The organism is Cognatishimia maritima (genome assembly GCF_900129685.1).
Taxonomy (GTDB): domain Bacteria; phylum Pseudomonadota; class Alphaproteobacteria; order Rhodobacterales; family Rhodobacteraceae; genus Cognatishimia; species Cognatishimia maritima.
In genome coordinates this window covers 1-57671 of record NZ_FQWM01000007.1, presented here as the reverse complement: position 1 = coordinate 57671, position 57671 = coordinate 1, and the positions used below count along the sequence as shown (strand labels likewise).

Sequence of the window (57671 nt, the reverse complement as noted above, 5' to 3'; positions counted from 1 at the left end):
TTTGCCGGCGTTTACTGGGGCTAGTGATCCAACATCGCCCAAAGACGTCGCTTGATTTCCAGGAACTCTTCGGTCAGGCGCATGTCGTCTGTGCGTGGACGAGGCAGGCTCACCTCTTCAATGTGATGCACCCGGCCCGGCCGCGACGACAGAACAACAATCTTATCCGACAGAAAGATCGCTTCTTCGATGTCGTGGGTCACGAAGATCACGGTTTTTTTCGTCTGGTTCCACGTCTGCAAAAGATCAGATTGCATGCGCTCTTTGGTCTGCGCATCCAATGCCCCAAACGGTTCATCCATCAAAAGGACGTCAGGATCGTTGGCATACACGCGCCCGATGTCGACACGTTTCCGCATCCCGCCTGACAACTCCCTCGGCCAGCGATCTTCGAACCCTTTCAAGCCAACCATTTCGGTCCACTTGGCTTCGATCTCTGCTTGTTGCGCCTTAGAGGCCCCACGCAGACGCGGTCCGTAAGAGATGTTCTTTGCCACGGTCATCCATGGAAACACCGCGTCTTGCTGAAAAACCATACCACGACGGCGATCCGTACCGTGAATGACGGTGCCATCCAGCGTCATCGCGCCGTCCGATGGGTCAAACAGCCCCGCCATCATCTTCAGCAGGGTCGACTTCCCGCACCCAGAGGTTCCGATGATGGAGTTGAAACTGCCGGACTCAAACGTGAGGTCGATATCTTCAAGCACCGTCAGAGCGTTTTCACCACCTTTGCCAAAGGTATGGGTCAGGTTGTTTGTCTTGATCTCTGGCATTATTCACGCGCCTCCGACCATTGCATGAGATAGGCTTGGATGCGGCGGAATGCCCGGTCCATCAGGAAGGCACAGGCCCCAATGATCACGATCACCATCATAACCTGATCGGTCAGGAAATACCGCCGGCCCTCTTGCAGAAGGAATCCAAGGCCGTTCTGTGCTGCCAGCAATTCAGAAGCAACCAACGTCGTCCAAGCTGCGCCCAGCGCAATGCGATACCCTGTGATAATGAAAGGCGTCGCCGCAGGCACTGCCACGGTGCGGAACACTTGGAAGCGGCTTGCACCCATGGTTGAGGCCGCATCGACATAGACCTGCGGAACGTTTTTCATCCCCGCGATCACATTGACCACGCAAACCATGAAACAGGCGATTGATATGATCAAAACCCGACTGAATTCTTCAATCCCGAACCAGATGATAATGATCGGAATATAGGCCAGCGGCGGGATCGGACGCAGCGCTTCGATCAGCGGATCGACAAGGAATTCAATCGTCTTATACCACCCGACAAGACAACCAACGATCAGCGCCATTGTCGTGCCGATGAAGAACCCCATGAAAATACGGAACAGGCTCGCGCCGAGCGCGGTATGAAGGCTGCCGGATTCAATATTTACGAAGAAGGATTTGACGATATCTGAAATCGGCGGCAACAGCGCCGGGTTATTGTCTGGCCTGTTTGTCACCCAGATATAGGCGGCAAAACAGACCGCGACCGACAAGACGCCTAACCAAAGGCGTCTTGAGGTCAATGTGTCCAACACATTCATTTTAGAGTTTGCTTACGATTTGATCGCTGACCAGCGCGTCCAGATCCGGCACCGCAGGGATACGATCATTGGCGACAAGGAACTCTGACTGCACTTGCAAAGCCTTGTTCAGAACACCCCTAGCGTAGACATCTTTGATCTCGTCCGTGTCGAAATAGAAGTAGCCATTCAACAGTGGCGCGACCTCACCTGCGGTGACACCGGCTCGGCCGACGCTTTCTTGCCACGCGATCATGCGCTGCACCACGGCGTCATTATCTTCGCGCAACATGCCAACGCCATCGCGATGGAAGGCTGCAACGATTTCAGTCATGGCTTCTTCCTTGGCGTCCATGGTCTGCTGCGTCGTCATGAAGACGTCCATGATCGACGGGCGGGCATCAATCGGCATTGCGGCCCCTTCCGCCAGCATGCTTGCGCCAGGGAGTTTGTCAAAGATCAACTGACGGGAAGTGGCCAATGGAACCGTGGCATCCACAGCGCCCGCAATTAGAGCGGCCTGTGCATCAATCGGCTCCATATTGATACGCTTGTGTGGCATGTCGGAAAGACCGGCCTGCTCAAGCGCGACACCAAGGAAGAAGTCGAAGTTCGACCCAGAGGTCACGGCGATCCGTTTGCCTTCCAGATCTTCGAGCTTTTCGAGCCCCGGCTGACCAACGATGGTAAACAGGCCCGATGCATCGCCGCAGATCGAAATCTCACGGAAGTCGGCCACCTTGCGCGCCATCGCCGCAAGCGGTGGCACTGATCCAACAGTGATTGCATCCACCGAGCCGCCCACCATGGCTTCGATTGCCGGTGGTCCGGATGGGAACACGCTGAACTCCATTTCAACGCCGGGCGCAAAGCCCTGATCCTGTATCAGCCAGTAAATCCCGAAGGAGTAGGCCGGAATAATCCCGATTTTCAGCTTCTCTGTGGCGGCGTGGGCTTTGCCCACAAAAAACGTCGGTGCTGCCAACGCAGCACCAGCCGCGACGCCACCTTTCAACACGCCACGGCGCGAGATGTAACTTACCTTGGAATTCGACATTGTATCCTCCCTATGGATTTATCTGTCCAATGTGCTCTGTCCCCTTCAGAGTTGCAGGCAGGTTAGCGCCTTACTTTTACATTTGTCAAATGTTTTGTCATAAGAAAGGTTCAAACAGCAAGCGGTCGCACGTGCCAATGGCGCAGAGATGCGATGGCCCAAAGGAGCCACGCGACACAATTTACCGGTGTTTGGCAGCTATTGTCCCAGAAGGGCCTCGGCCATGGCATCGTCGACGCAGAGATGGGTCACAAGATCGCCAGCCAATGCGGCCCGCACGGCGTCTACGCGGTCGGCGCCCGTTGCGATCAGCAGTTTTCGGTGCGCCTGACGCAGATGTTCCAACTCTATCGCGATCAACCGGTCTTCGGGTGGCAAATCCATGCCCCTTCCAGCAAAACTGACATAGCGTCCACACACGATGCCCTTAGCCCCACTGCGCAGCGCTGCCAGCAGTTCCATTTCATCCGCGATTCCGGCAGCCACAAGATGTGTGTCCATTTCCGTATTGCCGACGGAAAACACAGCTACATCCAAGTTCTGCAAACGCTTCAGTTGCGCCGCAATCGTTGGTTCTTGGCGCAACTGATGGGCCAGCTCTGCCGTAGATAAGACCGCTGGCGCGTGCAGCGTGTAGCATTCTCCGTTCAGCGAATTTGCGATGCGGATGGAACAATCTTCGGACGTAGGCACCCGGTCAGACACCATCGAACCGATCATCTGACAGACCGTGACGTCCTGAAACTCGCACTGCGGCATCGCAAGGGACACCGCCTTTATGGTCTCACCCCACGCCACACCAACGAGGTCGCCCGACCGTACAACATCGCCAACGGCCATTGCACCAACTCTTGCGACTTGGGTCAGCATGTCAGCCCGTGACTTGCTGCCGCTCACCTGCGCAACATAGGCATCCTGCAGACCAAATCTTTCACACAGTTGACGAGACAAGTTCGACCCAGACAAGACGTCGCCACCGACCCTGATCTCAACGATCCCCCTATCCCGGCAGTCTTTCAACATGTTGACGACGGTTGGGCGCGACACGCCGATCCGTTTGGCGATCTCGCTTTGTGTCAGCCCCTCGCCGTAGTACAGCAAGGCGACATTGGCGAGTTGCGCATCTTTGTCTTTTTGTCGGTTTTGATCGTTACGAGCCATACTATGCGTTTACTTTCTTCTGCCCCCCTTGACCATAGTTCTTGCGGAACCACTGAAAGCAACGGTCGATCTCTTCTTGGGGCAGTTCCTCGACTGGACCACGGCACATCGCCAAATGTGTCGTCATCGCCGCCTCTTCGAGGTACATTGCAATGGATGTCGCCTCGGTCGCGGATTTGCCCATCGTAAAGACCCCATGCGCCTGAACCAGCGCCGCATATCCGCCATCTGCCGCCTCGATCACGGCCTGCCCGGTATCAACCTCGCCCGGCGTGGCGTAGCGCGAGCACGGCACGTCCCGGCCAAGAATATGGGTGATTGGTGTCAGCACCGCCGGAATACGCTCGCCGCGCGCCGCGAAGGACGTTGCATAAGGCGAATGCGTATGTGTGATGCCAAAGACATCCGGGCGGTTCTTGTAGATATAAAGATGCACCCCGGTATCAACCGACGGTTTCTTGTCGCCCTCAATGACATTGCCGTCGATATCCACGACCACCATCGTGTCAGGCGTCAGTTTCTTAAATTTCACGCCCGAAGGCTTGATGACAATCAACCCGGTTTCAGGATCGCGTCCAGACACATTGCCGCCTGACCCCACGACCAGCCCGTTTGCTGGCAACTCATGGTTTTGCTCGCAAACCTCTTCTTTCAGTGCATTAAGCATCTTTTTTGTCCTCCGGAATACCATGCGGATAGACCACAATTTTCAGAGACTTCTCTGCCAGTCGCAGCATCTCAAACGCCTCAGCGCTGTCTTCGATCTCAAACCGGTGCGAGATCGCCTCATCCGCCTTGATCCGCCCCGCTTCAAGCAGGCGAATGTAACTATAGGTGTCCGTGTGATCGGAACTGTAGCGCGAGGTGATGGTGATCTGATCAAAGTACGCCCGACTGCCTTCGCGCACCCAATCCGTGCCGGGTGCCAGCGGCGCTCCCAGATGCAATGTGCCACCGACCTCGACCAGCTTTTCAGCATCCGCCCAAGCCTGCGGGAACGGTGCGATCACAATGACTGTATCCGCCAAGCGCCCGTTATTTATCGCCCGCAGTGCCTCGACCGCGTCTTCGGTTTTTGGGTTGATCGTGTGGGTCGCCCCAAAGAACTTGGCCTTCTCAAGCCGCCAGTTCGAGAAATCCAGCGCAATCACCTTGCCAGCCCCAAACAGCGGCGCGAGGTGCACAAACCCCTGCCCCATGAACCCGGCCCCAACGACAGCAACGGTATCGCCTGGTTGGATGTTACAAACCTTCAGGCCTGATAGCACACAGGACCATGGTTCAATGGTGACAGCCGCCTCGGTAGAGACATTGTCAGGCACTTTATGCGCATCCATCCGCAAATGCTGCGCGGTCACGCGATAATATTCACAGACCCCACCCGGATCGAGCTTCATCGACGCATAAAACGGGTCGCGGGTGAAATGCCCACGCCGCGACAGATGGCTGTCGACACGTCCCACGTGGTGATTGATGAACAGCCGGTCGCCAATCTTATAGTCGGTCACATCTGCGCCAACCTCGACAACCTCACCAATCGGCTCATGGCCCAGAACTTTGGGGTCGGACTTTTTGTACCAGGCCATGGTTTCGCCGCCACAAAGGCCACAGGCCAAGGTCTTGAGCAGAATTTCATCTGGCCCAATGTCCGGCACAGGCCGGTCTTCGAGGCGGATATCATCCAGCGCGTGATACACGGCTGCTTTCATCATCTTGGTCATGAGGTTTCCTTGGAAGTTTCGGCCCAGAGCGCCTGCGCCGCGTGTGAGAGGGATTTGTAACGGGCGAAAGCCGCGTCATATGCCGGCCTATCTGCCGGATCAGGATCATAGATCAGGCTGGTTTCTTCGCGCGCGGCCAGAGAGCTGGCGACGCCTTTTCCGTTAGCCGCCGCACCTAGGCACGCCGCGCCCCATAGCCCGTGATCAGAGGCCGCGCTGACCTCAATTCGGGTTTGCATGACATCCGCGATGATCTGGCACCAAAGCGCGTTTTTTGCCCCTCCCCCGGTCAGGCGGATCGGTGTATCCGGCAAAGTGCCACATTCAGACAGGTAACAATCGCGCAAGCTAAACGCGGCACCTTCCATCACGGCACGACCCATATCAGCCTTGGTGCTGGTGCTGCGCAGGCCAAAGAAAGCCCCTGTAGCTTCGGGCGCGACAAAAGGCGCGCGCTCGCCGTTCAGATGCGGCAGGAAGGTCACGCCATTGGCCCCGGCAGGCACCTCTTGCGCCAGCGCGTTCAGCTTCCCGGCGATTTCGGCAGGTGTTTCTCCGCCCAGCGTTTGCGGATGCAAGGCGCAGAACCAGTCAAAGGCCGCGGCCCCGGTTGTGGGGGCAAGAATGCGCGTTAGCGTGCGCCCGTTCGCGTGGTAGGCCGAGGCCCCAACAGGCGTTTCGCTCGGATCAATGGCGTCGCGCAGTATGTTTACAACCGCTGTCGTGCCAAGGATCATCATCGTGTCGCCGGGCTGATCCATGCCCATGCCGACAATCATAGCCGACAGGTCCAATGTCCCAACCGAAACCGGCAACCCCTCTGGCAACCCGGTGGCCGCCGCTGCTTTAGCACTGAGTGTTCCCAATTGGCTTTCCGCTGATTGCGGCGGCAAAAGTGCCGAATGCAATTCTGGCACGCCCAGCGCCGCAAGGGCGGCGTCTGAATAATGCCCGGTGCCGAGGTCAAGAAACGGGATCGACGCATCCGAGAAATCGACCGCCATTTTGCCGGTTAGGCAATAGCCGACCCAACCCGCGCAATGCATGACATGGGACACACGTGCGGCGCGCTCTGGTTCACGATCGCGCATCCAGCGATACAGCGGCCCCAGCGTGCCTGGCCAAAGCGCCGTGCGGCAGGCTTTTGCAATCGTACCCAAGGCAGCATCGTCAAGATCAGACAGGACACGCGCCGCGCGGGTGTCATTCCACAAGAGCGCCGGACCGACCGGCGCCCCGTCTGCGTCAAGCGCCCAGAGGCCATCGCCCTGTGCGGCCACACCAAGGCTTTGAATCTGCGACACGTCTACCGATGCAACGGCTTTCTTCAGCGCGGTACAGACCCCGTCCCAGACATCAGACATATTCTGTTCGGAATGTCCGGGGCGCGGCGTTGACACGCGGCTGGGGCACTCGCCATGACTGATCTGCGTGCCATCACTTTGATAGACCGCAGCCTTGATGGCAGTCGTGCCCACATCGATTCCCAGCCAAAGTGGCGTCATGCGGCGTCTCCTTGTGGATCTGAAGGATGTTCGTCGCGCGCGACCATGCGCGGCGGTTCAAACACCCGGATGGGCGGCAGCGGGTCCGTCCATTTTTCAACATTGACCAAAGTGGTATGCGCGATATTGCCCTGCGCCAGCCCCGAGGTGCCCTTGTCGATGGTCAGAACATTTGGGTTGCCGTGCACATCGATCCGCCCATGGGGCGTATCCTGCAAATCCAGCCACGCACCGGTTGGCAAAACAATCACGTCAGGTCGCATACCGGCATCACAGTGCACCGCAGCGAGGCAGCTCCCCCGTGCGTTGAACAATCGCGCAACGTCGCCGGTTTGCAGCCCAAATTGCGCTGCGGTTTCAGGATGCAAGGTACAGACCTCCCGTCCCTGCACCTTCCGGGACTGGCTTTCAGCCCCGTTGTCCAACTGGCTGTGCAGCCGCGCTGTCGGTTGGTTCGACACCAGATGCAATTGTCCCGTGTTTGCGGCACCCAACCACTCTGCCGGGGGGAGCCAAACCGGATGACCCGGACAATCAGTCAGAGAAAGATCGGCAATCCTCTGGCAATACAACTCTATCTTGCCGCTCGGTGTGGGCAACGCGTTGGCCTTGGGATCGGCAATGAAATCAGAAAACAGAATGCGTGTCTGGTCCTCTTCCGGAATGGTCAAATGGCCTATCTCGCGGAACGTTTCATAATCGGGAAGATCAAATCCCGCCTCCTTGGCGACCTCTTGGCAGCCTGCCCAAAGCCAAGCCTTCCAGCCCGCTTCGTCACGGCCTTCGGTAAAGGCCTCTTCTATGCCAAGTCGCGCTGCCAGGCCTTTGAAAATTTCATGATCACTGCGCGCATCGCCCATTGGCTCCATCACCTTCTGCATCAGGATCAGATTGGGATCACGCCTGTTGAGAAACAGATCTTCCCGTTCAAGCGCCGAAGTTGCGGGCAGCACGATATCCGCGCGCCGCGCCGTGGCGGTCCAGCTGTGATCCTGAACGATCACGGTTTCGGGCAGCTGCCACGCCTTTTCTAGTCGATTCAGGTCTTGGTGATGGTGAAACGGGTTTCCACCACCCCAGTAGATCAGCTTGATATCGGGATAGATCCATTGCCCACCGTCATATGAATAGGCCGCCCCGGGTGACAGCAGCATGTCGGCCACACGTGAAACCGGGATCTGATCTGAAACAGGGTTGCGCCCCTGTGGCACCGATGGCCAACTGATAAATCGCTTTGGGCGCCCCGGCGGCGCGGTCGAGCCGTAGCCAAAGCCAAAGCCCTGTCCCGGCAGGCCAATCTGGCCAAGGAAACACGCCAGCGCCAATGCCGCCCAGATGGGTTGCTCGCCATGATCGGCACGCTGCACACCCCATGCGACCGAGATCATGACCCGTTCTTTGGGCAGGCGACGGGCCAGCGCCCTGATATCATCGGCGGCGATGTCACATATTTGCGCGGCCCAGTCGGCGGTTTTGGCGACCCCGTCCTGATCGCCCTTTAGATAGCGTTGATACTCCGCGCTGCCCGTGGTGTAGCGATCCAGAAAAGCTTGGTCATGTTCTCCGGCCGCCATGATCTCATAGGTCAATGCCATCATCAGGGCTACATCGGTGCCGGGCCGAATCGATAGCCACATCGGGTTTGCACCGGGCAAATAGTCGCTTTTCAGCGGCGAAATATTAACGGTCTGCATTCCGTTTTGCGCAGCGCGCTCAACCCAACTGTCCACTTCATGCGCCCAGGTCCCGCCAGAGGCAATCTGCGCCGTGCGCCCGGAGACCCCTCCGAATGCCAGCATCAAGGTGCAATGGTCCGCGATCAGCGGCCAACTGGTAGCGCCTTCTTCGATCTGCTTGTTGGACAGGCCGGTGATAAAGGGAAACAGCACCTCAGCCGCCGCATGGGAATAGGTGTCTTTCTGGCCAACATACCCTCCGGCAAGGTTCAGAAACCGCCGCAGTTGCGAATGGCAGTGATGAAAGCGTCCCGCGCTTGCCCAGCCATAAGAGCCGCCAAAGATCGCCTGATTGCCATAAAGATCGCGCACACGCGCAAGCTCTGATGCCGTGATGTCCAGCGCTTCGTCCCAAGGGACCTCGACATAGGCATCATCGTTGCGCGCAGCGCCGCCATCACCCCGAAGCCAGCCCCAGCGGACCGCAGGGCGCAGGATTCGCGCCTTTTTGTCTTGCATCGCAGACACCCAACCTCGCCCGATGACCGAGGGCGAGTCATCCGCCGCGTTTGGCACCAGCACGGTGCCAACAGGGCTGTCTTTGATTTCATAGCCACCCCAATGCGCCACTGTTTTCGGCGATTTGACAGGTGATTTATTCGATGTCATTCGACAACTCACTTTTACATTTGTAAAATAGTATGTCATATGTTACCCAAATGGACAATATCGAAATCCTCGTTTTTTGAATAGGAGGTCGCGCAATGCGCAACGAAAAGACGACTGAAGAGGTCGCCCTCGGCATCCGCCGCCGTGTCTTTGAACATTCCATGCGGAACAACGGCGGGTATCTCTCGCAGGCGTGTTCCGCGGGCGAACAACTGGCTTGGCTTTATAATGAAGAGCTCAACCTCGGCGCGCCGACCCTTCCTATGATCCCCAAGGATTTTGCGGGCGTCCCATCGCCGAGCAACCCAGACTACCACACGGGCGCAGGCTATAATGGCCCCGCTGCCCCAGAATTTGACCGCCTGTTCATCGCCCCGGCCCATTACGCACTTGTGGCCTATGCCACGCTGATCGAAGTTGGCCGCATGGCCCCTGAAGGGCTGGAGATGTTCAACAAGGATGGCTCCAGCGTCGAAATGATCGGCGCAGAACACAGCCCCGGCATGGAGGTGCACAACGGCACGCTTGGCATTGGCCTTTCGACTGGTGCAGGACTGGCCTATGGCCGCAAACTGCGTGGCGAACCGGGACGCACATGGGTCTTTATGTCAGACGGCGAAGTGCAGGAAGGCCAGACCTGGGAGGCTGTTCAAGCCGCCGCCTTCCACGGCATCGACAACCTATATGCCATCATGGATGTGAACGACCAGCAATGTGACGGCGCGATGGACAGCGTCATGGAAGTTGGCGACATCAAGACCAAGTTCGAAAACTTTGGTGCCGCTTGTATCGAGATCGACGGCCACGACATCAACGCCATGCGTGATGCGGTCAAGGAAAAGCACGACGGCAAGCCCCTGATCATCCTCGCACGGACCAACCCGTTCCACAGCATGTCGATCCTCGAGGAACGGTTCCCCCGCCTGCATTACGTGCGTTTCAAATCCGAAGATGAACGCGCCCGCATGAATACGTCGATTGCCAAAGACCTTGGCGTCGATCCAATCGATTACGCACATTAAGGAGCCGAGACATGGTTGAAATGGTATCCCGCCCCTACGCCTCGGCCTTCGAGAAATACGCCGCAGGCAACAAGGACATCCTTTGCCTCAGCGCGGACCTGACATCTTCTTGCGAGATAGACGGCTTTCGTGATCGTCACCCCGACCAGTTTCTGTCGATGGGTATGGCAGAACAGAACATGCTAAGCTTCGCCGGAGGTCTGGGCCTCGCAGGCTTCCGGCCTTTCATTCATACATTCGGCGTCTTTATGTATCGCCGCCCCTATGATCAGCTGATGGCCTCGATTGCCTACCCACGCCGCAAGGTGCGGCTGATGGGTTTTCTGCCCGGCGTCACGACCCCCGGCGGCATGACCCACCAAGCGATCGAAGATATCTCGGTCATGCGGTCAATTCCGAACATGACCATTCTGGAAACGGGCGACGCGACCGAGGTGGAAAGTATCTGCGAAGCCGCCGATAGCATCGATGGTCCGGTCTGGTGCCGGGTTCTTCGCGGCTCCGTGCCCCGTCTGTTTGATACGCCGATCAAGGTCGGCGAAATGCGCGAGCTATCGTCGGGCGATGACATTCTGGTCGTCACATCCGGCATCTGCACCGAAGAAGCCATGCGCGCCCGGTCGGCGCTGCAAAAGGCGGGGCTTTCGATCCGCCACCTGCACCTGCACACAATCAAACCGTTTGATTCCAAAGCGTTGCTTGATCACATCTCTTCGGTAAAGCACGGTGTTGTCACGCTTGAAAACCACGTGACCGAAGGCGGCATCGGCTCACTTGTGGCAGAAACCATGGCCGACGCCGGTGTTGGCAAGCGGCTCGTGCGTCTTGGGTTGAAAGACACCTACGCGCATGGTGGCTCACGGGCCTACCTGATGCGCTACTACGGGTTGGATGCCACGGCGATGGTGCGTGGGATCGAGGACCTGATGGGTCAGGAATTCGGGATCACAGAAGACGATCTCGATACAGCGCGCGTCGAAGACGTGCACTCTCTGGTCAAGGCCGAAGCGCTCTGATCATCTGAGACCTCCCCGGTTGACCGCGCTCTGTTCTGGGCGCGGTCTTTCCATTTGTCCGGAGCATTTGACAATAGATCACGCCACTGCCATTCAATCGATATGCCGGACCCTTCATTTGATATTGTCAGCTTTGCCGGGGGCAAAAGCCACATCGGAACCGATCAACCAGAGATCAAATCTGATGGGGAAAGCCCGGCGCGCAAGGTCACGTTAAAACCGTTTGCTATTGGCGCAACCACGGTCACCTTCGCTGATTTCCAACAGTTCTGCGATGCAACGGGTCATGTCACCGACGCCGAGATCTATGGCTGGTCCTTTGTGTTTCGCGGACTGAGACAGGACGCTACCGGCCCACAACCTCCCGGCCTGCCCTGGTGGAACGCGGTGGACGGAGCCACATGGCGCACGCCACTCGGGCCGGGGTCTGATTTTGGCGACATGGCAGACCATCCGGTGGTGCACGTGTCCTGGAATGATGCCAAAGCCTATGCCGCCTGGCTGGGTGGCCGCCTGCCGACTGAGGCGGAATGGGAACATGCTGCGCGCGGCGGGCCTGAACCGATGCGCTATCCTTGGGGCGAGGACGAACCAAGCGACGAAAACGCCCGTCATTGCAATATCTGGCAAGGCAACTTTCCCGACCACAACACCGAGGCAGACGGCTTTTACGGTACAGCGCCCGCCCGGAGCTTTCCGCCCAATGCTGCGGGGCTTTACAATCTCTCGGGCAATGTCTGGGAGTGGTGCGAGGACCTGTTCAAGGTCCGATCATTAAGCGCGCAGGCCAAGGCGCGGAACCTGCACGCCAAGAAAGAAAACGAACGGGTCCTTAAGGGTGGATCATTCCTGTGTCATGCCTCAACCTGCTGGCGCTACCGGATCGCAGCGCGCAGCGGTCGGCAGGCCGACAACGGCACATCCAACGGCGGCTTCCGCGTGGCATTTGACCGATAGGCCTAGGCCGCCGCCAAATCCGCATCTGTCATGCCCAGACGTTCCAGTTGTTCGGCCGGATAGCCTTCGGCATCCATCAGTTTGCGCGCTAAGTGCAACATACGCTGTTTCTGCGCCGGATCGCTGTCCCAAAGGTTATGGACCTGTCCGGGATCGTCGGCGCGATTGTAGAGGAAGCAATCATAGGTGCGCGGATCAATTGAGATCGGTGTCTTCCAAAGTGGCAGATCAACCGATGGGTCAAACATCCCCTGCTCTGCCGGTGTCTCTGGCGGTTTGCCGACGCGCCCGTCCACCGGGTTGTCAACAATCAAGGGCCGAAAGATCGCGGTGGAATAGGTGAACAAGGGTTTGCCTTCGACCGGGGCGCGGAACAGCGTGTAGTCGCCATCGGTCACGCACAGCCCTTGCCCAAAGGTGCCATAGATCAGCGCCTCATGTGGGCTGTCGGCGTTGTCGGTGATCATTGGCAAGATGGATTTCGAATGGCGATTGCTTGCGGGAATTGCGCCGCCCGCCGCATCGATCAGCGTGGCGAAAAGGTCTACGGTCTGCGTCAGTCCCTTGACCCGTCTGCCTTTGCCCGGACTGCCGGGGTGCCAGACGATCATCGGGATATTGGCATGGCTGTCGTAATGCGGGAATTGTTTGCCAAAAGCACGGCGCGCGCCAAGGTCATGGCCATGGTCGGTGGTAAAGACAACCATCGTGTCTTCCCAGAGGTTCATGGCGTCGAGCTTGGCCATGAACTTGCCCAGCCAAGTGTCCATCATGGTGACCTTGCCCATGTACTGCGCTTTCAGGAACGCCAGTTCTTCTGGCGTGGTTTCATCCATAAAACGCTCTAGGTCTGCATAGACTTGATAGGGCGGCCAGATGTTAAAATCGTTTTTGTCGCCATCGGTGTACATGCTGGCATAGGGTTCGGGCACCTCGAAGGGTTCGTGCACGTCGAAACATTCGACCTGCAAGAAAAAGTCGCCCTTGCCTGCGTTTTCATCCAGCCAATCCATCGCCCCTTGAAAGACCTTGGGCGCGAAATAGTCTTCTTCGCCTTTGAAGTCTTTCACATTGGCCGCGTACTGCCGGATATGTTCCGCCGCGCGGTATTTCATCACGTTCTTGACCCATTGCGGATCGTCCGCGTTTGGGTCGTGCATCTTCCAGCTGTCGACTTCATGCCCGCGCACCAGTTGCAGGTTCCCAAAGCCCTGCATGTAGCCGTTCGCCTCTTCTTCCCAATAGTGGTAGTGGTCGGTGACCATAGCGGTGTTCATGCCAGTCTTGGAAATTTCCTTGGGCATACGCGGGTCAAAGACTTCCATCCCGCCCCATGGCCGCCAAAGGAACTCTTTGCGCCCCGCCATGATTTCACGCCGCGCGGGCATGCATGGCAGGCTGCCGACATAGTGATCATCAAAGACATGGCCCCGCTCAGCAAGCGCCTGAACATTGGGCGCCTTGCACTCTGTGTTCGGGTTATAGGTGCTAAGACAATCCTTGTTCAGACTGTCAACGAGGACCAGAATGATATTCATGCCATTCTCCGAAGTCAGGGGCGTTTGGCGTAATGTACCGGCTGATGTGGATTTTTACAATTGTAAAAATTTTTGCCTATTGTAAATTTCATATAGGCAGCGTTGCCCGCCAGTGGCGGCAGCCATCAAATCCGGCGCGTAAACAATCGTCAACGAGATTACGCCAAAATGAAAAGACGGGCGACCATTGATCGCCCGTCCCCCGTGACCTTTTGAGTGAAACTGTGACCTAGCCTTTGACCGCGCCGGCGGTCAGTCCGGACTGGAACTGGCGTGTCATCAGAAGGTAGGCGACGACCACCGGCAACGTTGACACCAGAACCGATGCGAAAACCAAACCCCATTCGGTGGAATAGGACCCGATGAAGGACACAATGCCAACCGGCATGGTCTGGACTTCGGGTTTGAAGGCAAGGATCAGCGGGATGAAGAATTCGTTCCACATCCAGACGCCGTTCAGAATCGCGACGGACAGCAGCCCCGGTTTCAAAAGCGGCAGCACAATGCGGCGGAACACCTGCCATTCACTGGCCCCGTCCATTCGCGCGGCTTGCATCAGCTCTTTGGGCAGGGACGCTGCGAGTGGCGTCAGAACCAGAACCCCAAGCGGCAGCCCCATCGCGATATAAGGCACGATCAGTGCAAGCAATGTACCAAACAAGCCAATCGCTTTCAGAACAATGAAAAGTGGCAGGATGATTGCGTGCACCGGCACCAACAGGCCTGAAACAAAGAGCGTATAAAGCGGCAAAGCGTATTTCTTCTCTTTGCGCGACAAGCCATAGGCCACCATGGCCGACAACAGCGACGACCCCAAAACCGCACAGAAGGTTACGATGATCGTGTTCGGTAGCGTCAGGCGCAGATTGGCTTCATCCCATGCCCGCGTGTAGTTGGACCACAGCCATTCGTCCGGCAGCCCAAACGGGTTGATAAAGAAATCCGCCACGGATTTGAACGAGGCGATCACCATGAAAAACAGCGGCACCAACACCCAGAGCGTGGCAATAACCAGAATGGCCGTGCGCACAGAGCGCCCTGCCAGCACCGACAAGTCGCTTTGACGGCGCTTTGGGCCTCGGGACGTGTCCTGTGGCAGGTTCTGCGTGATCTCACTCATGATTCAATCTCTCTCTTGCGCAGGATGCGGATCAGCCCCCAGCAGATCACCGCCATGATCACCATGGTCAGCAGCGCCATGGCCACACCAAAGGCAAAGCGGATGTCCGCGCTAGAGAAGGACGATCCCCCAAAGGCGGTGCGGTAAATCAAGGTGCCAAGCACATCGGTTGCAAAATTCGGCGCGCCCAGAGGGCCTGTCAGAACATAGACCACATCAAAGGTGCGGAATGTGCCAATAAAGGTCAGAACGGTCAGCGCCGTAAAGGCCGGCGACAGCTGCGGGAAGACCACGCGCCAGAACACCTGCCGCGAGTTCGCGCCATCCATTTCAGCCGCTTGCCGCAACTCCTCGGGCACATTCTGCAAACCAGCCAGGTAGATGATGATCGCCCAGCCCATCGAGTTCCAGGCCGTAACCATGATGATCATGATCAGCGCCCATGTCGGGTTTGACAGCCATTGCTGTGCCAGAAAGCCAAGACCGATCTTTTCCAGCATCGGGTTGATCAGACCGATATTGGGCGACAGCATCAGCGTCCAGACAAAGCCGGTTGCCACCAGCGACATAATGACAGGCAGGAACAATACGGTCCGGTAGAATTGCATGAAGCGCGGTTTTTCGTTCAGCAAAACCGCTAAATAAAGCCCGACCGTGTGTTGAAACACCAAGATCGCCAAGAAGATGAAGGCATTGTGCATTGCGGCGCGATAGAAGGGCCAATGGGTCAGGATTTCGACGTAATTCGCCAATCCAATGAAGGACACATCATTGCCCAGCCCCGACCAATTGGTCATGGACAGGCCGGTTGCAAAGAGCAGCGGAAAAATCATCACCGCCAGAAAAAATGCAAATCCGGGCAGAACGAACCAAAGATGGCCGTAGGTTTTGGAAAAGCTTGAAACGGGGCGTGCTGACATTTCACCGTCCTTCTTCGTCAAATGGGCGACCCAAGGGGCCGCCCAATTTTGTCGTCCTTAGCGTGCAGACGGCGAAACTGCGTCCTGAGCCGCCTGAGCGAACTCTTCCGGAGTCATTTCACCCAAGATCAGCGCTGCTGTGTTCTGCTGGACCACAGACCAAACACCACCGGTTTCTGGCAGTTCGTACCAGACGCGCACGTCTTTGGATTTCGCCGCGTTGGTGAATTCATCCAGAATGCGATTGCCCTGTGGGTTCACCTCGTTGTGAGTGGTCATTGTGATGGTGTCGACGACCATCTGCTGTGCGGTTTCCCCCATCATCCAGTTCAGGAAGGTAACAGCCGCGTCTTGTTCTTCGGACTTTGAGTTGACCAGGAAGATATATTCCAGACCGGTCACGGTCGATGGTGGGTTGTCACCAACACCCGGGAACGGCATGACGCCCAAATCAGCCTTTGGGTTGATTTCCAGATAGCCGACATAGTCTGCGGACCCGCCCGGCATCATCACACCACGACCAATGGCAGCCATTGCCTTGCCTTCGACATAGGGTGTCGACAGAGCGCCCGGCTGGAAGCATTCCTGCCCCATTTCCTGCAGCGCCTTCGCCGCTTCGACCATGTCTGGGTCTGTAAATGACCGTTCGCCATGGCGCAGCGCCTCAAAACCGTCCGCGCCCATCACAGATGCGGTCAACATCATATACATGAAGGACGGTACAATCCCGTCAGAGGCTGGCACAACCATCGGCGTGACGCCCTGTTCATTCAAAGAGCGGCACATTGCCATCAGTTCGTCATGCGTGGATGGTGGCTCGATGCCCAGTTCCGCAAACTTGTCGCGGTGATAGTAAAGGCCCACCGAGTAGGACCCAAGGATCGGCACGCCGTAGACTTTGCCGTCTGCACCCACAACCGCGCCGCGCGCAGCTTCACGTAGGGTGGACGTATCGACCTTACCGGTCAGTTCCGCGACATATCCGGCCTCTGCTGCTGCGAGTGTCTCTGGACCTGCAGGAAGCGCAAAAAGATCAGGCGCTTCGCCAGCTGCCAGCGCAGTGTTTAGGCGGGCCGAATAGTTGGTGCCTGCGATTTCTTCGAGGTCAATTTTGATGCCGGGGTTTTCCGCCTCAAACGCATCAAGGATCGCTTGTGTCGCTGCTTTCCATTCCGGGTGCTGGTGCCACATTGTCAGCGTTACATCGTCCGCCTGAGCCGCGCCTGCACTTAGGGCGAGGGCCGCGAGCCATGTTGTTGTTTTATTCATAGTCCTTCCTCCTCTGGTTTTTTTTGTCAGTCACCCAGCGGGCGCAGCGCCTGCCGCGTGTCTGGGTCAAAGAAATGCAGCCTGTCGGCAGCGACCGCGATGCGCACCGTTTCTCCTCGGGTGGCGCGGGACTGCGATGAAAAGCGGCAAATGCAAATGCCTTCGTGTGAACCGGTCGTGAGATCGAGATCCTCTTGGCCGAGTTCCTCATCGTCATGCACGGGGGTCGCGTTCAAAGCGACGTGAGCCATATGATCTGACCCAAGGCTTTCGAGCAGCTGAATCTCAGCCTCGATCACCTGATCCGTCGGGTGATCCGGTTTAAGGCGCGCATCTTCGAGGTCTTCGGGGCGGACCCCAACAATCACAGGTCCAGATGCGCGATCCTTTAGGCCCGGGTAGCGATCAAGCGCGGCACTTGGCACTGCGATCTTCTGACCACCAAGCGTCAGCACAGCCCCATCGGCAGTGTTTTCACAAGCGGCGTGGAACAGGTTCATCGCCGGGGACCCGATGAAGGACGCAACAAAGGTATTTGCCGGCGCGTGGTACATATTGTCAGGCGTATCGACCTGTTGCAGCACCCCTGCCCGCATCAGCGCAACACGGTCGCCCATGGTCATGGCTTCGACCTGATCATGGGTCACGTAAATGGTGGTGACGCCCAAAGTGCGCTGAATCTGCGCCACTTCAGAACGCATCTTCACGCGCAGTTTGGCATCCAGGTTTGACAGCGGTTCGTCCATCAGAAAGACCGACGGGCGGCGGATAATGGCGCGGCCCATGGCGACGCGTTGGCGTTGGCCACCGGACAATCGACCGGGTTTGCGGTGTAGAAGCGCCTGAAGTTGCAGGATATTTGCGACCTCTTCGACCTTGCGCGCGATTTCGTCCTTTGGGACTTTGGCGATCTGCAATGGGAAGGCGATATTATCAAAAACCGTCATATGCGGATAAAGCGCATAAGACTGGAACACCATGGCGATATCCCGATCACGGGATGCATAGTCATTGACCCGCTGTTCTCCGATCAGAATGTCACCCGAGGTCACATCCTCAAGTCCGCCGATCATTTTCAGCGCCGTGGATTTGCCGCAGCCCGAGGGGCCGACAAGCACCAGAAATTCACCGTCTTTGATTTCAAGATCAAGCGCATCCAGCGCTGGCTTTTCACTGCCTTCATAGGTCTTCGTCAACGCGCGCGTTGTCACCGATGCCATAACATCAGGTCTCCTCATCCTCGCGGCCTCTCCCTAGGCCACATCTTTGCCTTCGCGATTCTCGTTGTTTTAAACGAGTCACAGCGGGTGTTGAGGATATTTTATACTAAACGGTACTAGATTGTATATTATTTTTATATTTTTGCAGGATATTTGCGAATTTTTAGATCAAAAGCCTTGAGGAAACATTGGTTTTACTCAGAGTTTCCAGAGCGGAACCCAGAGGAAATCATGCAACATAAACGACCGTAGGGGTGATAATTGGAGCAAATTCGCACGTTTGGTTGTGCAGGATTCAGCCTTTTGGTTCTGGAAAGGAATCAAACGGCGACATCAATTCTGGAAAAATCCGCTCAAGCTCTTTCAGGAAGTTTGTGGAGCGCACTGGGTCCCGCTTCCAAGCTGAAGACTACAGCAGGACATCAAGCCGTTGGCGGCAACACCACCTCGTCCATGCCCTGCTTGAGTTCTTCAATATCGTTTTCGTTCTTATTGAGGAGGTCAGCCGCGCGTTGGCGGGCGAGGTTAGGATCTCGATCACGGATGGCTTCGGCGATCCACAGATGGTCAGGAATATTCCGAATGAACCCTTCGTTGGCATTGGTGAACAGGTTGAAGTTGCTGCGCAGCAACCGTTCTATTGCTTGCGCCAAAGACCGCAAAAGGGGGTTGCCGCTCGCCTCGAGCAGGGCCTTGTGATACTCGGCATCCCAAAACACGGACAATTCAACGTCGTCGGTGTTCTCAACCATCATCTCATAGCATTCAAACAAGCGTAGGATTTGTTTTGAGCTGGCCTTACGTGCGGCGAGCGCGGCGGCTTCTGGCTCAATGATCTTGCGAAGTTCTGAAAGGGCCGCGATCAGTTTCTCGGACGTGCTTTTTTCGTCAATCATCCAGTCAATGATCTGCGCGTCCAGCAGGTTCCAATCCTCGGCCGGTCGCACGCTGGTCCCTTTTTTGCGAGCAGAGACCACCATGTTTTTGCCCGCAAGTGTCTTAACCGCCTCGCGGACGGCATTGCGGCTGGCACCGAATTCATCGATCAGGTCTTGTTCGAAGAGAAAGGTTTCTTCGGGGATGTATTTCCCCGCAACGATCCGCCGGCCCAACGCATCAACAATGCGCTGTGTGATGTTCTGACCCTGAGATCGTTCAAGTCCGGCCATAATCAGATCCACCCGGCATGCACAGGGAAGACGCCCGATGTGCACATGCGCGAGTCCTCAGAGAGTAGGAAAGTCACCATATTGGCGACGTATTGCGGCTCTATGTACTCTTGCAGGCATTGGCTGTCGAACACTTCGCGTTCTAGGTCAGGGGTGAGCCACAACTCAACCTGACGCGCAGTGCGCACAAATCCCGGCGTCAGGCAATTGACCCGGATTTTCTTTGGCCCCAATTCGCGTGCGAGGCCGTTGGTCAGCCCTTCAATACCCGATTTGGCCGACACATAGGCAGGCATGCCCGCCATGCCAACGCGCCAACTGATCGACCCCATATTCACAATCGACCCACCGCCTGCTTTGGCCATGCCCTCTGCCACAGCCTGCGCGGCGAAAAATTGGTGGTCCAGATTGACTGCAAATGCTTTGCGCCAGAACTCTGGCGTGACGTCCTCGGTCAGGTGCCGGGTGTCATTTGCGGCGTTGTTCACAAGGCCACGGATGGGGCCAAGCTGTTGTTCCAAATCTGAAATCGCCCCCTGGAAGGCAGTTATGTCTGTGATGTCGACCTGCCGAAACACCGGTCGATGGCGCGCATCAGAAAGAGCATCGCAAAGCACTGCGCTGGCGTCGGCGTCGATATCGATGAACGACACCCGCGCACCCTGCGCGACCAACGCTTCCACAATGCTTGCGCCAATACCACTGCCGCCGCCCGTTACAAGAATGTGGCGATCCACAAGGCTTGGATAACGGCCGAATGCTTCGGTTTGACTTGCCATAGATTGTCCTCCCTTGCGCAATGCACCTTTGCTGCTTGCGTTGCCGTAAAGTGACATCCCTTGTTTGGATTGTCCAGTTAAATACTACTTGAAAAGTTTTCAAATCCTACTTAACAATTTTGGTGTGAGATTCGCCAAACGATTCTCACAAGATCACCGCAGACACGTGCCGGGTGGAGGATCCGCCGATGTCGCAGACGGGTATTGATATTGGGAGGACTACGAATGAAGACGAAAACGACACGCGCATTGCGTTCCACCGGAGCCGCAATTGCAGCCCTTAGCCTCGGCGCGTCTTTTGCGCATGCGGAACCAAAGACCAACATGATGCACCAATGGGCGCAAGGCTCTGAGGCGGCAGCCATCGCCAAACTGGGCGAAATGTTTGAGGCCGCAGGCGGCACATGGGAACAGACTGCGATCTCTGGCCATACGTCCAACACGCTTGCAAAGCTTCGGTCAGACGTTGTGGCGGGCAATGCCCCGGCGGCGGTTCAGTTGAAGGGCCCTGAAATTGCAGAATGGAACGCCACAGGCGCGACAGCAAATCTGGACGCAACTGCGGCAGAGCAAGGCTGGGACGACGTGGTAGCGCCGGAACTGCTGACGGTGATGAAGCCAACCGGCAACTGGGTGGCCGCACCGATGAACATTCACCGCGTGAACTGGCTTTATTCCTCACGTGAGATTTTGGACGATCTGGGCATCGACGTGCCGAAAACCTGGGCCGAATTCAACGCGGCCTGCGATCAGATCGTAGCGGCAGGCAAGACCTGTATCGCCCATGGGGCGGCGGATTGGTCTGACACGACAACCTTTGACAGCGTTGTCTATGGCATGGACCAAGACCTGTATCGCAAAGCCTTCCAAGAAGCCGACCTAGAGGCCCTGCGCAGCCAAGGCATGATCGACGCCTTTGCGCAGCTGCGCAAGATGATCGGCTACATGGATGACGGCATCAATGGCCGGTCCTGGGAAGAGTCCATGACCATGACCATGACAGGGGAAGCGGCGTTCTTCCTGATGGGCGACTGGACGGTTGCGTCTGCAAACCTTGCAGGCTTTTCAGAAGACACCGACTATTACTGCACCCAAACCCCGGTCGATTGGGGCGGCAACGGCTTTATCCTGAACTCGGATTCGGTTGTGTTCTTTAAGCAGAACGATCCTGACTACGTCGAAGGCCAGAAACTGCTGGCAGAGATCATCATGTCGCCAGAGTTCCAAGCGACCTTCAACGTCGCCAAAGGGTCGATCCCGGCGCGGACCGATGTTGACCTTTCTGTCGGTGGGTTCACCAAATGTCAGCAACAGGGCCTCGAGGACCTGAAAGCCTCTGTGTCTGAAGGTTCTTTGGTGCGCTCTATGGCGCATAACATGACCGTCCTGCAGAAGTATCGCGGCGCGATGATGGAAGTCATCACAGAGTTCGTGGCCGACGACAGTATCTCACCGGAAGAAGCAGCCAATCAGTTGGCTGACGCAGTCGAACTGCAAATGTAACCTCCCTGTTGCCCCGGCCTTCGTTGTGAGGTCGGGGCACGTTTTGAAAGCCGCAAGGTCGGAGGGTCACCCGTGCAGGCACATACACCCAATTCACAGACATCACAGGCCAGTTTGGGTCAGCGTCTGGCCAATCTGACGCCCCAAATGGTTCTGGCGCCGACGATTTTTCTGGCGTTTGCCTATGTGGTCGGCTTCTCGATCTGGACGATCTGGATCTCCCTGTCGACGTCCACACTATTGCCTGACCCGACCTACCAGGGCTTTGAGGAATACGCCAAGCTTTGGGGCAGCAAACGCTGGACCGTTGCTTATCAGAACCTGTTCGTTTTTGGCGCGCTATACGTGGTCGGCTCTTTGGCTGCGGGCACAGTTCTTGCGGTTCTGATCGACCAACGCGTCAAGTTTGAAGCCGTCTGGCGCACAATCTACCTCTATCCGCTGGCAATCTCTTTCATCGTAACGGGCACCGTCTGGCGATGGATTTTCCACCCTAATACGGGTGTTGAGCGCGCCCTGCACGACATGGGCTGGCTGGCTGCGAAATTTGACTGGATCACAGATAGGGACCTTGCCCTTTATGTGGTTGTGATCACGGGCATGTGGCATGCCTCTGGCTTTGCCATGGCGCTGATCCTCGCGGGCCTGCGTTCGGTGGACGGAGACCTTGTCAAAGCCGCGCAAATCGATGGGGCTTCGATGCCTCGAATTTACCGCAAGGTCGTTCTGCCAACCATTTGGCCGATCTTCATCGCGGTGACGGTGGTGCTGCTGCAATTTGCGATTAAAACCTACGATCTCGTTGTGGCGCTGACTCAGGGGGGGCCGGGCGTCGCAACAACTGTCCCCGCGATCGTGGTTTACGATTTGATGTTCCAACGCGGACAAATCGCGCAGGGTGCAGCAGCAGCCGTTATGATCCTTGTGGCACTGGCCTTTGTTCTGGTGCCCTACGCACTCTGGTCAGCTTGGCAATCTCGTAAGGAGGGCGCGCGTCATGGCTGATACGTCAACGCACGAACAGTTCGATCCCTTGGCCACCGGAGGCATGCGCCGTCGGATCACGTCAAAAGGCATCGTCTATGGCGCGCTCAGCGTATTTGCGCTGATCTACATCGCGCCGCTTCTGATTATCCTGCTGAACACCCTGCGCCCACTCGAAGACATCGTGCGCACTGGTTTCATTGCCTTGCCCGATGCAGAAACAATGACTCTGCGTTATTGGGGTGAAGCTTGGGGTTCCTTCTGTATCGGCGGCACCTGCGAAGGGGTGTCGCGGTTCTACAAAAACTCGCTTTTGATGACGATCCCGGCGACCATCCTGTCCACCATGATTGGGCTGTTGAATGGGTATATCCTGTCGAAATGGCGCTTTCGGTATGACGGCCTGATCTTTGGCTTGATCACGCTGGGCGTCTTCATGCCACAGCAGATGACCCTACTGCCATGGGCCTTCGTGCTGGGCAAGTTGGGACTGTCAAACACCATCGCCGGTCTGGTTTTTGTGCACACGGTGCAAGGGATTTCCTTTACCACGCTCTTTTGCCGCAACTATTTTGTCTCGATCCCCGACGATCTGATCAAAGCCGCGCGCATCGACGGTGCCGGATTCTGGCGGATTTTCCGCAGGATCATTCTGCCGCTATCCCCGCCCATCGTGATCGTGACCGTGATCTGGCAGTTCACTGGTATCTGGAATGAGTTCCTCTTCGGGACAGTCTTTACCTCGGGCGGGAACCAGCCCATCACCTCTGCCATCGTGGCCTTTTCAGGCAGCGGCACGGGGGAGCGGCACTACAATATCGAAGCCGCCGCCGTCATCATGGCCGCCCTGCCGCCTCTGTTCATCTACATCGCTGGGGGCAAGTACTTTGTACGTGGCCTCACCCAAGGCGCCGTCAAATAGGAACCGCTTGATATGTCATCTCTTACCATCAAAGACCTGCGCAAAAGCTACGGAGAAGTCGAAGTTCTGACGGACATCAATCTTGAAGCCGACAGCGGAGAGTTCATCGCCCTTGTCGGGCCATCTGGTTGCGGGAAATCCACCCTGCTAAGCATCATCGCAGGGCTGGAAAGTGTCACCTCTGGTGAGGTCAAGATCGAGGACCGTTTGGTCAACAACGACGCGCCCAAGGACCGCGATATCGCCATGGTGTTCCAATCCTATGCGCTTTACCCAACCATGACCGTGCGCGAGAACATGACTTTTGGCATGGAGTGCCGCAATATCCCCAAAGCCGAGCAAAAAGACACCGTCGCACGGGTTGCTGACCTCTTGCAGATCGGACCGCTGCTGGATCGTAAGCCAAGCCAACTCTCTGGCGGGCAGCGCCAACGGGTCGCCATGGGCCGGGCCTTGGTGCGTGATCCGAAGCTGTTTCTATTTGACGAACCGCTGTCAAATCTCGACGCCAAACTGCGGATCGAAATGCGGTCTGAAATCAAGAAGCTGCACAATCGCGTTGGCAAAACCACCGTTTACGTGACCCACGATCAGGTCGAGGCGATGACCCTCGCCAGCCGCATCGCGGTGATGTTCAAGGGTGTTTTGCAGCAGTATGACACGCCGAAAGAAATCTATGAGCGTCCGCGCAACAAGTTTGTCGCTGGCTTCATGGGGTCACCAACGATGAACTTCTTGAATGCCAAGGTCGTGCAGAGCGACGCTGGTTTTGGCGTGACGATCGACGGCGGCGACGGGACCATTCTGCCGCTGCCTGCGGACCACACCGCCAATCTGGCTGCCGGGCAATCAGTGATTTTCGGGGTCCGCCCCGAACACTTTAACCCGGTGCATGCGCATCGGGGGGATACCTCTGCGCGCATGAAAGTTCTGGTGGATATGGTCGAACCAACGGGCGCGGAGACGATCTTGATGACTACGGTCGCTGGTCAGGATGTTGTTGCCAGCGTCGAACCGGACGACGCCCCGAAAGAGGGCGAAACCATCGAATTGGCGATCAACATGAGCAAGGTCTGCCTGTTTGATCCCTCAACCGAACTGCGTCTCTCTGCTTAACGTCACATCGCAAACTGCGGGGCTATTATGAAACTGCGATCTCAAGAATGGTTCGACAACCCGGACCACCCGGATCTGACGGCGATTTATGTCGGGCATTACCTGAATTTCGGCCTGACGCTGGAGGAGCTGACCTCTGGCAAGCCGATCATCGGCATCGCCCAGACCGGCAGTGACCTTAGCCCATGCAACCGCCACCATATCGAGCTGGCCAAACGTGTCCGTTCTGGCATCGAGGCCGCGGGTGGGATTTGCATGGAGTTCCCCGTGCATCCCATTCAGGAAACCGGAAAACGACCAACGGCATCGCTGGATCGCAATCTGACTTACCTTAGTCTGGTGGAGTGCCTGTTTGGCTATCCATTGGATGGGGTTGTCCTGACGATTGGCTGCGACAAGACCACGCCAGCGCTCTTGATGGGGGCGGCGACGGTGAATATTCCGGCTATCGCTTTGTCTGTTGGGCCAATGCTGAACGGCTGGCACGGCAAAGAGCGCGCGGGCACGGGATCGACCATCTGGACTGCACGCAAACAACTTGCCACGGGCGAGATTGATTTTGCCACCTTTATGGAGATGGCAACGGCGTCGGTTCCTTCGGTTGGGTTCTGCAACACGATGGGCACCGCCAGCACGATGAACAGCCTGGCTGAGGCGGTCGGCATGCAGTTGCCGGGATCGGCCTCCATCCCAGCACCCTACCGTGAACGCGGCCAGATGGCCTATGCCACCGGACGTCGCATCGTCGAAATGGTGCACGAGGACCTCAAGCCATCTGACATCATGACGCGCGGCGCCTTTGAAAACGCCATCGCCCTGAATTCAGCCATCGGCGGCAGCACAAACGCCCCGATCCACATGAACGCCGTGGCTACGCAGATGGGCGTTGATCTCAGCACGGACGATTGGGAACAGATTGGCCATGAGATTCCCCTGCTTTGCAATGTGCAGCCCTCGGGGGACTATCTGGCCGAAGATTTCCATCGTGCCGGGGGCGTACCTGCCGTGTTGTCCGAATTGCTTGATGCCAAAGCCCTGCCCCATCCAGAGGCGATGACCGTATCAGGCCGCCCGATTGCAGCGCTTTATCAGGGCGCAAAGATCGTCGATGAAGACGTCATCCGCAGCTTTGATGCACCGCTTAAACCCGCATCGGGTTTCCTGAACATGAAAGGCAACCTGTTTGACAGCGCGATCCTGAAAACATCGGTGATCAGCCCAGATTTCCGGCAGCGGTACCTGTCCAACCCGGATGATCCCAATGCGTTTGAGGCCCGTGCCATCGTGTTTGATGGTCCCGAGGATTACCACGCCCGGATCGAAGACCCCGCGCTGAAAATTGATGAAAACTGTGTTCTGGTGATGCGCGGCGCGGGCCCATTGGGGCATCCCGGGGCGGCAGAGGTGGTGAACATGCAGCCGCCCGCAGCGCTGATCAAACGCGGCATCTCGGAACTGCCCACCTTGGGCGATGGGCGGCAATCCGGCACTTCGGGCAGCCCATCGATCCTGAACGCCAGCCCCGAGGCAGCGGCAGGCGGCAATCTTGCCTTACTGCAAACCGGTGACGGGCTGCGGATTGATTTGACCAAACGACGGGTCGACCTGCTGATTTCCGAGGAGGAGATGAGCAAACGCCGAGAAGCGCTTGAGGCGGCGGGTGGTTACCAGATGCCCGCGAGTCAGACCCCGTGGCAAGAGATTCAGCGCGGCATGGTTGGCCAGTTGAATGAAGGCATGGTTCTGAAACCGGCCCCCAAATATCAACGGATCGCTCAAACCTTTGGCGTGCCCCGCGACAATCACTGACGGCTTCTACCGGGTCAGGCTGTGGCGCGGCGTCAGTGGAAATCTCGGCTTGGAAACAACCGCTTGGCCTGATCGCGTGGGTGCATGGCCCGCGCAGGATAGCGGGCTTGTTTGGGCGTATCGTCGGCGCGCGGGCCTTCGGTGGTCAGCGCCTCGGGTTGGGGGTGACCCAGATCTGACAGCATATGCGACAGGTCCTGAATGTCCTGTGCGATCAGGTGCACCACGATGCCTTCGCGTTGCAAATAGCCTTTGACGCGCAGCAATCGCCCCCCCATCACAATACGCCGGAACTGCTCATAGACCTTGGGCCAGACCACGATATTGCTGACCCCGGTTTCATCCTCAAGCGTCAGAAAGATCACCCCCGAGGCCGTGCCCGGCCGCTGCCGGGTGATGACAAGGCCGCAGACACTGTGCTGACCCAGCGGGATGTCGGGCAAGGATGCGTGGGTCACCAGCCCCGGCAGGCTGGGACGCAAAAGTTCCATCGGATGCGCGCGCAGGGTCAGGCGGGTGGTCACGTAGTCTTCGACCACCTCTTCGCCAAGCTGCATATTGGGCAGGATGACATCCGGTTCCTGCACCCCTTCCCCGTCAATCGGGTCATTAAACAGCGGTAGGGGTTTGGGACTTTGGATCGCTTTGACCTGCCAAAGCGCGTCGCGCCGTTTGAGACCCGTGTCGGCAAAGGCATCGGCCTCTGCCAGACGTGCCAGCACGTCAGGCCGCAGCCCTGCCCGCAGCCACAGCGCCTCTGGGTCCGGGTAGCCATTGCCACGCGCCGCAACGACCCAACCCGCATCTTCTTCGCGGAAGCCTTTGATCTGCCGGAACCCCAGCCGCAGCGCCAGCGCGCCATCCGAGCGGCGCTCTAGCGTGTTGTCCCACTCAGATTGGTTGATGCAGATCGGGCGCACCTCGATCCCGTGTTCGCGCACATCCCGCACGATCTGTGCGGGCGCGTAAAACCCCATCGGCTGCGAATTCAGCAGGGCGCAGGCAAAGATCGCCGGGTGATGGCGTTTCAGCCAGGCCGACACATAGGCCAGCATGGCAAAAGCCGCCGCATGGCTTTCGGGGAACCCATAGTCGGCAAAGCCCTCGATCTGGCCAAAGCACCGTTCCGCCACCTCAGGACTGTAGCCATTGGCCAACATACCCGCGATGAATTTCTCGCGGTGTTTGCCAATGGTGCCCATGCGCCGGAACGAAGCCAGCGAGCGGCGCAGATGGTCGGCCTCTTCTGCCGAGAACCCCGCCCCGACCACGGCAATTTGCAATGCCTGTTCCTGAAAAAGCGGCACGCCGAGGGTGCGTTTGGTCACGGCCTCCAATGCGGGACCAAAGGGTTCGATCTTTTCCTGCCCATTGCGGCGGCGGATATAGGGCTGCACCATATCCCCCTGAATAGGCCCGGGCCGCACAATGGCGACCTCGATCACCAGATCATAGAATTCGCGCGGGCGCATCCGGGGCAGAAAGTTCATCTGTGCCCGGCTTTCCACCTGAAACACCCCAACCGCGTCCGCACGGCACAGCATGTCATAGGTCGTTGTATCCCCCTGCGGGATCGTGGCGATGCTGTGGGTGATGTTTTCATGCTGCTCTAGCAGGGCAAAAGATTTGCGAATGCAACTCAGCATGCCCAGCCCCAGTACATCGACCTTTAGAATACACAGCGCATCGATGTCGTCCTTGTCCCAGCAAATCACCGTGCGATCCTCCATCGCGGCGTTTTCAATCGGTGCGAGTTCGTCCAGCCGCCCGCGCGTGATGACAAAGCCGCCCACATGCTGCGAAAGGTGGCGGGGAAAGCCAATGACTTCGCCGATCAGGCGGATGGTCTGCATCAGGCGGCGGTCTTCGGGATCAAGGCCCAGTTCGCGGATGCGGTCCAGATCAACGCCACCGTCGCTTAGGCCCCAGATCTGCCCAGAGAGGCCCGCCGTGACATCCTGTGACAGCCCCATGACCTTGCCGACCTCACGAATGGCGGCGCGGGTGCGGAAATGGATCACCGTTGCGCAAAGCCCTGCCCGGTGGCGGCCATATTTTTCATAGATCCACTGGATCACCTCTTCGCGGCGTTCGTGTTCGAAATCGACGTCGATATCCGGCGGCTCACCCCGATGTTTGGACACGAACCGTTCAAACACCATGGCGATCATATCCGGGCTGACGTCCGTGATGCCCAGAAGGTAACAGAGGATCGAATTCGCCGCCGAACCGCGCCCCTGACAGAGGATGCCCTTGGATTTGGCGAATTGCACGATGTCATAGACGGTCAGGAAATAGGCCGGAAAATTGAGGTCTTTGACCACGGACAGTTCTTTTGCCATCAAGTCCAGCGCGCGGTCCGGAGGGCCATCGGGATAGCGGCGTTTAAGCCCCTCTTCAGCCAGCCGCGTCAGCCGTGCAAGCGGGGTTTCGCCATCGGCTTCTTCGTGCGGGTATTCATAGGACAGCTCTCCCAGATCAAAGCTGCAGCGGTCGGCGATTTCCAAGGTGCGACGCAGGGCGGCGGGGTGTTCCCGAAAAAGACGTGCCATGTCGGTGCCGGATTTCAGACGGCGTTCAGCATTGGGCAAGGCGCGGGTGCCGATCTGATCGATGGTGATGTGCTCGCGCATGCAGGTCAGCACATCGGCCAATTGCCGGCGGCTGGCCCGGTGCATCAGCACATCCCCCAGCGCCACCATCGGCGCCGAGGTCTTTTGCGCCAGCTGCGCGCAGGCCGCCAGATAGCGTTGATCCCGCCCATCATAGGGCGGCACCGCGCCCAGAAAGACGTGGTTGGGAAATTGTCGTGCGATGGTGCGGATATCATCCCGTGCAGAGGTCAGCCCGCCCTGTGGAATTGCGATCAGGATCATACCTTTGCAACCCGCCATGACATCTTTGGTATAAAGCGTGCACTGCCCCTTTTCCGCCCGCCGCTTTCCAAGGGTCAATAGCCGGGTCAGGCGCTGATAGGCCGCGCGGTCTCGTGGCAGGGCCAGCCATTCAACGCCGCTGTCCTGCAGAACCAGGCGACAGCCCACGATCAGCTTGGGAAAGCGGGTCACTGCGGGCCGTTCCAGCAGATGCCGCAGGCCCACGTCTTGCCGCGATGAGGAATCCTTTTTCTGTTCAGACCGGATCTGCAGCGCCTCTTGGGTTTCTCGCTTCAACTCTTTCAAAGCCGACCATGCACGCACCACCCCAGCCAGAGAATTACGGTCCGTGATGGCGATGGCGGACAAACCAAGTTCGGCGGCACGCAGCACCAGTTCTTCGGGATGAGAGGCCCCCGTCAGGAAGGTGAAATTCGTGGTCACACAAAGTTCAGCATAGCCCTGTCCGGCGGCATCGCTATTTTGTGGCTGAGGCCTCACCACATCGGTGGATGGCGTTGTGTGATTGACCGGTCTCATGCAAATTCCCCCTGCACAAACCAACCGGGATTTTGTGGCGTGTGAAACAGCCAAAGCCGCCGCCCCTGATGGGTGTCGACCTGCCAATAGTCCCTCAGGCCCGACCGCCAGTTTTCGTCCTCCAACCACCATTCCGGCGCGATCCGTTCCGGTCCGGTCACCCGCGCCGTGCTGAGCGACATCCGCCGCCAGCGAAAGCGTTTGGGAGGATGTGGTCCGGTGGCGGCCATTGCCTCGGCAGGAAAGAGGCAGATCGGTCGGGATTGCCCCATGCCCCAAGGCGGCGCTGGGTCCGAATAGGCCGCAGCGGCCAATAAAAAACTGCGTTCGGGAATATGGCTATCGGCGGGCAGAAACCGCAGGATGCTTTCCAGCCCGATCCGCGTCCCAAGGCGCGAAATCAGATCATCTACTTGATCCTTGCTCCCATCCGCGACATGGCTGATCTGTTTGACGGGCACGACTTCGACCTGCGTGGCTTCAAGCCGCATTTGGTCAATGCCGAAACCGGCGTCGATCTCGGACAATCCGCGTTCAAACAGCGGCAATATACGCTGCGCATCCCGCAACGCACGGGCCAATCGCAACTCGACCTGCTGGTGCCCCTGATCGACCCGGCGCAGGGTCAGGCACAGTTGGCGCGCGCCCATCTCTTGGTCTTTCAACTTGCTGCAAAGCTGCTGCAACAGCCGCTCGGTGCCCGCCGTCACATCGCCAATCAGACCAATGGGTTCGGGCAGCGTCATGCGCACCGCATAATGGGGCGGCGGTGCATGGGGGGAAATCTCTTCTCCGAGGTCGCCCAGCGCCTGATCAAGTCGCATCAAAAGCGAAGGCCCAAAGCGGCGGGTCAACGGGCCCCGCGCCGCCCCGGCCAAATCGCCGATGGTGCGCAGCCCCAGACGCTGAAGGGAGAGCGACGTCTTGTCGTCAATCCGCAGCGCGGCCACCGGCAAGGTTTTTATGGCCGACAGCGCCGCCCCCGATGGGGCCACGCCTTCGCCATGGCGCGCCAATGCCCAAGCCGCGCCGCGCGTGTCAGCAAGCCCCAACTGCACCGACACCCCTGCCCGCATTAACCGCGCGCGCATGTCCGCCAGCAGCGCCGCCTCGCCGCCGAACAGATGGGAGGACCCGGTGATATCCATCACCAAACCATTGTCCTCTTCCAGCCCCACCCAAGGGCAATACCGCTCTGCCCAGCGCACGAGAACACGCAGAAACCGCTGATCTTGTTCTGGCGCGGCCTCTTGGCTTTGCAACTCAGGACAAAAGGCCCGCGCGTCGGCATAAGACATCCCCCGATGCAGCCCCTCGCGCAGGGCGGCGTCGTTCAGGCAGTAAATCCGGTTGGCATTCTGCTGTTTCAGCGTCAGGACAAACGGCCCCTCAATCGGACACAGCCGTAATACCCGGTCACTTGCGAGCCGGGGAAACCAGACCGAAACGAGGCGACGTTGAATCCCGTCGAACATGCAGACACCAAATGTTCCCTATTTGTTCTTTATAAAATCATGGGAATACAGAGTCGAGTCAGAGGTGGGCATTAAAACCGAAAGAGACACGCAGAAACCCACCCTGAAAGGGACATAAATCCTTCGTTCACGCAACGTTCAATAGCGCGCGAAAGCGTCAAAAAAGAAGAGACTTCCCATCACGTCCGACTTGCGCTACTAAGTATATAGTAATTGCCGTGGAGATCAAAATTGGTACGTCGCCGAAGTGAAATGCTCACAGATGTTGAATTGGAGTTCATGGTCGCCCTGTGGGAGATCGAGACCGGTTCCGTGCGCGACGTGATGGCAGTACTCGAGGGCGACATCAAACGCGCCTACACTTCGGTTGCAACTGTATTGAAGATATTGGAAGACAAGGGATATGTCAGCTCAGAGCGTAAAGATCGCAGTCTGATCTACAGCCCCGTCATCCAACGAGCAGACTATGAGGGAAGGTCCCTCAAGAATTTGTCAGACTCTTTGTTTGGAGGAACACCAACCGCGCTGGTGGCACGGCTGGTGGATAACGAAGACCTGACGGACGAAATGATCCAGGAAATAAAAGAGATCATCGATACAAGGATCAGAAAGGATGACGGTTGATCAAATCGTAGGGGGGGCGATCTGGATCCAATTGATGATCCTGTTGGCCGCACTGGTTTTTGCAGTGTTTGAAGGGATACTTTGGTTGTCTGGCAACAGACGCCATTTCCTGACGCGACGACGTTTGGGTGTTGCGACCATCGCATGTCTGAGCACCCTGCCCTTCATTATGCCGTATCTCTCTAAGACGTCCTATGCCGCGTCGGTGAACGCCACCGACGTGATCGTTGCGCAGGTCCTGAAAGGCAATATTGGCATTTCAGCGATTGAGATGAATAATCTCTTCCAGATCAAAGCCCGAGTGATGGAGCAACTGACAACGGGTCGCACCTTGGTTGCGCAGTTGGTGATTGCAGCCTTCCTATCTGCACTGATCCTGCGCCTTGGCTATATACTATTGAATCTCTGGCGCGTCCGCCGTTCCATCTATCAAGGCCGCGTACTGCACCGTTCGCGCCGCATGAAACTAATCATGAGCCCACATATCACGGTGCCGTTCTCGACGCGTGGGCTGTGGTACTACTACATCGTTATCCCGCAGGGATTTGGCGGCGATCGCAAAGCGATGCAAATGTCGCTGGGTCATGAAATGCAGCACATTCGTCAAGGCGATGTGGATGCTGAGGTACTGCTCTCTTTCCTCTCTCCATTGGTCGTATTGAACCCCGGCTTCTGGTTCCTTTCCAGCCGCTTGCGGAAGCTGGGCGAGTTGGCGTGTGATCGCGCCTACCTCGCGCGCAGCGGTTTTGACGCGCATGGCTATTCTCTACGCCTACTCAGCATTGCGCGCCAAAGCCTCGCGACACGTGCGCAACCAACGGCGCTGGGCGTACCTCTGGTCGGGCGCAGCATTCCATTCATCGGTCGTCGCTCGATCCTGAAAGAGCGCATTCTTGAGATCGCGCATGATCAGGAAGACCCGAAGCGTGAGACGATCTGGTTCGCCTTTGCTTTGTCGGTGTTCATGGCAGCAGGAGTTCTGTTCGGGGCCGCTGCTTTGGCTGAACCACCAGAGTGGAGTCATGATCGGATCATGCTATCGACCGTGGCGAATTTGGATCGATTGAATGAGCTGAATACGTTGGCTCAGCGGAGTTGGTGAGGCTCGTCTGGCCGGTCTGGGATTTTCTATTTCTTTCTTCCTACAGGTCGATCTGAGAACCCAGATTATTATCCTCGCGATGACGAAGGTCCGTTTGAGCCCCAAATCACCGGATGCTGCGAAGAGTAGGAACGGTGGCTTTGCAACTCGTTCCATCCCAAATAGTGTAGGCGCATGAACGAATTTCGAAACGCCAAACCTACCGACGCAACGCGCTGCTTTGAAATAGAGACCGACGCCTACGAAGGTGACGAGGCAGCGACCCTCGAAAAAATTTCCAAGAGGATAGAAATCTACCCCGATGGCTTCCTAATTCTTTTGGTAGAAGGCGAGATAGTTGGCTTTGTGAATTGCGGATGTGCACATGACGTCGAAATGTCTGATGAGGAGTTCAAAGAGCTTGTTGGGCATGACCCCGATGCTCCAAATGTGGTCATAATGTCTGTCGTTGTTGATCCCGCGCATCAGGGAAAAGGTCTATCACGTGCATTGATGGTCGAATTCGTCAGGCGTATGAAAAGGATGGGTAAATCCACAATCTATCTCATGTGCAAGGAGCATCACGTCCCACTCTACGAGAGATTTGGATACAGCTACTTACAGCCATCCGCTTCCGACCACGGAGGAATGACTTGGCACGAGATGTCTATGAAGCTTTGAACCAGTCAATTGGTTAGTCAGTACGGAGCGGACATTCAAATTCTCAACGGGATAGTCCGCTTCGTCCCGCTAAGCGGACATAAAAAGGCCCGACGAAAACGCCGAGCCTTTGCGAAAGGTCTGAGAAAAGCGGAAACTCAGACTTTCCAGAAAGCGATGATCCCCCACAAAATCGCCAATCCCAAAGGCACCCAAAGGGGCATGCCAAAGAGGCCAATCCAGAGCAGGAAGATATAGCTTGTCCCCAGACAGGTCAGGAACAGGCGATCTCCTCGAGTGGTGGTGAGACCCAGAATACCTTGACGTTCATCCCCACCGGGGTTGCGGATTTCCAGCATGACCAGAATGCCAATGGCGCTGAAAATTCCGATGAAAACGGCCGCTGTTGGCCAGGTCCATGCCATCCAACTCAGCATATCAAACCCTCCCCATCGCGAAGCCCTTCGCGATGTAATTACGGACAAAGTAAATCACGATGGCCCCCGGAATGATGGTCAATGTCCCGGCCGCCGCGAGAAGCCCAAGTTCATAGCCCGCGCTGGAGGCAGTTTTGGTCATCGTGGCGGCAATTGGTTTGGCCTCCACGGCTGTCAGGGTTTTCGCGAGCAGCAGTTCCACCCATGAGAACATGAAGCAGAAGAATGCAGCGACGCCTACCCCGGCTTTGATCGTTGGGATGAAGATCGCAACAAAGAAACGTGGGAAGCTGTAACCGTCGACAAAGGCTGTTTCGTCCAACTCCTTTGGAACGCCGCCCATGAATCCTTCCAAAATCCACACCGCCAGCGGAATGTTGAAAAGACAGTGTGCGAGAGCCACCGCAAGATGCGTGTCAAAGATGCCCACAGCCGAGTAAAGCTGGAAGAAGGGCAAAGCAAAGACAGCAGCAGGTGCCATCCGGTTGGTCAGCAGCCAGAAAAATAGCTGCTTGTCACCCAGAAAGCGGTATCGACTGAAGGCATAGGCTGCCGGCAAGGCCACCGCGATGGAGATCACCGTGTTGATCGAAACGTAAAGGATCGAGTTGATGTAACCCCAATACCAGGTCGGATCGGTGAAGATCGTTTTATAGGCCTCCAAGGTAAACGTCTGAGGGAACAAAGAAAATCCCGACAGAATTTCATTGGTGGTTTTGAAGCTCATCGCGACGAGCCAGTAGATCGGCAGCATCAGGAAGAAGATGTAGAGAATGGGAACGAGAGATCGTTTTTGCATGTGATCGCCCTCCTTAGTTCAGATCGTCTTTGGTCATCAGCGTGTAGAACAGCCAAGACACCAAAAGCGTGATTGCAAAGTAAATCAGAGACATCGCTGCCGCCGGGCCAAGGTCAAACTGCCCAAGGGCGATTTTCACGAGGTCGATGGACAAGAGCGTGGTCGAGTTGCCAGGCCCGCCGCCGGTCAGAACAAACGGCTCTGTGTAGATGTTGAAGCTGTCCATAAACCGCAGCAGGATCGCGATGGTCAGGACGTTCTTCATCTTTGGAAGCTGGATGAAGCGGAAGACGCTCCAGTTGCTGGCGCCGTCGATCTTGGCCGCCTGATAGTAGGCGTCTGGGATCGAAACGAGGCCTGCGTAGGCCAGCAGAACAACCAGCGAGGTCCAGTGCCAGACGTCCATGGTGATGATGGTCACCCAGGCCGCCACAGGGTCTTGGGTCATGTCATAGTTGATGCCCAGAACGTGGTTCAGGAAGTAGCCCATGAGGCCAATGTCTGGCAGTGCAAAGATGTTCCACATCGCACCAACAACGTTCCAAGGGATCAGCATCGGCAGAGCCATCAGAACCAGACAGACCGGCACCCAGAAGCCTTTGCGCGGCATAGAGAGCGCGATGGCGATGCCCAGAGGGATCTCGATAATCAGGATCAATGCGGTGAACATGAACTGACGCCCAAGCGCCGCGTGGAAGCGATCAGACCTAAGTATCTGTTCAAACCATGTCAGGCCTTCCCAGAAGAAAAGGTTATCGCCAAAGGTTTCCTGTACCGAGTAGTTGACCACCGTCATCATCGGGATCAAAGCGTTGAAGGCAACCAATAAGAGGACCGGCAGGACAAAGAACCATGCCTTTTGGTTTTCGGTTTTCATGCTGCATCCTCCCCAGTCGCAGTGCTTTCAGGAACAACGTCAGTCGCAAGCCACCCGTCCGCATAAAGGCGCGTTTGGCTTGGTTTGAATTGCAGATGAACGATGTCGCCTTTGGCAGGCGGTGCACCATTCAGGATCGCGGAGACGCGATGCTCGCCGACTTCAACGTCAACAACTGTGTGTTTGCCAATGTCAGAAACCTTGCGCACATGTGCTTCGATGCCTGTATCGCCAAGACCCACAAACTCCGGACGAATGCCCACTTCGAGCTTGCCAGAGGTGCCTTCTTTTATTGGCCCTTCCAGTTCGACCGGATGCCCATAGAAATGAGCGACACCGTTTTTAATCTCAGCAGGCAGAACATTCATGCCTGGAGAGCCAATGAAGTGGCCCACAAAGGTATGGGCTGGACGCTCAAACAGTTCCACAGGTGTGCCAACCTGAACCACTTCGCCGAGTTCCATAACAACAACCTGATCCGCAAAAGTCAGGGCTTCGGTCTGGTCATGGGTCACGTAGATCATGGTGCGACCAACGCGCTGGTGCAGTTCCTTGAGCTTGGTGCGCAGCTTCCATTTCAGATGCGGGTCGATCACGGTCAGTGGCTCATCAAACATCACAACGTTCACGTCATCACGTACGAGGCCACGACCCATAGAGATCTTTTGCTTGTTGTCCGGGGACAGGCCCGCCGCGCGGCGGTCAAGCATGTCGGTGACTTCCAACATCTCAGCGATTTCATAAACACGCTGATCAATGGTCGCCGGGTCCACGCCCCGGTTTTTCAGCGGAAACGCTAGGTTCTCGCGCACCGTCATCGTGTCGTAGATCACCGGGAACTGGAACACCTGTGCAATGTTGCGCTGATCAGGCGTCGCCGTGGTCATGTCGTTGCCGTCAAAGAGGATTTGCCCCTCAGAGGGCACCAACAGGCCCGAGATAATGTTTAGCAAAGTGGATTTGCCGCAACCAGATGGCCCGAGCAGCGCGTAGGCGCCGCCGTCTTGCCAGTCTAGATCGACTTCTTTCAAGGCAAAGTCCTGTGGCCCCTTTGGATTGGTGTAGTAGGAATGCCTGAGATTTTTAAGTGTGATTTTGGCCATAATGTCCCCCTAGGCCACGCGATTTCCGTCGAGTGCAAAGTAAAGGCACGCGTCGGTGTTCATGTAGAAAGTGTGATCTTCACCCAGGCTGTAAGGATGGGTGCCATGCGCCAGGGAAACCCAACCGTTGTCGCCAAACTCAAAGTGCGCGGAACTTTCAGAACCGGACAGCTCAGTCACGCCAACAGTACCCGTCACGGCCACGCGCGCCTCAGCAGAGACGTTTGGCAGCACATGGTTTGGGCGAATGGCGACGGTGTAGTCACCATCAGTCAGCCCCGCGGCATCACCAACAGCGGCCCAAGAAACCTCGCCCAAATGAAAGGCGCTGCCCTGCTTGCGGACGGTGGCGTGGTTGATGGGCGGATCAGAGAAGACCTGCGCCGCCATCAGGCTGCTTGGCGCGCGATAAATCTCAGCGGTTGGGCCAAATTGCGCGACCTTGCCGTCCACCATCAGCGCTGTTTCACCACCCAGCAAGAGGGCTTCTTCAGGTTCTGAGGTCGCATAGACAACCACAGCGCCGCGATCGGCAAAGAGTTCAGGTAGCAGCTCGCGTAGTTCTTCACGGAGCTTATAGTCGAGGTTCGCCAGCGGCTCATCGAGAAATACTGCCTGGCTGTCTTTGGCAATCGCACGCGCCAAGGCGCAGCGCTGTTGTTGACCGCCAGAAAGCTCATGCGGGCGACGATGCAGCATTGGGCCAAGCTTCAAAATATCAGCGGCTTCTCCCACGCGCCCTTCAATTTCTGACTTCGACATGCCAGCCACGCGTAGCGGGGAGGCGATGTTGTCAAAAACCGTCATGTGTGGGTAGTTCACAAAGAACTGATGCACGAGGCTAATACGCCGTTTCTGTGTGTTCAGTTTCGTGATGTCATTGCCATCCATCACAACCGTGCCGGATGCGATGGGGTCAATCCCAGCCATCATCTTGATGAGGGAAGTTTTGCCTGCGCCCGTTTCGCCGAGCAACACGTTGAAGTGACCTTTTTCCAACGTCAGGCTGGTGGGTTTGATGTGCGTCACACCCCGCACCACCTTGGTGATATTGTTCAATACAAGTGCCATTGTGCACCTTTGGATTTGGAGAGTGCCGTTTCCGGCTAAAGCGGCTGGGGCCTCGCGGACCCCAGCCTTGGCCTAGCAACGGGGAGTTGCTGCTAGCGGTTAGTTAGAGTTCCAGCGCGCGACGAGATCGTCGTATTTCACGGTTTCACCCTGTGGCTTTTCGTTCGCCAGTTTTGGCTTTGCGCCGCCGTTTTCAAACCACCACTCGGCGTCACGCTCTTCGTTCAGACGAGGACCGCAGCCGCCGTAGACGTTCTGAGCTTCGTCCGCACGCTGCATACGGGCCATAGTGATGTCCATTTCCTCAGCCAGACGATCCATCGCCTCTTGCGGAGTAAATGCACCGGAGTTCACATCACCAATCTGCTGCCACCAGATCTGTGCCAGCTTTGGATAGTCAGGCACGTTCACACCGGTTGGAGACCATGCAACACGGTCAGGGGAGCGGTAGAACTCAACCAGACCGCCCAGTTTTGGGGCACGTTCAGTGAAGGACGCATGGTTCACGGAAGAGTCGCGTGTGAACGTCAGACCAACGTGGGATTTCTTCACATCAACGGTCTTGGACGTCACGAACTGAGCATAGAGCCATGCCGCTTGTGCGCGCTCAGATGGTGTGGACTTCAGGAAGGTCCAAGACCCCACGTCCTGATAGCCAACCTTCTGGCCTTTTTCCCAATATGGGCCATGCGGAGATGGAGCCATGCGCCACAGTGGGTTGCCATCGGCATCCACCGTGTTGTTGCCTTCAGACTGTGGTTTCACCATGTCTGCAGTGAAGGCTGTGTACCAGAAGATCTGCTGCGCGACGTTGCCTTGGCTCAAAGCTGGCAAGGACTGATAGAAGTCAAAGGAAGCCGCACCAGGAGGGGCATAGTTCCGCAGCCATTCGTCCCATTTGCGGATCGCATAGACCGCTGCTGGGCCGTTCGCCGCACCACCACGCGTTACGCTTGCGCCGGCTGGGTTACAAGACCCCGCTTCCATGCGAATGCCCCATTCGTCGATTGGAACACCGTTTGGTTCCCCCTTGGAGCCAGCGCCTGCCATAGAGAGCCAGGCATCGGTCATACGCCAACCCAAGTCAGGGGCGCGTTTGCCATAATCCATGTGGCCGTAGATGGCGGTGCCGTCGATTTCTTTCACATCGTTAGAGAAGAACTCAGCGATATCTTCGTAAGCGGACCAGTTGACTGGAACACCCAGATCATAGCCGTATTTCGCTTTGAAAGCCTGCTGGAAGTCTTCGCGATCAAACCAGTCTTTGCGGAACCAATAGAGGTTCGCGAACTGCTGGTCTGGCAGCTGATAGAGGTCACCGTCTGGGCCGGTGGTGAACTGGGTGCCCATGAAGTCGTCCAAATCCAGAGTCGGGGACGTAGTGTCTGCCCAGTCACCCGCCATCATGTCGGTCAGGTTGTAAGCCAGCTGCAAACGAGAGTGTGTGCCGATCAAGTCGGAGTCATTTACGTAACCATCGTAGAGGTTGCGCTTGGTCTGCATCTGGGTTTGCACCGCCTGAACAACCTCACCCTCGCCGAGGATCTGGTGGTTCACTTTGATGCCAGTGATTTCCTCAAAGGCTTTCGTCAGCACCTCGGCTTCATAGCCGTGTGTTGGAATGCCTTCGGACAAAACGTTGATTTCCATGCCCGAATAAGGCTGTGCTGCCTTGATGAACCATTGCATCTCAGACATCTGCTCATCTTTGCTGAGCGTGGATGGCTGGAATTCGGTATCAATCCAACGTTTGGCTGCCGCCTCATCGGCATAAACCGAGTGTGTACCCGCAATTACGGCAGCCGCCGCCACTGCGGAAAGAAGATACGTCCGCATCTTTTCCTCCCAATGTAACTATTTTTACCAGCCTTGGCCGGTTTCACAAACGTGACAAACGAATCAAATTTCGTCAACTAAAAAATTAGTAGATAGATTTTCGCAAGACAAAATTTCCCCAAACCACTGTTAAAACTATATTTTTTACATCTTTTCTCGAACGCCAATGGGCGCGATGCGCGACAGTCTCCCTGTGAATCATCGAGTTTAAGACATCTAAAAATGCGTTTCGCATTGCTACATCTCGCAAAAACCGATCGCAAAGATCAGCCTGCGGACGATCCATTTCGAAGTGCACAGTGTCAGCTTCACGGCCTGAGCGTCATCAAGCTCTGGATGAAATTTTGTAACGCTGCATGCCCCCAAATTCCATGCCTGAGATACACAGGCCCAGCGACGCATTGGAGGAGGAAAAAAGCAAAACCCAACATAAAACCACAAAAGGATGCCGCTTAGTTGAGCTGAGACTGCCCTAACCACGGGACCAGATCACGATGCGTGATCAGCCAACTCACGAGGAAGGACAACGATCCATCGCGGGAAATTCCTTTGAAATCATGTATGGCGGGAACCTGACGCTCGCTCAGGAGCAAGCAAATGTTTGCTTTGGGCAGTTTCAAGTTCTTCAGACGACAAGTTCCGATCAAAACATAACAGTTCGTCGGCTTAAGCCGCCATTTGACAAAACCTCATGAAAGTCTGTTACTTAAGGCAAATTTGGAGGCGTTCAGATGCCAATGTCACAACATGCGTTGCAAAACACGTTCACTCCACTCGAGCTGAAACGGATCTGCTCAAGCCACTTCTTCGGTGCTTTGCCTGATCAGCTGCTTAGGTCCATTCTTTCAAATTCAGATCGCATTCACATGAGTTCGGGGGAGGTTCTTTTTCATAAAGGGGACACCGTCGACGGCGTATATTGCGTGCTTTCAGGTACAGTCAAACTATCAATCAATCAGATCGATGGTCGCGAAGCCGTCATCGAAATCTTTCACGAAGGTCACAGTTTTGCTGAAGCGCTTGCCTTCAATGACGCAACCTATCCGGCGACAGCATCGGCACTGCAAGACAGCGTTGTGCTGCGCGTGCCCAAACCAATTCTAAAGCAATCCATCTTGCAACAGCCCGAAACCGCAGAGGCGGTGCTGGCGGGCATAGTGCTACATTTGCACAAGCTTGTTCGGCAAATTGAAAGTTTGAAAACCAACTCTGCGCAGGAACGCTTGGTGCAATATATCCTCACCGCGACCGACGATCAGCAAACTTCAGCGCGGCTTGAGGTGCCTTTTGAAAAGAAAATTCTGGCAGCACTGTTGGGCGTCACACCGGAGACATTGTCGCGGCTTTTCAAACAATTACAATCGCATGGTGTCAGCCTGGAAAAGAGAGTCATCACGGTCCGTGACCGAAAGGCCTTAATAAAACTGTCTTCGGAATTCCTTTAGGCTCCCGTTCTTGACTTTGATCAAGAGCGATTTCGGCGTCCTGATTTAAGTTGTTCAAGAATCTTTGGGAGGAGACAATTGCGTAGGTGTTCTGCGTAATTTTTCCGCCGCTCTAAGAATATTGAGCCAACAGTGGAACTAACAGACGACACCCGTTTACAGCCAAGCGCATCGGCCAATCGCCGTGCGCGTAACGGAGCGTTTCGGCCGCCTTGGTCGACAGAAATGCGAATAAGACATGCATGCACTTCATGCGCGGACTGCATTCGAAGCTGCCCGGAAGCGATCCTTGTCGCAGGGCCCGCAGGGACACCGGTAGTCGATTTTTCGCTTGGGGCTTGCACCTTCTGTGAAGCATGTGCTGCGGCCTGTGATGAAGATGTATTTGACCTATCTGAGCCACCTTGGCAGCTGAAAGCCGTACTGCAGAACACCTGCCTTCTACATCAGGGCGTGACGTGCCGGAGCTGCACCGACGTTTGTGAGATAAGCGCGCTCCGTTTTGATCTACACAGCGGGCCCGTTGGTCAGGTCAAGGTGGATGCCACCCGTTGTAATGGCTGTGGCGCATGCCTTTCGATGTGCCCCGTTTCGGCCATCACTCTTCAGACAATCCTCCCTAAAGAAAAGGCTATGGCATGAACATCTGCGGCTGCCTTGTGCACATTGATCCAAGCACGACCGGAGATGTTCGGTCCAAGCTTGAAGCTTTCAAGGGCGTCGAGGTGCACGCCGTTTCCAAGGACGGGCGATTTGTGGTTGTCGTGGAAGACACGGACCAACGGCGCGCCTCTGAGACCATCATGGAACTGCATCAGGTGCCCGGCGTGCTGTCGCTGACGCTGACCTATCATCACTTTGAAGAACACCCCGAAATCATACCACAACCCGCCGGAGGCCTTGCCCATGACCATCTCTGACTCCCGCCGAACCTTTTTGAAAGCCTCGGCTGTATCTGCGACTGCTGCGGCTGCAGGTATCCCACTTTCCGGATCAGGGGCCGTCGCACAGCAAGGCGCGCCGGACATTCGCTGGGACAAGGCGGCGTGTCGGTTTTGCGGCACCGGTTGTTCAGTTCTCGTCGGCACCAAAGAGGGGCGTGTCGTTGCGACCCAAGGTGATCCGAACGCGCCGGTCAACCGAGGTCTGAATTGTATCAAGGGCTATTTCCTATCGAAAATCATGTACGGCAAGGACCGGTTGACCCAGCCGATGCTGCGCAAAACCAACGGTGTCTACGATAAGAACGGCGAATTCGAACCTGTCAGCTGGGACGAAGCCTTCGACATTATGGCGCAGAAATGGAAAGAAGCGTTGGCCACGAAAGGCCCAACCAGTGTTGGGATGTTTGGCTCCGGTCAGTGGACAGTCTGGGAGGGTTACGCGGCCGCGAAACTGATGAAGGCAGGCTTCCGCTCCAATAACATTGACCCGAATGCGCGCCACTGTATGGCATCTGCCGTGGTCGGTTTCATTCGCGCCTTCGGCATTGATGAGCCAATGGGCTGTTATGACGATTTAGAAGCTGCGGACACTTTCGTTCTCTGGGGCTCTAACATGGCGGAAATGCACCCGATCCTTTGGTCGCGGCTTACCGACACGCGCCTGACCAAACCCGGTGCAGAGGTGCATGTTCTGTCGACCTACGAGCATCGCTCCTTTGAACTGGCTGACAATGGCATGGTGTTCACGCCGCAAACCGATCTGGCGATTTTGAACTACATCGCGAATTACATCATTCAGAACGGTGCCGTGAACGAAGAGTTCGTTTCAAAACACGTCAATTTCACCAAAACGGCCACCGATATTGGCTATGGCCTGCGCGATGAGCACCCGCTGCAGCAAGAAGCAGAAAATCCAAACTCCGGGGCGCTTGAGAAGATCAGTTTTGAAGAATACGCCAAAGCGGTTTCCGAATACACGCTTGAACGTGTCTCCGAGATGTCCGGTGTCCCAGCCGCTAAACTAGAGCGCCTCGCCCAGCAGTACGCAGACCCAAATCGCAAGGTCATGAGCCTTTGGACCATGGGATTCAACCAGCACACGCGTGGTTCTTGGGTGAACGGGTTGATGTACAACGTCCACCTATTGACCGGCAAAATTTCCGAACCCGGCAACTCTCCGTTCTCACTGACCGGCCAACCATCGGCCTGCGGCACTGCGCGTGAGGTGGGCACCTTCGCTCACCGCCTGCCAGCCGACATGGTTGTGATGAACGACAAGCACCGAGAGATCTGTGAAACCGCCTGGAACGTTCCCGCCGGCACCATTCCTGCAAAGCCCGGTTTCCACGCCGTTCTTCAAAACCGAAAGCTGAAAGACGGCGAATTGAACGCCTATTGGGTGCAGTGCAACAACAATATGCAAGCGGCACCTAATATCAACGAAGAAGGCCTTCCGGGCTATCGCAACCCAGAAAACTTCATTGCGGTCTCTGACCCATATCCAACGATTACAGCGACATCCGCAGATTTGATCCTGCCGACAGCCATGTGGGTGGAAAAAGAAGGCGCCTACGGGAATGCCGAGCGCCGGACACAGTTCTGGCGGCAGCAGGTTAAGGCTCCGGGTGAGGCAAAATCTGATCTCTGGCAACTGATGGAATTCTCAAAGCGCTTCACTGTCGAAGAAGCATGGGGCGAAGACCTTGTTGCTCAGAAGCCTGAGCTGGCAGGTAAAACGCTCTATGACGTGCTCTTTGCCAACGGCTCTGTCGACAGATACCCATTATCAGAAACCTACGATGGGTTTGACAACGACGAGTCCGAGCACTTCGGGTTCTATGTCCAAAAAGGCCTTTTCGAAGAATACGCGTCATTTGGACGGGGCCACGCCCACGACCTGGCGTCGTTTGACACCTATCACGAGGTCCCGGGCCTGCGCTGGCCTGTCGTTGATGGGAAAGAGACACGATACCGCTTCCGCGAAGGGCACGACCCCTATGTTCCCGAGGGCGAAGGCGTACGGTTTTACGGGAAGCCGGACGGCAAAGCGAATATCATCTTCGCGCCATACGAACCCGCTGCGGAAGAGCCTGATGAAGAGTTTGATCTTTGGCTCTGCACTGGGCGTGTGCTGGAACACTGGCACTCTGGCTCAATGACACGCCGTGTGCCTGAACTGCATAAATCGTTCCCATCTGCCGTTGTCTTCATGCACCCGGAAGACGCACGCGAGCGTGGGCTGCGACGCGGGCAAGAAATCACACTGTCGACGCGACGGGGCGAGGTCAACAGCCGCGTGGAAACCCGTGGGCGTAACAAAGTGCCACGCGGCCTGGTGTTCATGCCTTGGTTTGACGAAGGCCAATTGACCAACAAGCTGACGCTGGATGCGACCTGTCCGCTTTCAAAAGAAACCGACTTCAAAAAATGTGCCTGTAAAGTCGAGCGCGCGTGAGGTGTCCCATGTCTAAGAAACTGTTTTCCATGAGAAAGACCAAAGTTCTAGGAGCTGGCGTTCTTGCAGCAGCAATCACGTTGGCGGGCTTTGCCGTTGCGCAATCAGTGACCAATCTGCGCGGTGCCGATGTCGATGAGCCGGTTACAACAGCCGAAATCCCGGGCACCGTTGACCGACGGATGCAGCGCAACTACCGGCAACAGCCGCCGTTGATCCCGCATTCCATCGACCAGTACCAGATGGACCTTAAGGTGAACCAATGTCTCGCCTGCCACGACTGGACAAAAGCCGGTGAACGCGATGCACCAACCCTGTCGATGACCCACTATCTGGATCGCGATGGGGCGGAACTCGATCATATCGCGGGCACGCGCTACTTCTGTAACCAATGCCATGTGCCGCAAGCCGATGCTCTGCCGTTGGTCGATAATATTTTCCAACCATCCAGCACAGACTAAGCCCAAGCAAGAGGAGAGACTGTCATGGCAAATTCGTCTGACAAACAAAATCGTCTGCAGCGGCTTTGGACGTGGTTTTGGAGTCCAGCAGCCGTCTTAAGCGTTGGCTTCACCCTGATTGCGGGCTTTTTGGCCGGAATCCTGTTCTGGGGCGGTTTCCACTGGTCGCTCGAGATGACCAATACCGAGGAGTTCTGCGTCTCTTGCCATACGATGGAAACCAACCTTGGTGAATATCGCGAAACAGTCCACTACAACAATCATTCCGGCGTCCGCGCCATCTGTTCTGATTGCCACGTGCCCAAAGAATGGCAGCATAAGGTGCAAGCCAAGATTGTGGCCGTGAAGGACGTTTACCACGAAGCCATCGGTAGCATATCTACACCTGAAAAATACGAAGAGCGACGGCTAAAGATGGCAGCCGCTGTCTGGAAGAAAATGAAGGCCAGCGATAGCCGCGAATGCCGAAACTGCCATGAGTTCGAATACATGGATTTCACGATTCAAGAGCGGCGCGCCGCAGCTGAACACCAACGCGCGATTGACACAGGTATGACCTGTATCGATTGCCACCAAGGCATCGCGCATAGCTTACCCACTGGATATCAAGAAGAATATCAAAAGATTTCAGAGGCGCTGGGGGTGCCCAAACTGGGTGAGGAGATGACCTTTTCCGAGGCCAAAAGCGACGAAATCAGGACCTATCTGGATCAATAAGAACAAAGAAGGGGCAAGAGATGTTGCAAATATTGGGTATGATCGGCGCAAACATGCTGAGCCTTCCGGGCATCCTCGGTCTGGCATTCGGCATGATGACGAGGAAATGGGGTTTTGCCGCATTGGGCGGCGCGCTCATTGGGCTTCTCGAAGCATTATTATTTGCGAAATTTGACTTTAGCCAAATTGATGCCATCGAGATGGTGATTTCTATCTTGATCGGTATCATTGCGTGCCTTGTTGGCTGTGCGATCCGCCGTAAGGGCGTTTTGATTTGACTGCCGGTATGCGTTGGCGGTGCATTGAACCCTGGACCTACCACGTTTTTGTACCGCCCCTGCTACTCAATTAGGCCGCTTTTCGTTCGAAGGCAAAGAGCGTCTACGGCCCAATGGTGAATGCTTTCGCCGCGGATTGTAGAACCCTTTGACGCAATGGAAGATAGCCATCACGGCTCCGTGACGCGTCGGCCACGAATGTTCCGCAGCATCTCAACCCTGATCGTCTTGAAGAAAGTTTGAACCCACGTGGCATCATAGCGATTGCCATTGTTTCTTATCGACTTCGGGGAGCCGTGTTGGCGCAGGATCCTCTGGTAAACGTGCGAACAATATTGGCGACCGCAATCCAAATAGAGGATGCAGACCTAGGGTGGTCGGTGCTACGTGATAGCCATTCTCAACATCCGGATCGCTATGTCGCGTTTCATTGGGTAGCTGCCAGCCCATCCGAGGACACGTCGGGAATTTCGATGAATGGTAACCGCCATATACTGCCCTGCCCCAATATCAGACAATGTGCTGCAATTGGTCCTCGTCCTTATCAGTGAACGCTGCATTTGGACCTGCAGTTCATTAGACCTACGAAGGTCAGACCGCAGTCCGCTGTTTGCTATTGAGCACGAGATCTAAAAACTCTTGCAAAATCTGCGACTGGTTTCGGTCTCTGCGCCAGATCGCCATGATTGGAGTCGAAAAGCCGAAAACATCGGGTAGAACTTCTAAAAATTGAAACTGCGCCGTGTGTTTACAGTGCGCAGGGAAGAATCCGAGGTACAAACCAAAGCCAACGAGCGCCATAACAGCTTCTGTTTGATAGGCGACTGTTCCCACAGGAAAATGCTGTTTCAGGGCGCGCAGCCGGTCGCTTTCAAAATAGCCACGGTGGACCAAAGCGTGTTTCGTAACTTGGCTTTCGGAAATATCCTCCCCCGCTTGGAGTTTCGCAGCAATCGGGTGATTGGCCGCGCAATAAAGACCAACTTCTTCATCATAAAGCTCTGCGTAATTCAGACTTGGATGTCTTTGATAATCTGGGACGATCCCGATGTGCAGTTTTCCGTCCATGACTCCCCGTTCAACCTCGGTCGGTGTACCGGTCATCAGGCTGACATTGACTTCTGGGGCGCGTTCCCGAAACGCACTAATCGCAGGGACAAGCGGATTACGTGTATCGATCACTGTATAATCGATCATGCCAATGTTGATTTGCCCCACCAGTTCGTTGTTGATTGCAGCGATATTGGTGGAGAATTCCTCTGCGGCGGCAAGCAGGCGATCGATATGTTCAAGCGCCAGCTCACCTTGTTGCGTCAACGAAAAACCTCCGCGGCCACGGTGGCACAAACGTATGCCCAATCGGGTTTCCAAATCGGACAGTTGGCGTGAGATTGTCGACGCCCCGACACCCAATTCGATCTGAGCCGCCGAAAGGCCAGAACACTCAATTACGGTTCTAAAAACCCGCATCAGCTTCAGGTCAGCTTCGGTTACATTCCCTGAAAATATCCGTTTTCTTCGTGCCAACTCGACCTCCGATTTTACTTGCGATCTAATGCAATTAAATTTGCCTCATTTCCAGTTTATAAAACCATCGACTTCTTGGAAACAGAAAGAAGCAACGGAAAGGGGTGAGTTTTTGACAGATAAGACCAAAAAACTGGAAGATCTGAGAGCACAGTTTGCGGAAGCAGATGGAGGCACGATTTTCACACCTAAATATCAACGCATCGCGGATCAAATCTTTTCCGAAGGCGGTCGTCGTCCTGCCCCTTACGCGGGGATCCCAACTTTGCTGGATGCACCTCAGAAACCTGTAGAAACGATACAAGATCTGCAAGTCGCACTGTTCGGCGTCCCCATGGACTTGGGCGTCACAAACCGCAACGGAGCACGGTTTGGTCCACGTGCCTTGCGCGCGATTGAACGCGTTGGACCCTACAATGATGCCCTTGAAACCGCACCGCTGCATGAAATGGCGGTGGCGGATATCGGCGATGTTCCCTTTCGCAGCCGGTTCGATCTGGCTCAAAGCCATGAAGATATTGAAGCCTTCGCCCGAAACATCGTCACGCAGCACGTCTTGCCCATGGCGGTGGGGGGCGATCATTCGATTACCCATCCCATCCTGCGTGCCGTTGGCGCCGAAGGGCCTGTCGGCATGATCCATATCGATGCACATTGCGACACAGGTGGCTCTTACGAGGGTGAAAAGTTTCACCACGGCGGCCCTTTTCGCAACGCCGTGCTTGATGGGGTCCTAGACCCTGAGCGGACCATTCAAATCGGCATTCGCGGTGCAGCAGGTTACATCTGGGAGTTTTCGACTCTGTCAGGCATGACCGTCATTGAAGCCAAAGATATTACCGAAGAACGCCTGCCCGAGATTGTCGCTTTGGCGCGTGATGTTGTGGGTGATGGCCCCACCTATCTATCTTTTGACATTGATAGCCTTGATCCGGCATTTGCGCCTGGAACAGGCACGCCCGAAGTCGGCGGACTAACCCCGCGCGAAGCCATGAAATTGATCCGTGGCTTCAAAGGAGTGAACTTTGTGGGCGCAGATGTCGTCGAAGTCGCCCCTGCCTATGACGCCACGTCCAATACCGCTCAGAACGGGGCTCAAATGCTGTTTGAGATCCTGAGCCTTATGCAATTTTCCCCCTCCCTTCCTAAGAAATAAAAGGACTAAGTATGACAATCACGCGTATTGAACCTGACACGCGCATGAGCCAGATTGTGATACATAAGGACATGATCTACCTCGCCGGTCAGATTGGCGAAGGCCCTGATGTGACCGCGCAGACCACCTCGATGCTCGCTGAGGTGGACCGCCTGCTGGCTGAGGCGGGCAGCAGTAAATCCAACATCCTGCAGGCCCAAATCTGGCTGTCAGACATCGGAACTGTTGGTGAGATGAACGCGGTATGGGATGCATGGATTGACCCAGAGAATCCACCCGCGCGCGCCTGTGTCGAAAGCAGACTGGTCGCGCCCGAGTTTTTGGTTGAAGTCATGATCGTTGCGACCAAAGATTAAGCCATGGTGCTTACGTTAAACGCACAGCAAACAGCAGCGGCTCTGCCTATGGGGCCGCTGATTGATGCAATCGGTGAGCTTTTTCAGGCTGGCTGCGAGATGCCGGTGCGCCATCATCACTCGTTTGAAATTCCCGGCGAAGAGGCCGGCACGTTGCTGTTGATGCCGGCTTGGAAAGTTGGTGATCATCTTGGGGTCAAGATGGTAAACGTAGTGCCAGGCAATGGCGACCGCGGTCTTCCCGCGATTTCCGGTGTCTATATCCTGAGCTGCGCCAAGACGGGCGCTATTCAAGCCATACTCGATGGCGCTGAACTGACCGCTCGGCGCACTGCCGCGGCCTCTGCGTTGGCTGCACGATATCTGGCACGAAAAGATGCACGTAAACTATTGATTGTAGGCGCGGGTGCGCTGGCACCGCACTTGATTGAGGCGCATTCAATTGGGACCCGTTTCGAAGAGATTTCGATTTGGGCGCGTCGTCCCGAGCAGTCTCACGCGGTGGCAGCCAAAGCCAGGGCCAATGGATTTCCGGCCACAGCCGTAACAGCTTTGGAGCCTGCGGCGCGTGAAGCCGACCTAATCTCATGCTGTACCTTGTCGCGAAAACCCTTGATTTTAGGGGACTGGCTTGCGCCGGGCGTACATCTGGATTTGATTGGCGCATTCAAAAGGGACATGCGCGAAACCGACGATTCAGCCGTCCGCAAAGCCACCGTTTTTGCAGATACCTTTGATGGCGTTTTCGCAGAGGGAGGCGACATTTTGCAACCGCTTGCCGCTGGTGCAATTCACAAGGACCATGTGAAGGCCGACTTATACGATTTGTGCCGCGGCGCGCACCCTGGTCGCGTGTCGGATCAAGAAATCACTTTGTTCAAATCTGTTGGTGCTGCACTTGAAGATTTGGCTGGCGCAATGCTGGCCTATCAGACTTTGGCAGGCTGACCCCAGCCAAAGTCTTTGATCTTCTCAGGCGGAAAACACCGTAATCCGCTCTTTTTCGAACGCCAATGACACGTTGTCGCCGACCCGAGGAGAAAGGGCGTTTGAATTTCCGCGAACGCGGATTTCGTGCCCCTGCGCTTGCACAAGCCACTCTGTTATTGGGCCCAAGTCGCGGGCAAATGACACGGTGCCAATCCCGCCGTTTTCCACCTTTTGCAGCGATATCGCCTCGGACCGTATAGCGGCCTGCAAAGGGCAACCAGGTGACTGATCTACAGAGACACCAGTATCAACGCCCAGCACGTCTAGCGTTTTGCGATTGCTGCTGACACCGGGCAAGATATTGGCAGAGCCGATAAAGTCCGCGACAAACGGACTGGACGGGTTTTGATACACTTCACTTGGCGCGGCTGTCTGCTGCACAATACCTTCGCTCAGCACAACCAGTTCGTCCGCCAGCATCATTGCCTCTGTTTGGTCATGGGTCACCAAAACCGTCGTCACACCAAAGCTCTGCTGGAGACGGCGCAGCTCGATCTGCATACTATCGCGCAGCTTTGCATCGAGCGCCGACAGGGGCTCATCAAGTAAGAACAATTTTGGTCGGATCGCCAAGGCCCTTGCAATCGCCACACGCTGGCGCTGACCGCCTGAGAGCGCCGAAACAGGCCGGTCTGCAATGTGAGGCAGATCGATTACATTCAACAGCTCCTCGACGCGATCTTTCTGCTCTTGCGTGCTCGCTTTGCGCAACTTCAGCCCGTAGGCGATATTTTGTGCTACCGACATATGCGGAAATAGGGCGAGCGATTGAAACACCATCCCAAACCCGCGTTTGTGTGGAGCGAGGGCTGTGATGTCTGCCCCATCCAGCAACAGTCGCCCCCTGGTCGCTTGCTCAAACCCGGCGATTATCCGCAGCAAAGTGGTCTTGCCGCAGCCAGAAGGTCCCAGAAGGCAGACAAAGGTGCCTCGGTCCACCTTTAGATCAATGTTCGAAAGCGCCTGTACATCGCCAAATGATTTGGAAACGCCCTCAATGTGAAGATGAGTATCGGTCATTGATAAGACCCTTTCAAAAGAGATTGCCTTTGCCTGCAATCAGCTTGTCGACCAAGACAATCAGCAGAACATCGGCAGCGATTATGAAAACCGAAAGCGCAAGCGTGGAAGGATCCAGCGACGACACGGTGCGGCTGTACATCCAGATCGGCAGTGTATTCACGTCGATTGTGTACATGAAGAAGGTGATCGTGAACTCGTTAAAGCTAATGATGAGCGCAAAGATAAGACCGGCCAAAATCCCCGCCTTCATCAAGGGAATCACGACATCCCAAATCGCGCGCATCGGCGAAGCACCGAGAGAGATAGCGGCCTCTTCGAGTTCCACGCTGATGCCGTTCATTGCGCTTAGACAATTGCGCAGCACAAACGGAAGTACGAGAGCCACGTGGGGGATGGCTATGCGCCAAATACCCAGTTCCAAAGCGAGACTCTCTGCGATCAACAGAAAGGCAATCCCGAGCATCACAAGAGGAAACACCAATGGTAAGGTGAACAACAGTTCCATCCCTGCGCGCACCTTGCGCTGACCGCGCGCTAGCGCATAGGCCAGCGGAATACAGACGCCGGTGGAAATCACCATAACAATCGTCGCAACCACCAGGCTTGTGATAGTGGAATCCACCACCGACTGTGCACTGGATGGGTCGTCGCTCGTAAACAACTGCAACACGTCACCATACCAGCGCAGCGAATAAGAGCTTGGGGGGAAACCTGAAGTGTCAGTCGCGGAAAACGACATGATGGTGACCACCAAGACCGGCAGGGCTGACACCAGAATTCCAACCACGGCCAAGGCCAACATCACAAAGCGATAGCTGCCGCCATGTTCGGTGGGAAGAAGCGCAACACGCATAGGCTAACCTTTCGTCTTTTCTGTCGTGACCCGCACCAACCAAGCCGAGGTGACCAAAACCAACAGCGTCATCAGGATCAAGATCATCCCCGCCGCCGCCGCGCCGGACCAGTTGAACAACGGAGAGATCATGTCGCGAATGGCCACCCCCAACATCTGCACACGACGTCCGCCCAAGAGCAGCGGGATGGCAAATGCACTGGCATTAAAGGCAAACACAATGGATCCCGCCCCCACCAATGCAGGGCGCAGCAAGGGCAGCGTGACATCTTTTAGAACGCGCCAATTGTTGGCCCCCAACGAACTTGCGGCCTCTAGATGTTCGCGAGAGATGCCGCGTACAGCGCTGACAATGGGAAAGACGGCCAAAGGCAACGAGGTCTGGATCAAGCCAAGCAAAACGCCAGTTTCGTTAAAGAGCAAAAACAGTGGGCGCTCAATCAGCCCGAGTGACTGCAGTACCTTGTTCAGCGCACCAGACGGACCAAGCAGCAAGGTCCAGCCATAGGCCTGCACCAGCAGGTTCAGGATCATAGGCAGCAGGATGGTAACGGTCAGTAGGCGTCGCGTCAGCGGAGAGGTGAGGCTGGTCAGTAGGAATGCCAAAGGCACCGCCATGAACATCACCGCAATGGTTGCAATCAGCGCGAGCCTTAACGTGAGCCACACTGAACGCCCGAAAAATGGCGTCATTAGGTCTTGGTAGGCACGGATTGAGAAGCCTTCGATCGCGGTGCTCTCCCCTGAAAGGGAAAACCGCAGGATAAATACACAAGCCACCAGAAACGGCAGCAAGGCAATGAAAGCAGGCGCTGCGAACGCATACGCCTGCCATGTCTTCAGAGTTGTCGTCGACATCTATTCACTCAGAGTACACGTCATGAAAGAGTCTGCTGATACTTACTGATCCATTGTTCACGTACGTCGGCGATAAACGTTTTGTCGTGCACCACGGCCTTATCACTCAACTGTTCAGGCTTTACGATGAATGGGCTGGCTTTGGCTGCTTCGCTCATAACGGCTTCCTGGTTGATCGGACCGTTCAGAACGGCCTCGGCCATAACACCCTGAACTTTAGCGTCGAGCGTGTAGTTGATGAAGGCATGCACAGCGTCATCCGCACCGGGCTTTTCCTTTGGCATGATGGTGTACATCAGATCGGCAAAGAAGCCTTCTTCGACGTCATAGGTTGCGCCCATATTAGACTGCTCTGAATTGGCGAGTTCTTTAGCAAAGAAGGCTGGCGCATAAACGCCACCGATGTCCAGCGCGTCAGAGCGGAACAGCTCTGACAACTGCGCAGGGTTTTCGCCAAATGTCAGGATATTGCTGCGCAACTCTGCAAGTTTGGCAAAGGCCTCTTCGCTGTTTGTGCCATCGCCGCCAATCATCTTGCCGGTTGCATAAATCGTGTCCAGCGCATCGGTCCAGGTCGCAGGTGGCAGGAACAAGCGGCCATTGTAGGACGCATCCCACATCTCGGCATAAGATTTTGGTGGCTCTTTAAAGGTCTTGGTGTTGTAGATCAGCCCGCCAGTCCAAAGGAGATATCCAATGCCGTGACCATCGGCACCCGTACGGAAACGCGGATCAACCTTAGCGAGGTTCGGCAATTGATTCAGGTCGGGTTTGGCCAGCAGCCCGTCGCCCGCCAGTTCAACCGCGCCGACACCTGCAAGCGTGATCACGTCATACTGCGCTCGGCCGCCAGACGCCCGCAGTTTGGCAACCATCTCAGAGGTTGAGCCCGTGCGATCCGCAATCACCCGAGCGCCGGTCATTTCCTCAAACGGTTTGGCAATATTTTCCAGGATCGCGAGACCGGTATTGTCCGACCAGGTCAGTAGGCGGATTTCTTTGCCAGAAAGGCTACCGCTGGCATTTAGGATGGAAGGTGCCGCCAAAGCCGCAGCCGCACCTGCGCCGGTCTTAAGAAGGCCGCGTCTTGTTAGAGTGTATTTCACGTCCGAAACTCCTGTTGGGTTGCTGGTTTTTTGTTTTCGACGCCATTCGAGAGCAAAAGTTAACTTGAGAAAATTGCAAATAAACGAAGATAACTTGCGGAATTAAGCAATGTTCTAGCGACGCTATTTTTCTTAGCAGACAACAGGCCTTTCGCTGAATTTTTGCGCGAAATAACGAGAAATGCGGCGGTATCGGAAAGCCGAACGCGCTGAGTTGTGATTGATGCTATTTGCTTGGGGTTCATGCAGGAGACTGATTTCCTGTGATAGTGCAGGTTGGCAGTCTACGGTTGCACTTTGCGAGGCTCAGCCGTTCTAGATGCGCAGCGTTGTTCCGCACTATTTCCGATTCCTTTGCGCAAGTCCGAGCCAAAGAATCTGTCTCTATCGTGCCGTCGCGTGGAACTGACCACATCATACGAAATGGAACAATGTAGTCATTGGAGCAGTCGCCGCGAAAAAGGCGCTGCGTCTGCTTTGGAGTCTAATACCTGACGACGGACATCTTCGCCACGCAGGCCATCCAGCACGATCCGGATCTTCTCTTCAGATGAATAGTGTTTGCGCGTGGCGCGCTTGATGTCTTTGACGATCTTCTCGCCGGGGCTCTTCGTTGTCTTTCTCATCTTCCACTCCTCGGTGGATACGATGAGCAACAAACACTCTCTTAGCAAATAACGCTATTTGGACCCATAGGCGCTGACGTCAGACAGATCAGAGGTGCTGGGACTGCAGTGAAAGAAATGACCGCGAGTCCATTCTCGCGCATATCGTCGAACACGATAGTCACGACATCTCGCCGAAAACGCCTCAACTATCTGGTCTGCCGCAATCCCGTTCAACCGCACTAACGCACGCAGCACATGTCCGGTGGCAGACTGCGCCTTAAGCGCTGGAAGTTCTTGAAACGTGAGATCCGCAAAGGCGGCCGCGACGGTGAGATGACTTATCGGTTCGGCATTTCGCCCGCCGAGAAACCTTACCAGAATCTGGAAACCCCGCTTGTTGTCGGATTGATCAGCTCGGAATGCTGCCAATAGTAGACCGGCATTCACCGAAAGAACCCCGCAGCCCTGCACCGCCAAGTCCATCATGCTCTTGGCATGTTGCTCCGTGTCGATGGCTTCGACCTCGAGCAGTTGATCCAATAGCGCATCGATCCCGACTGCATTCAAGCCCGCGATCTCACGCGCAACCTGTCGGAACCGAAGATCGAGGGACAACACTGTTCCGCCCTCGCGGGTTGCCACGGACACGGTGTCAAACTGATCTCCTAGGAGATCAGCCATCTGCCGAACCTGCGTGTCTTCGAACTCGGGTATTCCAATGCCGACCGAAGTCACGCCTTCATCAATTCTTGCTACAACTTCATCGATTTCCGCTCGCATCGAGTTGCGCGCGTCTTCGGTGTGATCCGTGCGAACGATGCGGTCACCCTCCGAGTGCAACGTCATCGATTCCGAGGCTGCTTCCCCGATACGCTCGGACCATGCGCGCAATTCATCGATTGCGGAAACAGGAATCAGGACGCCTCCAAACGTGTTCGCGACACAGGTAAGAAGATCCAATTTCGCGAGTACCCATGCCGTGATGCTATCAAGTACGAGCGGACCACAATCGTCCTTTCCGAGAGGGAGACGTTCGACCTCCCTATCATGCGGATGGCCGGTCGCGATAAAGAGTGTATTGCCCGACTGCCCCAAGCTGAAAGCAATCTCCGGAAGACTCGCAGGCGACATTTGGGCCAACGCACCAAGAGGAAGCGGATGCTCGCGGTATTTTGCGAAGAGCTGTTCGACAAATGATCCTCTTTCGCGAATGACATCGAGGATCGGTTCGATATCGCCATCGATCATCCTCATAAATTGAAAAGCGCGCTGTTCCGGGAAGCGAGCTTGGAAGGACGTTGTAAGCCTGTGAAAGAGGTGGAGTGCTTTGGGCTTGATCTCCGCCACCGTCCATTCAGATGGTTTCAAGCCTGTATCGGTTGTAAACACATTTCCGACTGACTGGCCTACCGCCGCAGCAACGATTGCGTTTGTTGCGTTAAAATGCTGCCGCGCTTGGTCCTCTTCTTCCGCCACGACGAATTCGAACGGGTCACCATCGGGCCGTGTAAGGCTCACCCATGCTCCACGTTCGACAACGCCATGTTGAGGAAGCTCCGGAGCGCGGTCATCAAACGCATCCATCAGCATCATCCCGAAGAACGCCAGGCAAACCTCTGGATTATCCTCATTGTGCGTTACGACTTCATAGGCTTGCTCGAGGACATCCGCACGTCCACGGCGCCATAGGAGTTGAATGAGTTTCAGTTGGTCGCTTGGCTCGCCATTCAGGTCTTCGACTACGACCGCATCAAGAAGTTCGTCCGCCCTTCGTCTCTGATTGGAGCGCCTAAAGCTTGCCAGAGCGCCAAGATGATGCACGCGTTGGTCAGCTCTAGGTTCAGAGCGCGTCTGAACCATGGAACGGCCTCCCGTGGCTTTCCGAGCGCGACGAAGAAGTGGCCTCCGGCCCGTTGAAGATCTACGTCGCCATCAGCGTAGCGACGCAGCTGAGAGAAGAAGGTTTCTCCGGACTGCCTAGGTTTCGACACGCGCGCATGGGCAACCGCTAGTCGAAAGCGCTCGTGTCCAGGCAACTGAGGGTCGACGTGCCCATCGAGAAGGTCGATCACGTCTTCTTGCCAATCCAGCTTTGCGGCGGCTTCCGCGAGTTGAAGCCTCAGGAATCTGCTGTCCGGCGGACCCATATCCAGGGCTCGCCGAACGAGATCCGCGGCGACATCGTCCATGCCGGCTCGTTTGCAGAGCAGGCTCGTCGTCAGCATTGATGCGGCATCCTTGAGCCCTTCAGCGATTGCAAGGATTGCTTCAGCATCATTCGACTGAGACGCCTCAATCGCTCCGAGCACCTCGAGAAGGGTGTCCACCGGAATCTCGGAGGGACGTTCGATGTCTTCCGCGTTCATCTCGACGACTGAGATGGCTTCGGCCCAATCGCGTTCTCGAATGGCCCACTCCAACTGCATGATGGCCTTGTCTTCAAATGGCAGCTGAAAGACGCGATCCAGTATGTCTTCACAACCAAGGTCCAGCGCCACTGGACCTGTCGCGTTTTTGTGCCGCCCCATGTGCTCGTTTAGGCTACTTTCCGTTCGAAAGCGACCGGGCTTTTCCAGCCCAATGCTGAGTGCCGCCGGCGCGAGTTATAGAACCCGTTAATGTATTCGAAAATTGCCATTTCGGCCTGCCGCCTCGTTTCCCATGAACGCCGCCAGATCAGTTCAGCTTTGATGGTCTTGAAGAAAGTCTCGACTGCCGCATTGTCGTAACAATTTCCCTTGCCTGACATCGACACTTTGAACCCATTTTGGCGCAAGATCTTCTGATAATCGTGAGAACAATATTGCGATCCGCGATCCGTATGATGGATGCAGCCCTTCGGCGGCGAGCG

Annotated in this window: 53 protein-coding genes; 21 read left to right on the top strand and 32 right to left on the bottom strand. The window is 56.1% G+C overall.

What is annotated here, in order from left to right; genetic code table 11:
* Positions 1 to 20: 20 nt before the first annotated feature.
* The 8 genes from BUA39_RS13770 to BUA39_RS13735 all read right to left on the bottom strand — a co-directional run bounded on the left by BUA39_RS13770 (position 21) and on the right by BUA39_RS13735 (position 9320).
* Complete coding sequence (locus BUA39_RS13770; protein ID WP_072793800.1) at positions 21 to 776, bottom strand: ABC transporter ATP-binding protein; 756 nt, start codon at positions 774 to 776, stop codon at positions 21 to 23.
* On the bottom strand, positions 776 to 1552 hold the full coding sequence (locus BUA39_RS13765) for an ABC transporter permease (protein ID WP_072793799.1): 777 nt from the start codon (positions 1550 to 1552) through the stop codon (positions 776 to 778). Before BUA39_RS13765 ends, BUA39_RS13770 begins: the two co-directional genes overlap by 1 nt.
* 1 nt (position 1553) lies before the next feature.
* The gene (locus tag BUA39_RS13760) at positions 1554 to 2588 is read right to left on the bottom strand and encodes an ABC transporter substrate-binding protein (RefSeq protein ID WP_072793798.1); all 1035 of its coding nucleotides are present in this window, start codon (positions 2586 to 2588) and stop codon (positions 1554 to 1556) included.
* A gap of 198 nt (positions 2589 to 2786) precedes the next feature.
* Positions 2787 to 3749, bottom strand: coding sequence for a sugar-binding transcriptional regulator (locus tag BUA39_RS13755; RefSeq protein ID WP_072793797.1), 963 nt, complete (start codon positions 3747 to 3749; stop codon positions 2787 to 2789).
* Between the two features lies 1 nt (position 3750).
* Positions 3751 to 4416 (bottom strand): class II aldolase/adducin family protein, encoded by a 666-nt coding sequence (locus BUA39_RS13750; protein WP_072793796.1) that lies wholly within the window; start codon positions 4414 to 4416, stop codon positions 3751 to 3753.
* A complete protein-coding gene (locus BUA39_RS13745; RefSeq protein ID WP_072793795.1) occupies positions 4409 to 5470 on the bottom strand; it encodes an alcohol dehydrogenase catalytic domain-containing protein in 1062 nt (353 codons plus the stop codon). The genes BUA39_RS13750 and BUA39_RS13745 overlap by 8 nt, the downstream gene beginning before the upstream one ends.
* Complete coding sequence (locus BUA39_RS13740; RefSeq protein ID WP_072793794.1) at positions 5467 to 6975, bottom strand: xylulokinase; 1509 nt, start codon at positions 6973 to 6975, stop codon at positions 5467 to 5469. The genes BUA39_RS13745 and BUA39_RS13740 overlap by 4 nt, the downstream gene beginning before the upstream one ends.
* Positions 6972 to 9320: a molybdopterin-dependent oxidoreductase gene (locus BUA39_RS13735; protein ID WP_072793793.1), complete on the bottom strand. Its 2349-nt coding sequence runs from the start codon at positions 9318 to 9320 to the stop codon at positions 6972 to 6974. The genes BUA39_RS13740 and BUA39_RS13735 overlap by 4 nt, the downstream gene beginning before the upstream one ends.
* A 95-nt stretch (positions 9321 to 9415) precedes the next feature.
* On the opposite strand from BUA39_RS13735, the gene BUA39_RS13730 reads away from it, so the two are divergent.
* The 3 genes from BUA39_RS13730 (at position 9416) to BUA39_RS13720 (ending at position 12315) form a co-directional block, all read left to right on the top strand.
* The gene (locus tag BUA39_RS13730) at positions 9416 to 10342 is read left to right on the top strand and encodes a transketolase (RefSeq protein ID WP_072793792.1); all 927 of its coding nucleotides are present in this window, start codon (positions 9416 to 9418) and stop codon (positions 10340 to 10342) included.
* Between the two features lie 11 nt (positions 10343 to 10353).
* The gene (locus BUA39_RS13725) at positions 10354 to 11358 is read left to right on the top strand and encodes a transketolase family protein (RefSeq protein ID WP_072793791.1); all 1005 of its coding nucleotides are present in this window, start codon (positions 10354 to 10356) and stop codon (positions 11356 to 11358) included.
* Between the two features lie 102 nt (positions 11359 to 11460).
* The gene (locus BUA39_RS13720) at positions 11461 to 12315 is read left to right on the top strand and encodes a formylglycine-generating enzyme family protein (protein WP_072793790.1); all 855 of its coding nucleotides are present in this window, start codon (positions 11461 to 11463) and stop codon (positions 12313 to 12315) included.
* Positions 12316 to 12317: 2 nt separating this feature from the next.
* Here the strand turns inward: BUA39_RS13720 and BUA39_RS13715 are convergent, their stop codons facing one another.
* From BUA39_RS13715 to BUA39_RS13685, 7 genes are all read right to left on the bottom strand, one after another.
* Positions 12318 to 13853: a sulfatase gene (locus BUA39_RS13715; RefSeq protein ID WP_072793789.1), complete on the bottom strand. Its 1536-nt coding sequence runs from the start codon at positions 13851 to 13853 to the stop codon at positions 12318 to 12320.
* Positions 13854 to 14082: 229 nt separating this feature from the next.
* Positions 14083 to 14973 carry a carbohydrate ABC transporter permease gene (locus BUA39_RS13710; RefSeq protein ID WP_084604991.1) on the bottom strand — a complete coding sequence of 297 codons (891 nt, stop codon included), beginning with the start codon at positions 14971 to 14973 and terminating at the stop codon, positions 14083 to 14085.
* Positions 14970 to 15893 carry a carbohydrate ABC transporter permease gene (locus BUA39_RS13705; RefSeq protein WP_072793788.1) on the bottom strand — a complete coding sequence of 308 codons (924 nt, stop codon included), beginning with the start codon at positions 15891 to 15893 and terminating at the stop codon, positions 14970 to 14972. The genes BUA39_RS13710 and BUA39_RS13705 overlap by 4 nt, the downstream gene beginning before the upstream one ends.
* A gap of 57 nt (positions 15894 to 15950) precedes the next feature.
* Entirely contained in the window at positions 15951 to 17162 is a 1212-nt protein-coding gene (locus BUA39_RS13700) for an extracellular solute-binding protein (RefSeq protein WP_072793787.1), read from the bottom strand.
* Positions 17163 to 17188: 26 nt separating this feature from the next.
* Positions 17189 to 18382 (bottom strand): ABC transporter ATP-binding protein, encoded by a 1194-nt coding sequence (locus BUA39_RS13695; RefSeq protein WP_072793786.1) that lies wholly within the window; start codon positions 18380 to 18382, stop codon positions 17189 to 17191.
* Between the two features lie 422 nt (positions 18383 to 18804).
* Positions 18805 to 19551: a FadR/GntR family transcriptional regulator gene (locus BUA39_RS13690; protein WP_072793785.1), complete on the bottom strand. Its 747-nt coding sequence runs from the start codon at positions 19549 to 19551 to the stop codon at positions 18805 to 18807.
* A 2-nt stretch (positions 19552 to 19553) separates the two neighbouring features.
* A complete protein-coding gene (locus BUA39_RS13685) occupies positions 19554 to 20330 on the bottom strand; it encodes an SDR family NAD(P)-dependent oxidoreductase (RefSeq protein ID WP_207546234.1) in 777 nt (258 codons plus the stop codon).
* Between the two features lie 225 nt (positions 20331 to 20555).
* On the opposite strand from BUA39_RS13685, the gene BUA39_RS13680 reads away from it, so the two are divergent.
* The 5 genes from BUA39_RS13680 to BUA39_RS13660 all read left to right on the top strand — a co-directional run bounded on the left by BUA39_RS13680 (position 20556) and on the right by BUA39_RS13660 (position 26664).
* A complete protein-coding gene (locus tag BUA39_RS13680; RefSeq protein WP_072793783.1) occupies positions 20556 to 21833 on the top strand; it encodes an ABC transporter substrate-binding protein in 1278 nt (425 codons plus the stop codon).
* Between the two features lie 72 nt (positions 21834 to 21905).
* The gene (locus BUA39_RS13675; RefSeq protein WP_072793782.1) at positions 21906 to 22838 is read left to right on the top strand and encodes a carbohydrate ABC transporter permease; all 933 of its coding nucleotides are present in this window, start codon (positions 21906 to 21908) and stop codon (positions 22836 to 22838) included.
* On the top strand, positions 22831 to 23739 hold the full coding sequence (locus BUA39_RS13670; RefSeq protein ID WP_207546233.1) for a carbohydrate ABC transporter permease: 909 nt from the start codon (positions 22831 to 22833) through the stop codon (positions 23737 to 23739). Before BUA39_RS13675 ends, BUA39_RS13670 begins: the two co-directional genes overlap by 8 nt.
* 12 nt (positions 23740 to 23751) lie before the next feature.
* Complete coding sequence (locus tag BUA39_RS13665) at positions 23752 to 24855, top strand: ABC transporter ATP-binding protein (protein WP_072793781.1); 1104 nt, start codon at positions 23752 to 23754, stop codon at positions 24853 to 24855.
* 27 nt (positions 24856 to 24882) lie between these two features.
* Entirely contained in the window at positions 24883 to 26664 is a 1782-nt protein-coding gene (locus BUA39_RS13660; RefSeq protein WP_072793780.1) for an IlvD/Edd family dehydratase, read from the top strand.
* Positions 26665 to 26696: 32 nt separating this feature from the next.
* On the opposite strand, the gene BUA39_RS13655 is transcribed toward BUA39_RS13660, so the two are convergent.
* Together BUA39_RS13655 and BUA39_RS13650 are read right to left on the bottom strand one after the other, a co-directional pair.
* Positions 26697 to 30080 carry an error-prone DNA polymerase gene (locus BUA39_RS13655; protein ID WP_072793779.1) on the bottom strand — a complete coding sequence of 1128 codons (3384 nt, stop codon included), beginning with the start codon at positions 30078 to 30080 and terminating at the stop codon, positions 26697 to 26699.
* On the bottom strand, positions 30077 to 31555 hold the full coding sequence (locus BUA39_RS13650; RefSeq protein WP_072793778.1) for a Y-family DNA polymerase: 1479 nt from the start codon (positions 31553 to 31555) through the stop codon (positions 30077 to 30079). The genes BUA39_RS13655 and BUA39_RS13650 overlap by 4 nt, the downstream gene beginning before the upstream one ends.
* Before the next feature lie 231 nt (positions 31556 to 31786).
* Here BUA39_RS13650 and BUA39_RS13645 point away from each other — a divergent pair, with 231 nt between their 5' ends.
* From BUA39_RS13645 to BUA39_RS13635, 3 genes are all read left to right on the top strand, one after another.
* On the top strand, positions 31787 to 32179 hold the full coding sequence (locus tag BUA39_RS13645; protein ID WP_242648607.1) for a BlaI/MecI/CopY family transcriptional regulator: 393 nt from the start codon (positions 31787 to 31789) through the stop codon (positions 32177 to 32179).
* Positions 32169 to 33281, top strand: coding sequence for a M56 family metallopeptidase (locus tag BUA39_RS13640; RefSeq protein ID WP_072793776.1), 1113 nt, complete (start codon positions 32169 to 32171; stop codon positions 33279 to 33281). The genes BUA39_RS13645 and BUA39_RS13640 overlap by 11 nt, the downstream gene beginning before the upstream one ends.
* 174 nt (positions 33282 to 33455) lie before the next feature.
* On the top strand, positions 33456 to 33941 hold the full coding sequence (locus BUA39_RS13635) for a GNAT family N-acetyltransferase (RefSeq protein WP_072793775.1): 486 nt from the start codon (positions 33456 to 33458) through the stop codon (positions 33939 to 33941).
* A gap of 137 nt (positions 33942 to 34078) precedes the next feature.
* On the opposite strand, the gene BUA39_RS13630 is transcribed toward BUA39_RS13635, so the two are convergent.
* From BUA39_RS13630 to BUA39_RS13605, 6 genes are all read right to left on the bottom strand, one after another.
* A complete protein-coding gene (locus tag BUA39_RS13630) occupies positions 34079 to 34357 on the bottom strand; it encodes a DUF2160 domain-containing protein (RefSeq protein ID WP_072793774.1) in 279 nt (92 codons plus the stop codon).
* Position 34358: 1 nt separating this feature from the next.
* Positions 34359 to 35156, bottom strand: coding sequence for a carbohydrate ABC transporter permease (locus tag BUA39_RS13625; protein WP_072793773.1), 798 nt, complete (start codon positions 35154 to 35156; stop codon positions 34359 to 34361).
* Positions 35157 to 35169: 13 nt separating this feature from the next.
* A complete protein-coding gene (locus BUA39_RS13620) occupies positions 35170 to 36033 on the bottom strand; it encodes a carbohydrate ABC transporter permease (protein ID WP_072793772.1) in 864 nt (287 codons plus the stop codon).
* A complete protein-coding gene (locus BUA39_RS13615) occupies positions 36030 to 37136 on the bottom strand; it encodes an ABC transporter ATP-binding protein (RefSeq protein WP_072793771.1) in 1107 nt (368 codons plus the stop codon). The genes BUA39_RS13620 and BUA39_RS13615 overlap by 4 nt, the downstream gene beginning before the upstream one ends.
* A 9-nt stretch (positions 37137 to 37145) precedes the next feature.
* Entirely contained in the window at positions 37146 to 38207 is a 1062-nt protein-coding gene (locus BUA39_RS13610) for an ABC transporter ATP-binding protein (protein WP_072793770.1), read from the bottom strand.
* Between the two features lie 99 nt (positions 38208 to 38306).
* Positions 38307 to 40043, bottom strand: coding sequence for an ABC transporter substrate-binding protein (locus tag BUA39_RS13605; RefSeq protein ID WP_072793769.1), 1737 nt, complete (start codon positions 40041 to 40043; stop codon positions 38307 to 38309).
* A 731-nt stretch (positions 40044 to 40774) separates the two neighbouring features.
* Here BUA39_RS13605 and BUA39_RS13600 point away from each other — a divergent pair.
* The 7 genes from BUA39_RS13600 to BUA39_RS13570 all read left to right on the top strand — a co-directional run bounded on the left by BUA39_RS13600 (position 40775) and on the right by BUA39_RS13570 (position 46343).
* Positions 40775 to 41488 carry a Crp/Fnr family transcriptional regulator gene (locus BUA39_RS13600; RefSeq protein ID WP_084604989.1) on the top strand — a complete coding sequence of 238 codons (714 nt, stop codon included), beginning with the start codon at positions 40775 to 40777 and terminating at the stop codon, positions 41486 to 41488.
* Positions 41489 to 41620: 132 nt separating this feature from the next.
* The gene (gene napF, locus BUA39_RS17105) at positions 41621 to 42130 is read left to right on the top strand and encodes a ferredoxin-type protein NapF (protein WP_072793767.1); all 510 of its coding nucleotides are present in this window, start codon (positions 41621 to 41623) and stop codon (positions 42128 to 42130) included.
* Positions 42127 to 42408, top strand: coding sequence for a chaperone NapD (locus BUA39_RS13590; protein ID WP_072793766.1), 282 nt, complete (start codon positions 42127 to 42129; stop codon positions 42406 to 42408). Before napF ends, BUA39_RS13590 begins: the two co-directional genes overlap by 4 nt.
* Positions 42395 to 44887, top strand: coding sequence for a nitrate reductase catalytic subunit NapA (napA, locus tag BUA39_RS13585; protein ID WP_072793765.1), 2493 nt, complete (start codon positions 42395 to 42397; stop codon positions 44885 to 44887). Before BUA39_RS13590 ends, napA begins: the two co-directional genes overlap by 14 nt.
* A gap of 29 nt (positions 44888 to 44916) precedes the next feature.
* Positions 44917 to 45348 (top strand): nitrate reductase cytochrome c-type subunit, encoded by a 432-nt coding sequence (locus BUA39_RS13580; protein WP_084605002.1) that lies wholly within the window; start codon positions 44917 to 44919, stop codon positions 45346 to 45348.
* 24 nt (positions 45349 to 45372) lie between these two features.
* Positions 45373 to 46065: a NapC/NirT family cytochrome c gene (locus BUA39_RS13575; RefSeq protein WP_072793763.1), complete on the top strand. Its 693-nt coding sequence runs from the start codon at positions 45373 to 45375 to the stop codon at positions 46063 to 46065.
* A 20-nt stretch (positions 46066 to 46085) separates the two neighbouring features.
* Positions 46086 to 46343, top strand: a complete 258-nt coding sequence (locus BUA39_RS13570) for a hypothetical protein (RefSeq protein ID WP_072793762.1) — start codon at positions 46086 to 46088, stop codon at positions 46341 to 46343.
* Between the two features lie 591 nt (positions 46344 to 46934).
* On the opposite strand, the gene BUA39_RS13565 is transcribed toward BUA39_RS13570, so the two are convergent.
* Positions 46935 to 47813 carry a LysR family transcriptional regulator gene (locus BUA39_RS13565; protein WP_072793761.1) on the bottom strand — a complete coding sequence of 293 codons (879 nt, stop codon included), beginning with the start codon at positions 47811 to 47813 and terminating at the stop codon, positions 46935 to 46937.
* Positions 47814 to 47982: 169 nt separating this feature from the next.
* On the opposite strand from BUA39_RS13565, the gene speB reads away from it, so the two are divergent.
* Genes speB through lhpI form a run of 3 tightly spaced genes read left to right on the top strand, consistent with a single transcriptional unit; the run spans position 47983 to position 50330 of the window.
* Positions 47983 to 49026, top strand: coding sequence for an agmatinase (gene speB, locus BUA39_RS13560; protein WP_072793899.1), 1044 nt, complete (start codon positions 47983 to 47985; stop codon positions 49024 to 49026).
* 11 nt (positions 49027 to 49037) lie between these two features.
* On the top strand, positions 49038 to 49382 hold the full coding sequence (locus BUA39_RS13555) for a RidA family protein (protein ID WP_072793760.1): 345 nt from the start codon (positions 49038 to 49040) through the stop codon (positions 49380 to 49382).
* 3 nt (positions 49383 to 49385) lie between these two features.
* On the top strand, positions 49386 to 50330 hold the full coding sequence (lhpI, locus tag BUA39_RS13550) for a bifunctional Delta(1)-pyrroline-2-carboxylate/Delta(1)-piperideine-2-carboxylate reductase (protein ID WP_242648605.1): 945 nt from the start codon (positions 49386 to 49388) through the stop codon (positions 50328 to 50330).
* 24 nt (positions 50331 to 50354) lie between these two features.
* Here the strand turns inward: lhpI and BUA39_RS13545 are convergent, their stop codons facing one another.
* The 8 genes from BUA39_RS13545 to BUA39_RS13510 form a co-directional block, all read right to left on the bottom strand.
* Positions 50355 to 51392 carry an ABC transporter ATP-binding protein gene (locus BUA39_RS13545; RefSeq protein ID WP_072793759.1) on the bottom strand — a complete coding sequence of 346 codons (1038 nt, stop codon included), beginning with the start codon at positions 51390 to 51392 and terminating at the stop codon, positions 50355 to 50357.
* 13 nt (positions 51393 to 51405) lie between these two features.
* Positions 51406 to 52248, bottom strand: a complete 843-nt coding sequence (locus BUA39_RS13540; RefSeq protein WP_072793758.1) for an ABC transporter permease — start codon at positions 52246 to 52248, stop codon at positions 51406 to 51408.
* Between the two features lie 3 nt (positions 52249 to 52251).
* Positions 52252 to 53106 carry an ABC transporter permease gene (locus BUA39_RS13535; RefSeq protein ID WP_072793757.1) on the bottom strand — a complete coding sequence of 285 codons (855 nt, stop codon included), beginning with the start codon at positions 53104 to 53106 and terminating at the stop codon, positions 52252 to 52254.
* A 20-nt stretch (positions 53107 to 53126) separates the two neighbouring features.
* On the bottom strand, positions 53127 to 54212 hold the full coding sequence (locus tag BUA39_RS13530; RefSeq protein ID WP_072793756.1) for an ABC transporter substrate-binding protein: 1086 nt from the start codon (positions 54210 to 54212) through the stop codon (positions 53127 to 53129).
* A 437-nt stretch (positions 54213 to 54649) separates the two neighbouring features.
* A complete protein-coding gene (locus tag BUA39_RS13525) occupies positions 54650 to 54838 on the bottom strand; it encodes a hypothetical protein (protein ID WP_072793755.1) in 189 nt (62 codons plus the stop codon).
* Positions 54839 to 54892: 54 nt separating this feature from the next.
* Positions 54893 to 55951, bottom strand: coding sequence for a PIN domain-containing protein (locus BUA39_RS17070; protein WP_341349556.1), 1059 nt, complete (start codon positions 55949 to 55951; stop codon positions 54893 to 54895).
* A 608-nt stretch (positions 55952 to 56559) separates the two neighbouring features.
* Entirely contained in the window at positions 56560 to 57318 is a 759-nt protein-coding gene (locus BUA39_RS17065; RefSeq protein WP_341349552.1) for a tetratricopeptide repeat protein, read from the bottom strand.
* A 38-nt stretch (positions 57319 to 57356) separates the two neighbouring features.
* Positions 57357 to 57671: integrase core domain-containing protein (locus tag BUA39_RS13510; protein WP_165610528.1), on the bottom strand; the 315-nt coding region annotated here is incomplete at its 5' end.

Excerpts from the sequence above, each read along its gene's own strand:
- BUA39_RS13670 (WP_207546233.1), top strand. The coding sequence starts at position 22,831 with ATGGCTGATACGTCAACGCACGAACAGTTCGATCCCTTGGCCACCGGA.
- BUA39_RS13620 (WP_072793772.1), bottom strand. The coding sequence starts at position 36,033 with ATGAAAACCGAAAACCAAAAGGCATGGTTCTTTGTCCTGCCGGTCCTC.
- BUA39_RS13750 (WP_072793796.1), bottom strand. The coding sequence starts at position 4,416 with ATGCTTAATGCACTGAAAGAAGAGGTTTGCGAGCAAAACCATGAGTTG.
- BUA39_RS13525 (WP_072793755.1), bottom strand. The coding sequence starts at position 54,838 with ATGAGAAAGACAACGAAGAGCCCCGGCGAGAAGATCGTCAAAGACATC.
- BUA39_RS13735 (WP_072793793.1), bottom strand. The coding sequence starts at position 9,320 with ATGACATCGAATAAATCACCTGTCAAATCGCCGAAAACAGTGGCGCAT.
- BUA39_RS13630 (WP_072793774.1), bottom strand. The coding sequence starts at position 34,357 with ATGCTGAGTTGGATGGCATGGACCTGGCCAACAGCGGCCGTTTTCATC.
- BUA39_RS13740 (WP_072793794.1), bottom strand. The coding sequence starts at position 6,975 with ATGACGCCACTTTGGCTGGGAATCGATGTGGGCACGACTGCCATCAAG.
- BUA39_RS13760 (WP_072793798.1), bottom strand. The coding sequence starts at position 2,588 with ATGTCGAATTCCAAGGTAAGTTACATCTCGCGCCGTGGCGTGTTGAAA.
- BUA39_RS13755 (WP_072793797.1), bottom strand. The coding sequence starts at position 3,749 with ATGGCTCGTAACGATCAAAACCGACAAAAAGACAAAGATGCGCAACTC.
- napA (WP_072793765.1), top strand. The coding sequence starts at position 42,395 with ATGACCATCTCTGACTCCCGCCGAACCTTTTTGAAAGCCTCGGCTGTA.
- BUA39_RS13690 (WP_072793785.1), bottom strand. The coding sequence starts at position 19,551 with ATGGCCGGACTTGAACGATCTCAGGGTCAGAACATCACACAGCGCATT.
- BUA39_RS13640 (WP_072793776.1), top strand. The coding sequence starts at position 32,169 with ATGACGGTTGATCAAATCGTAGGGGGGGCGATCTGGATCCAATTGATG.
- lhpI (WP_242648605.1), top strand. The coding sequence starts at position 49,386 with ATGGTGCTTACGTTAAACGCACAGCAAACAGCAGCGGCTCTGCCTATG.
- BUA39_RS13605 (WP_072793769.1), bottom strand. The coding sequence starts at position 40,043 with ATGCGGACGTATCTTCTTTCCGCAGTGGCGGCGGCTGCCGTAATTGCG.
- BUA39_RS13555 (WP_072793760.1), top strand. The coding sequence starts at position 49,038 with ATGACAATCACGCGTATTGAACCTGACACGCGCATGAGCCAGATTGTG.
- BUA39_RS17070 (WP_341349556.1), bottom strand. The coding sequence starts at position 55,951 with ATGTCGCCTGCGAGTCTTCCGGAGATTGCTTTCAGCTTGGGGCAGTCG.
- BUA39_RS13615 (WP_072793771.1), bottom strand. The coding sequence starts at position 37,136 with ATGGCCAAAATCACACTTAAAAATCTCAGGCATTCCTACTACACCAAT.
- BUA39_RS13535 (WP_072793757.1), bottom strand. The coding sequence starts at position 53,106 with ATGTCGACGACAACTCTGAAGACATGGCAGGCGTATGCGTTCGCAGCG.
- BUA39_RS13745 (WP_072793795.1), bottom strand. The coding sequence starts at position 5,470 with ATGACCAAGATGATGAAAGCAGCCGTGTATCACGCGCTGGATGATATC.
- BUA39_RS13660 (WP_072793780.1), top strand. The coding sequence starts at position 24,883 with ATGAAACTGCGATCTCAAGAATGGTTCGACAACCCGGACCACCCGGAT.
- BUA39_RS13720 (WP_072793790.1), top strand. The coding sequence starts at position 11,461 with ATGCCGGACCCTTCATTTGATATTGTCAGCTTTGCCGGGGGCAAAAGC.
- BUA39_RS13600 (WP_084604989.1), top strand. The coding sequence starts at position 40,775 with ATGCCAATGTCACAACATGCGTTGCAAAACACGTTCACTCCACTCGAG.
- BUA39_RS13540 (WP_072793758.1), bottom strand. The coding sequence starts at position 52,248 with ATGCGTGTTGCGCTTCTTCCCACCGAACATGGCGGCAGCTATCGCTTT.
- BUA39_RS13705 (WP_072793788.1), bottom strand. The coding sequence starts at position 15,893 with ATGTCAGCACGCCCCGTTTCAAGCTTTTCCAAAACCTACGGCCATCTT.
- BUA39_RS13650 (WP_072793778.1), bottom strand. The coding sequence starts at position 31,555 with ATGTTCGACGGGATTCAACGTCGCCTCGTTTCGGTCTGGTTTCCCCGG.
- BUA39_RS13715 (WP_072793789.1), bottom strand. The coding sequence starts at position 13,853 with ATGAATATCATTCTGGTCCTCGTTGACAGTCTGAACAAGGATTGTCTT.
- BUA39_RS13765 (WP_072793799.1), bottom strand. The coding sequence starts at position 1,552 with ATGAATGTGTTGGACACATTGACCTCAAGACGCCTTTGGTTAGGCGTC.
- BUA39_RS13590 (WP_072793766.1), top strand. The coding sequence starts at position 42,127 with ATGAACATCTGCGGCTGCCTTGTGCACATTGATCCAAGCACGACCGGA.
- BUA39_RS13570 (WP_072793762.1), top strand. The coding sequence starts at position 46,086 with ATGTTGCAAATATTGGGTATGATCGGCGCAAACATGCTGAGCCTTCCG.
- BUA39_RS13655 (WP_072793779.1), bottom strand. The coding sequence starts at position 30,080 with ATGAGACCGGTCAATCACACAACGCCATCCACCGATGTGGTGAGGCCT.
- BUA39_RS13730 (WP_072793792.1), top strand. The coding sequence starts at position 9,416 with ATGCGCAACGAAAAGACGACTGAAGAGGTCGCCCTCGGCATCCGCCGC.
- BUA39_RS13575 (WP_072793763.1), top strand. The coding sequence starts at position 45,373 with ATGGCAAATTCGTCTGACAAACAAAATCGTCTGCAGCGGCTTTGGACG.
- BUA39_RS13725 (WP_072793791.1), top strand. The coding sequence starts at position 10,354 with ATGGTTGAAATGGTATCCCGCCCCTACGCCTCGGCCTTCGAGAAATAC.
- BUA39_RS13680 (WP_072793783.1), top strand. The coding sequence starts at position 20,556 with ATGAAGACGAAAACGACACGCGCATTGCGTTCCACCGGAGCCGCAATT.
- BUA39_RS13545 (WP_072793759.1), bottom strand. The coding sequence starts at position 51,392 with ATGACCGATACTCATCTTCACATTGAGGGCGTTTCCAAATCATTTGGC.
- BUA39_RS13685 (WP_207546234.1), bottom strand. The coding sequence starts at position 20,330 with ATGGCAAGTCAAACCGAAGCATTCGGCCGTTATCCAAGCCTTGTGGAT.
- BUA39_RS13625 (WP_072793773.1), bottom strand. The coding sequence starts at position 35,156 with ATGCAAAAACGATCTCTCGTTCCCATTCTCTACATCTTCTTCCTGATG.
- BUA39_RS13565 (WP_072793761.1), bottom strand. The coding sequence starts at position 47,813 with ATGCGGGTTTTTAGAACCGTAATTGAGTGTTCTGGCCTTTCGGCGGCT.
- BUA39_RS13695 (WP_072793786.1), bottom strand. The coding sequence starts at position 18,382 with ATGGCATCGGTGACAACGCGCGCGTTGACGAAGACCTATGAAGGCAGT.
- BUA39_RS13610 (WP_072793770.1), bottom strand. The coding sequence starts at position 38,207 with ATGGCACTTGTATTGAACAATATCACCAAGGTGGTGCGGGGTGTGACG.
- BUA39_RS13710 (WP_084604991.1), bottom strand. The coding sequence starts at position 14,973 with ATGAGTGAGATCACGCAGAACCTGCCACAGGACACGTCCCGAGGCCCA.
- BUA39_RS13635 (WP_072793775.1), top strand. The coding sequence starts at position 33,456 with ATGAACGAATTTCGAAACGCCAAACCTACCGACGCAACGCGCTGCTTT.
- BUA39_RS13700 (WP_072793787.1), bottom strand. The coding sequence starts at position 17,162 with ATGAATAAAACAACAACATGGCTCGCGGCCCTCGCCCTAAGTGCAGGC.
- BUA39_RS13580 (WP_084605002.1), top strand. The coding sequence starts at position 44,917 with ATGAGAAAGACCAAAGTTCTAGGAGCTGGCGTTCTTGCAGCAGCAATC.
- BUA39_RS13665 (WP_072793781.1), top strand. The coding sequence starts at position 23,752 with ATGTCATCTCTTACCATCAAAGACCTGCGCAAAAGCTACGGAGAAGTC.
- BUA39_RS13770 (WP_072793800.1), bottom strand. The coding sequence starts at position 776 with ATGCCAGAGATCAAGACAAACAACCTGACCCATACCTTTGGCAAAGGT.